This window comes from Lyngbya aestuarii BL J (assembly GCF_000478195.2).
Taxonomy (GTDB): Bacteria; Cyanobacteriota; Cyanobacteriia; order Cyanobacteriales; family Microcoleaceae; genus Capilliphycus; species Capilliphycus aestuarii.
The window spans coordinates 57,672-115,342 of record NZ_AUZM01000004.1 but is presented as its reverse complement, the minus strand read 5'-3'; the positions used below and the strand labels follow the sequence as shown (position 1 = coordinate 115,342).

Below are 57,671 nucleotides of genomic sequence, written 5' to 3'. Positions count from 1 at the left end.
CAAACTCAGGAGAGCGTCTGACCGGGATTTGCAGTTCTTCACTAAAACTGAAATCTTTCCTGGGGAGATCGGGGTTTGTGCCGGACGTTGCCCGAGCAGTGGAATTAAACCCCAAAACAGCTACAATCAGTGAGCTGGCTAAGATAGCATTTCTGATAAACATGAGAAGTTATCCTGAACTTTATTGGCAGTTGATGTACAGAGCCGATACACATTATCTGAATTTTATCATCTACCTCCGATCAAAAAATCCGGTAAAAGATAGAAGATCTCTTTAAGTCTAATTGCAAAATCATGGTTGGGGTGTACCGGAAAGGACTCTTAATTACAAAACGTTAAAATCTATAATTTAATGTTGTAAAGATATCCGTATTTGTTCCGAATATAATTCATAAATGGCTCAAGACTCAACCCCTGACCTGTAACTCGTTCAAGAAGTTCGTCAGACGTATACTTTCGGCCATGTTGATAAATCTCAGATCTCAGCCAGTGATGCAAGTGGCGAAAGTTTCCCCGTTCGATCTGCACGGGAATTTCTGGGTCGCTGTCAATTAAGGCTTCATAAAATTGAGCGCTCATTAAGTTTCCTAACGTATACCCATGAAACATTCCCCCAATTAACCCGACAAACCAGTGAACATCTTGTAAAACGCCGTTGGTATCATTTGAGGGAATCAGACCCAAATCCTTCTGATATCGTTCGTTCCAGGCATCCCGTAGATCACCCACGGCTAAAGTGCCTTCTAACATTGCCAACTCCAGATCGAAGCGAATCATGGCGTGTAAGTTGTAGGTGACTTCATCGGCATCTGTGCGAATTAAGGAGGGTTGGACGGTATTGATCGCCCGATAAAATTGCTCTGCTGAAGTTTGTCCTAACTGACGAATAAATGTTCCTTGGAGTTGCGGATAAAACCACTCCCAAAACCCTCGACTCCGACCGATGAGATTTTCCCATAACCGTGACTGACTTTCATGGACACTAAAAGAAGTTCCTCTCGCCAGTGGTGTTGCTTCAAACTCGGGTGCAAGACCTTGTTCATACAAAGCATGACCCATTTCATGGATGCTACTAAATAAAGCTTGATCGAGGTGATGTTCATAAACTCGGGTGGTCATTCGGACATCACCAATCGAAAACTTGGTGGCAAAGGGATGTAAGGTTTTGTCTTGACGTCCTCGGTTAAAGTCATAACCCAACCGAAAAATGACGCCTTTGATAAAGCTGAGTTGCTCTTGTTCGGCAAAGAACTGATGCAGACAGGAATTATTAATCGGGGGGGAGTCCGCGATCGCTTTGATGAGGGGAATAAGCTGTTGTCGCAACTGCTGAAAAATGGGTTTGATCATGGCAACACTCATACCGTAGTCATTTTGCTCAATTAACGGATCAGCGATATGTTGACTATTGTTAAAAAAACTTGCCAGTTCGAGAGACAGATCTAAGGTTTTCTCTAAATAGGGTTGGACTTTGGCAAAATCATTCTCCGGGCGAGCCTTCGACCAGGCGCTATAAGAGGCTGCTTGATGCTGAGATAGCCTTGCCATGAATTCAGCCGGAACTCGAATTGCCCGTTGATAATCTCGGCGAGTAACGCGAATCAAACTTGCTGCTAGGGAATCGTAGGAAAGAGAAGCCTCAAAGGGATGTAAATCTTCTAGCAGTTGACCGAGAGCTGGATCTGTAAACTTTTGGTGAGCAATCTGTTTGAGGGTGGCAATTTGACGTCCTCTTGCTGTTGCCCCCCCAGCGGGCATATAGGTGGCTTGATCCCAATGTAGTAGGGAAACCACCGATTCAATATCGTTAATCTCACTCAAACGGTGTTTAAGTTTGATTAATTGAGGTTCCTGGTTCGGCAGTGGCATGATTGCGGTGTTTGTCGGATACACACTATATCATTTCTAGTGTGCCATTCGTTGTCGCTAATTCTGACAAGCTTTAATCAAATCAACTTAATCACGGATCAAGTCTTAATAGTTGACGGATTCATCACTTTTTCTAGAGTTTGTAATCTCTTTAACCCTAGTCTCCTAAGCCACCCCCAATCCAGCAACTTGACTGTTTATATCTTGGTGTACAATCTGATGGTATTTTCGTGTTCCGAAGTGATTGATATGTCAACAATGACTTATAACGAGACAGCAAATTCGGTAACAGGTGAAGCGGATGCCAAGGCAAGAACTCGCTTGCTTTTAACATTGTGGGCGCTAGGAGGAATTCAAGCCAAGGTTAAGAAAAGCGAACTCACCAGTAAGGTTAAGCAAAAACGCCAAGGTAAAAAAGTGGGTATTTATCAGGGGCTTTATGATGAACTCAAAACTGCTGGAGCAATCCAAATAGAAAAGGAAAATCAGGTGCCGATGGTTTCAATGACAGAAACCGGAAAACAAATGTTAATCGAAGCACTTAGAGATCCTGAATTTGAGTTTGAAGGTACAGTTGTAGCCGCCCGATTAGCAAATGCTCTCGTGGAATTGATTCGTCATATGGATCATGTTCCTCCTGCACCGAATTCCGAAGAAGTATCTGCGGAGGAAGAAAATTCTTCTTTATAAGAAGTCTAAAGGGATGTTCAAAATCATACCCTGAAAGCACACTCGACTCACTCATCCCCTATGATTAAGTCGTTTATCTGTTTGGTCAAGTTTGATGGGTTACGCTTTAAAATGTTGACTGCTATCAACTGAAAAAAGTCGATTGAATTCAATAGCCTATATTAAGGTCGTGTTTTCATTCTAATCAGGAATTTATTTACAGATTTCATCTTTTCTATCTGAAAGGAAGAATGAGGGTAAATAAGGGTTTAATCGACTAATAGAGTTCCGCTTCTCACGCATTTCCCTCTAGCATGAAAAACCCTCGATTTTGTCGTAAATTCTGGATTCGCTCTCTCCTTTTATTCACTTGGAATTTTAAATTTCTAGGGGTGCGTTAACCTAACGCACCTTGAAGTTATTTACCTGCTCTTAACCAATTCTTTCAACACTCCTCTTAAGATTCGCCAATCAGAATTTAGTTTTTGCGGCGATGAGATGAAACTTGATTGAACAAAAATCCTAAACCTAATGCACTCAACGCCAGTATTGACGTGGGTTCTGGAACTTTTGGAAATTGTGACTGTACAGTGGAGTAAGCCATGTCAGCAATAATTTCGTGAGTTGCTGTTGTTGGATGAATTAAATCCCAAAAGAGATATTCATCAGGATTGGGAAATTCTTCACAACCCACTTCTAGACAAGCCGCGACTGCATTTGACCAACTATCCGTACCATTAGTTAATCCAAACTCACCAGGATTTTGCAAAATGCTGTTAACCGTAGCATTAACATCAACTAAACCAATATTAACGCCTGTTAAGGATTGATTTAAGCCTTCTACTGCTGAATTTAATAAAAAATTATGAGCCGCAGTTAATTGATTTAAAGGTTCCTGGAAATCACTATTTAAAGCTAACGGAGTATTCCCTAAACTCGGTAAATTTAACAGTAATAAGTTCCGAGCGCCAACATCATACAGCGAGTGAACAGCCTTTGATATATTATTAACAGGTATTGTCGGATCACTCACGCCACCAAATATATAATCATTTGCACCCGCCCAAACTACATAAAGCGCATCGGGATTTGCCGATTGATTTTGTGCTAATAATGGTTCAATAAAATAATTGAGTTCTTGAGTTAATCCCGGAAACTCTATCGGAATATCAGGGCGGAGAATATTAATGATATTCAGATCACCCGATGTCGCCCCTCCAAAGGAATAATTTGTTCCATCTGAAGACTGAACCGGACTCGTAAAAGGAGTGGGATTTAAGCCAAATTTTGGACTCAAATATTCTGTCCAAACTGGCCCATTAGAAAAGCGTCCACCGAAGGATAAAGGATTTTCTGGAACCGCTCCATTTGTAGCTTCAAAAATATTACCCGGATCTGAAAGACTATCACTAAAAACAAAGATTTGATTAAAACGAGAATCCAGGCTAGCGGCTTGAACCGAAACAGTTCCTACAGTTAACACACTTAATAAAGAAGTGGTTAAGGCGATGTTATAAGAGTAGATGCGAGACATAGATGACACTCTGATTATTTCAAACAATCTTGATGTTAGATAATTTAACATCTATCTCCGTGAAATTACAGAGGATTATGTAAAACTTTTGATGTATCTATGTAAATTTTCGGTAAATGTCTAACTTTAGACAAGATGTTTCGTTGCACTCAACATGACAAGTTTAATTGTCATTCTGAACGTTGTGAATAATCTAATTGAGATGTTTCGTTAGACTCAACATGACAAGTTTAATTGTCATTCTGAACGTTGTGAATAATCTAAGTAAGATGGGAATTACCCACCCTACTCTTTACTCACTCAAAAATCAAGAATCTTTCAACGTTGAACGCATAGTTGGGAACATGATCACATCTCGAATACTTTGAGTATTAGTTAACAACATAATCACTCGATCTACACCAATTCCCATCCCGCCACAAGTTGGCATTCCTAACGATAACGCCTGAATAAAATCTTCATCCATTGGATGCGCTTCTTCATCCCCTGCATTTTTTTGGGCGAGTTGTTCTTCAAACCGTTTACGTTGATCAACCGGATCATTTAACTCCGAAAATCCGTTAGAATATTCGGTACCGTGAATAAATAATTCAAACCGTTCAACAAACCCGGGTTTAGAACGATGACGCTTGGCTAAAGGACTGACTTCCACGGGAAAATCAATAATAAATGTCGGTTCCATCAAAGTTGATTCTACCTTTTGATCAAACACCGCATACAACAAATAGCCTAACGTTTGAGTATGTAACTTTGAAGGTTTTAAACCCAATTTTTCTGCTTCTTTTATCGCTTCTCCCAACTCCAACGTGTCAAAATCTAAGCCTGTTTTTTCCCGCACTGCTTCTACCATTGTTTGCACTTTCCAATGCTTTCCGGTAAAACTGGGATAAATATCGCTGTAGTCATATTTCCGCTCTAGACTAATTTTATCATCGAGATAGTCTACTTCGCTAACATCACCTAATACATCTTTCGTCACAACACAGATTAAATCTTCTACCAACGTCATCAAGTCAAAATAATCAGCATAGGCTTGATACGCTTCAACGGATGTAAACTCAGGATTATGAGTGCTATCAATGCCTTCATTTCTAAACACTCGCCCAATTTCAAACACCCGTTCAAATCCCCCACAAACTGCCCGTTTTAAGAACAATTCGGTTGCAATTCGCAGATACAAATCAATATCTAAAGCATTGTGATGAGTAATAAATGGACGCGCCGCAGCACCGCCGTAAATCGCTTGTAAAACTGGAGTTTCGATTTCATCAAATTCTGCATTCCACAGATAGGTTCGCATACTTTTAATAATGCGACTACGAAGTTTAAACGTAGCAAAAGATTCAGGACTACTGACTAATCCTAACTCTCGATGACGCCGACAAATTTCGGGATCATTGACGCCATAATAGGAGTCAGGAAAGGGAATAGTTGCTTTTGAAAGCACGTCTAATCGTTGAACTTGTACAGAAAGTTCGCCTCGGTTTGTGCGACAACCTATTCCTTCAGCGCTGATAAAATCTCCGGTATCTAATAATTTTTTGATTTGATTAAAAGATAATCCACCCGATTCTCCCGTGACGAGTTTTTTCTCGATTTTGAGTTGAATGGTTCCCGACGTATCGGTTAACCCAATGAAGCCAATACTCCCACTATCGCGCTTGAAGGTGATGCGTCCACACACTTTGAGGGGGGCTTCGTTGGGGTCTGCAACGCCGTCTTGGAGTTCATTTTCGGGCTGGGAGAATAGATCTTTGATGGCTTGGGCGGTGTGCGATCGCGCAAAGGATTGACTGGGGTAGGGGTCTATTCCCAGCGATCGCAAGTCGTCTACTTTTCGAGAACGGACTTCTGCTTCGTTACGGGTTTCATTTTGAGCCATATTTAGGATTTCCTGTAGGAGTTCAAGTTTAATGTTCTATCATAACTTGTTACGAAACTATATTTTTTTAGATGGCGATCGCATTTAATTCTTAAGTTAATCTTAAAAACAAGCTGAGTGTACTCAGGATTTTTGTTGCTCAAAGTCGAGTGTGTGAGCATCTGACTCGCTGAAATTTTTGTCTAAAAAATTATCGGGAAAACGAAAGGCTTGCACTCGGATAATATTAGATTTTCTCAATTTTACCTAAATCTAACAATCTTTGTTGATATAAATCTGTTATTTTAAGTTGAATATTCAGTGAAAATTTTAAGGTTTGAAGTGTAACATCTGGGTTTATAATTCTAGAATAATTTGGAGAAAATAACATGGACGCTAAAGAACTGTTAGAGAAATATGCTCAAGGCGAACGAAACTTTAGAGGTGAACAACTCAGTGGCTTAGATCTTCAAGGACAGAATTTAGTTCAAGTAGACTTCAGTGGTGCTGATTTAGTTGGAACAAATTTATCTAAAGGAAAATTATCTTCGGCTATTCTACAAGGAGCAGACTTAAATAATGCGAATCTATCTAGTATAGTAGCTGATTCTATGAACTTGACAAATGCTTCTCTCAGAGGAGCAAATTTGAGTCAAGTAACAATGAGTTCTGCAATTTTAAATCAAGCTGATTTAAGGGACGCTAATTTAAGTCAAGCAAAATTAAGCAGCTCAAAGTTGATTGGTTCTTACCTAGAAGAAGCTAATTTAAGTAATGCTGAATTGGTTAGCGTTGATCTGAGTGGTGCTAATCTCAAGAAGGCATATCTGAGTGAAATTAATTTAAGTAGTGCTAATTTAACAGGAGTAAATTTAATCGAAGCGGATTTAAGCGGCGCTATTTTAACCGGTGCTAATTTAACTGATGCTGATTTAACAAAAGCAGACTTGAGCCGAGCTAATTTAAAAAATCTAATATTTAAAGGCATCAAGTTAAATTCTGCAAAACTTAGAGCCGTTAGTTTAAATGGGATGGATTTATCAGGCTTAAATTTAGTTAACTGTGATTTGACAGTGGCGACATTAGAAAATACAAAATTTAAAAATGCTTGTTTGCAAGGAGTGATTTTAGATCGAGCCAATTTACAAGGAGCGAATTTAATGAAAGCTGATTTGAGTGGTGCAAACTTTCATAAAGCAAACTTACTGAACGCCAAAACCTACGGATGGAATATTGAAAATGCTGATTTTACTCGTGCAATTATGCCAGATGGTGAAATCTTAAATTTTAACGATCTTCAGGTGATGTATAATCTACCAATTTATCATACTCGAAAAATTATTAATACAGACAAAGCCCCCGAACCGCCTAACTCTCGAAATCAAGCGGTTATTGTGAACGGGATGATATATGTAGCGGCACAAATTGGCATCGATCCGCGACTGAACAGCATTTTACACGAGGACGATATCGGCAAACAAACCGAACAAATTATGGCAAATTTAGAGATAATATTAGCCGAAGCGGGAGCAACTTGGGCGGACGTGGTGAAAACAACAATATTCTTAAAAAATATGGGTGATTTTGCAGGGATGAACGCTATTTATGCCAACTATTTCGATACTGAAACTGCTCCCATTTGTGCTTGCGTTGCAGTCGCTCAACTTCCCCAAAATGCCCTCGTTCAAATCGAATGTGTAGCGTTGAGTCGTTAGGTTAAGTGATTGGATTTGTTACCCCTCCCTAGCCCTCCCCTAAAAGGTTTCTGTGTATCCAGAAGTATTGAGTTGACTATTGCCCCCTAAATCCCCCAACTCTGGGGGACTTCTAGACTTGAGTTCCTCCCAATTTTGGGGGGGCAAAGGGGGGCAAAATATAGAATTTTAATGTTGAACTCAAGATGTGTATATATGGTAGCTTTCTCAAAGAGAGGTTGGGGAGAGGTTACAAATATTAATATAAAATAAAAAGGTAAGAAAATTTACAGTTTGGTTGTAAACTAAAACTCATTGGGTGATGGAGACACCGATAATGTATGCGACTGAACTTTTGGAACGATACACCAAAGGAGAACGAGATTTTGAAGGCGTTGAACTTGTAGGAGCCAGTTTAGATCGCCTCGATTTAAGTGATATCAACTTGAAAAATGCTGATCTTACTGACGCCAATCTCAATGAAACAAAGTTAATGCGAGCAAATCTTTCTCATGCTAACTTAACTTCTGCGAATTTACGGGGAGATTTACGTCAAGCTATTCTTTCCTATGCAACTTTAAATGAGGCTGATTTAGGACGAGCAAAACTACATGGAGTTGATTTAACCGGAGCAAATTTAACCGGGGCAAATTTAACCGGAGCGAGTCTAAATCATGCGAATTTAAAACAAGCAAACTTTCACAATGCAGACTTAGATGCGGTGAATTTAATTAGTGCCAATTTGAGAGGTGCAGACTTAAGTTCAGCGAGTTTAAGTTGGTATGATAAAGTTGTTGCGAATTTAAGTCGAGCGGATTTAACCGAGGCGAATTTATCAGAAGCTAACTTATGTGGTGCTAATCTACTGGAAACCAATTTAACCCGAGCGAACCTTAAAAAAGCAAACTTACAAGATGCCAATTTAATTCGGACAATTCTATTAGAATCTGATTTAAGTTTAGCAGAACTGAGTAACGCTCGGTTACAAGATGCCAACTTAGAAGGTGCCAAACTCCAACAAGCCAACTTAACCGGGATTAATTTGTCAAAATTAAATCTAGCGAGAGTAAATCTTAATCGTGCAAACCTCAAAAATGCCAATCTTCGAGAAACCTGTTTTGAGGGTGCAAACCTAAGAATTGTTAATCTTAATCAAGCGAATTTAATTCGTGCTAATCTGAGTAGAGCAAGTTTAATTGGAGCAGATTTAACCGATGCGAACCTCTACGGGGCGAACCTCGAAAATGCTGAATTTCTAGGGGCTGTGATGCCCGATGGAGAAATCTGTGAAATGGATACAAGCTTAACTCAACTTACCCAAATTAAAGCGATGACACGTCAAATTATTCGGACAGATAAAGCCCCTGCTCCTGTTGGCCCATACAATCAAGCCGTAATTGCGAATGGGATGGTCTTTGTCGCCGGGCAAATTTCTATCGATCCCACAACAAATCAAATTGTTCATCTCCAAGATGTGGCTAAACAAACCGAACAAATTATGGCTAACTTAGAAGCCGTTTTAAGCGCAGCAGGGGCGAGTTGGTCAGAGGTCGTCAAAACAACTATTTTCCTCAAAGATATGAATGATTTTGCCGCGATCAATAGCGTTTATGGACAGTATTTTGAAACCGAAAATGCACCTGCTCGGGCTTGTGTAGAAGTGTCGCGTTTACCCAAAGATGTGTTAGTCGAAATTGATTGTATTGCGATGTTAGAGAACAATTCATAATTGCAGAATGTCCGGAAATACTCCCAACCCACCCGAAACAACAAACAATCTCTAAATACAGATAAACTTCTATTATTCTGAGCGTAGCGAAGAATCTCCCCGAGACTTCATTAGATTCAGGATGACCGCAGAAAACATCTAAGTTTTTCCTGACCGTTAAGGTACAATCCTTGCACGTCTACGAGTATTTAGACCTTTCAACTGTAGAATTCAATTAATCTATTCAAGAGTGAAACCCGATGAATACACCGAAAATTTCTTCCGCTTTTTTCCCGGCTTTAGGGAGTAGTGATCCCAACTGTAAACAAGATGCGATTGTTATTTACAGAACCGAACGTCCCCCCGAAGAAATGCCTTCTCGGGGTGATGAACGACGTTTCCAAGTGATGCAACAAAACAGCCAACAAAATACAGACGTTGTTGCTCGAATGGCGACGAATTATCAAAATGCTACAGGTCAGTCATTACACGCGACAAAAGTGGGTTCTGGTGCATTACCTATCGCGGCAGTAGAAGTGACTCGTAATACCCTTGCCGCCCTCGCTGAACAACCCGAAATTGTTGCAGTTATCCCCAACCAAAAAATCAAACTAATTAAACCCCAACAAATCGAATATTCTGATTTGATGGCTCAAGAAGAAAAGCAAAAAATGACTTGGGGTTTGCAAGTTTTAGACATTGCCAAAATGTGGGAAACCACTAAAGGAAAAGGCGTTAAAGTTGCGGTATTAGATACAGGTGTTTATAGTGATCATCCGGCTCTAAAAGATCGAGTCAAAGACTTTATTATTGTAGACCCAAATGGACGACGAATTACAGCGACACCTTATTTTGACGCCGGACAACATGGAACTCATGTTTGTGGTACGGTTGCGGGCGGAAAAACAGATAAAGGAGTATCAATTGGGGTAGCCCCAGAAGCCGATTTGTTAGCGGGTGGTGTTTTAATTGGAGATGCGACTTTACAAACCTTAATTGAAGGGATGGCTTGGGCGATTGAAAAAGGCGCGAGTGTGATTAATATGTCGTTGGGTTTGACTTATTATGAACCCTTGTTTGCCGAAGTTTTTGATATGCTGATCAATCAGTTTGATGTGTTACCTGTTGTTGCTATTGGAAACGAAAATCACGGGAATACAAGTTCACCCGGAAGCGCTCATAATGCGTTTTCAATTGGGGCGTTAGAAAAGTCTCCTAATGATGAATTAGGAATTGCCTTTTTTAGTAGTGGGGCGAGTTTAGTTTTCCCAGAAGATTCGCCGAATAAATGGGTGACAAAACCCGATGTTTCTGCACCTGGAACTCAGGTTTATTCTTGTATTCCTCCGGTTCAACAACCCAATGGAATTTATCAATATACTTACATGGATGGAACTTCCATGGCGACGCCTCATGTAGCTGGTGTTGTGGCGTTGTTGATGTCAGCTTATCCGAAAGCGCCTTTGAGTGCAATTATTCAAGCCCTCAAAGAAACCGCCTATCATCCCGGTGGTGAAGAAATGCGCCCGGATAACCGTTGGGGTTGGGGTCGAATTCAACCTGTAAAAGCCTTAGAAGCGCTGAAATAATCTATACTCTGGCTACTTTATCCCCGATTTGAATTAAAAATTAATTCCCCCTCTCTAATCCCCCCTTGATCCCCCCTTAAAAAAGCAGGGCCGTGCGCGTTAAGGCCCTAAAACTTGATTTGTGGGGGGGTGGGGAGGTAGGGAGGTAGGGAGGAAAAAACTCCTCTCCCCATCACCCCCGGAACCCTTTCACCCCCAACGGGATAGCCACTCCCCTCAACGCGCTTGTTCCCGCGCACGGGGGTGGACTCACCATCAACCCCGGCAATTTTTAACTGAGAATGAAACAGCCCTGCCTTAAAAAAGGGGGTGGAGGGGTGAGGTCAATTTTTTTAACTTAAATCTATGATATTTCCTTTCCTTTGGTTGATTCAATTTTCTGAGTTACCGAATACAATGACAGGAGAAATTTATGTCCTCAATTCTATGAAAATTAGCTCGGAGTTTGCAGCCCGGTTATCTCGTATGAACTCAGGGGAAATGATTCGAGTGATTGTTTTTTTGAAAACAGAAACTCAGGGAACCAAAAAAACTCCCCAGGAAGTTCAACAAATTGCCGAAAATAAACTTGATAATATTCGCCCGATTTTGACAAAATATAAAGGGGAACTGATCGGCGAACGTCCGAATGTTTTGGGTTCTATTGCGATTAAAATTACCGTCGCTGGAGTTTATGCGTTGGCAGAGTCGGAGTCTGTGAAGATGATTGTAGAAGATCAGGCGATTTTTCCCCGTTAATTGTTAAGGTTTTAGTCTATCTCTCGCCAAAATTGAAGAAATATGCCACAATAACCTTTACTATCTTTAGGCAAAGTCTAGGGTTATTGTCAAGCATCCATGTCAACTCCCCGCATCCATCCTGATACTATAGAAGAAGTCAAGCAGAGGGCGGATATCTACGATGTCGTTTCTGAACGAGTTGTCCTCAAACGTCAAGGGAAAGATTTTGCGGGGTTGTGTCCATTTCACGAAGAAAAAAGCCCTAGTTTTACCGTCAGTACCAACAAACAGATGTATTACTGTTTTGGCTGTGGGGCGGGTGGAAATGCGATAAAATTCTTGATGGAGTTGGATAAATCTTCGTTTGCAGATGTTGTTTTAGACTTGGCGCGTCGTTATCAGGTTTCGGTGAAAACAGAGTCTCCCGAACAGCGTCAAGAGTTACAACAAAAGCTTTCTCTACGAGAACAACTTTATGAGATTTTAGCGATCGCAACCAGCTTTTATCAACACGCTTTATCTCAGTCTCAGGGCGTAGAAGCACTCGATTATTTAACTGCAAAAAGACGCTTAAATACAGAAACTATTCAACACTTTCAACTCGGTTACGCCCCCAAAGGTTGGGAAATGCTTTATGATTATTTAGTCGAACAAAAGCACTTTCCGGTTCATTTAGTCGAACAAGCGGGTTTGATTCTTCCTCGCAAAAAAGGGAATGGTTATTATGATCGATTTCGCGATCGCTTGATGATTCCGATTCATGATCTTCAAGGGCGAGTGATTGGGTTTGGCGGCAGAACGTTATCCGATGAACAACCGAAGTATTTGAACTCTCCAGAGACGGAGTTATTTGATAAAGGGAAAACATTATTTGGGTTAGACAAGGCAAAAACGGCAATTTCTAAGCAGGATAAAGCGGTTGTTGTTGAGGGGTATTTTGATGTGATTGCCCTCCATGCTGCGGGAATTGAAAATGTTGTGGCGGCGCTAGGAACGGCTTTAAGTATTACTCAAGTTCGTCAACTTTTAAGGTATAGCGAATCTAAACAAATTATCCTCAATTTTGATGCGGATACAGCCGGGGCAAAAGCTGCTGAACGGGCGATAGGAGAAATTGAAAATCTGGCGTATCAGGGCAGTGTACAACTGCGAATTTTGAATCTTAGTGAGGGAAAAGATGCCGATGAATTTTTATATAGTTCTTCGCCGGAAGATTATCAAAAATTATTAGAAAATGCGCCCCTCTGGATTGACTGGCAAATTAATCAGATGTTAGTCGGGCGAGATTTAACTAAAGTGGTACAAGCGCAACAAGTGGCGCAAAATATGGTAAGATTGTTGCAGAAAATTGAACAAGACATTCAGCGATCGCAATATATTCAGTCTTGTGCATCTATTTTAAGTCAAGGGGAAGTACGGTTAATTCCGTTTCTAGTCAAAACCCTACAAAAGCAGCTTCAAAAGTTGCGACGACGGGATGAATTTAAAGCAGAAGAATCTTCAGAGATCGAACTACCAGTTTTAGCTGAACAGAGTTTATTACCCGAAGCCGAGGCGTTACTGCTGCGAATTTATCTACACTGTTCACCCTATCGTCAGACGATTGTGGAAGCGTTAGAAATCGGAAATTTACAGTTTAGTTTTTCCCATCATCGTTTTTTGTGGCGAAATATTTTGGAAATAGAAGAAAATTCAGAAGGAGCAATTGAATCAATTGATTTAATTTCAAAATTACAAGATCATTTGTTAGAGTTTCCTGATCAGCAGCAACAAATCGATCATTTACTCTACTTAGATGATACCGCACAAGCTAACCTTCGACGGGCACCCTTGGAGATTCGGGCGGCAATTGCATCAATGGAGTTAACCCTGTGTCGAAAGCGTCGTAGTTTAGCCTTGCATATGTGGCAAAATACAGATCGGACTGAAAACCCGGAATTATTCAAAATGTACAATGAGGAGTTTCTAGCGGCGCATCAACGCATTGCAGAGTTAGAACCCCAACGGTATACAAAGTTCCACGACTTAGCAACCGTCCCTTTAGGAGAACTGGGTTAATTTAATTTTTCTTAATCTTCACAATCACAAGAACGAGTAACTTTTAGAAGTGTCATATCCAGGCGGATCGCCAACTCTAGACTGTGTGGTATGATTAAGTTAAAAGGAGCAAAAAAACTGCGGTTTTCAAGGGTTAATCTCATGTATTAATATTGTAGTGTTAATGTAGTGTTTTAGAGGGGTTGAACAGAAGTCAAGTCACAGATTATCCAGCAATATATAACGGGAACCCTAAATCCGATCTTAGGTCAATAGAAGGAAGAAACCCAGACCTTTGATGAATAAATTTTAATAATCCTCCGTCGCCTTGATCTGATTAAACCCATTCTTAAAACTTCCTCATATTTCCCTCGTTTTCCGGAAGTAAACTGCTCAGTCTAGAAATCTTGATTAAGACTGGAATTTATTTCCATCTTATTCAAGTTTTGAGAGAAATATTCTCGCCGTAAATATAATTTGACATCCGCCTTTCACTCCCTTTTTCTTTTTTTAAAATCAAGTTGATTTCTGTGTAATGTGAGAAGTCAGCTTCGGGGAAGTGTGAGCGAATGAAAACCTGAAAACCTAAAACTCTAAAAAGGAGCTTATCATGTCGTACAGAACACTATTTTGTTTAGGATTTACTACATTATTAGCAGCAAGTTTTATGCCGACAATGGCAGTTAGAGCAATAACAAAGCCAATAACTGATAATATTGTACCATCACACACCGTTAATTCTCAACACGGTCAAGTTTCTTTAGAAAAAGATAAATCAACGAGTTTGGTCTTTGCTAGTGAAGAAACAAAGTCAACTGGAGTTCCTCAAGGCTCATCTCGTCCACCGAGAGGATAAACTATCTAATCAACCCTTCGTGTGTGACATTTCTAAACCTTGTCAAGATATAATATTGATGCCATCCGCAATCAAAATTGACTCACCTGATTTTTCAGGTGCAGTTTTTTATTAGATGACTTAATAAGGAGTGATCTGTTCACAAAGTACCTGATCGGTTTGATCAACCGTCGAATTATATTTTAAATAATCATTAAATTGAATACAAATCTGTCGAAGCAAAAAATTAATACTGTTAAATTTGCTAGTATCTAACTTCCAGAAAATCACTCGATTTTGTTGATCCGTCGCGACCAAAGTTTGAGCATCGGGACTAAAACTCACCGAGAGTATAGGTGCTGAACCGACTCTCAAAGTCGAAATTAAATTTCCGTAGCGATCCCAGAGTTTTACCGTACCGTCACTACTGGCAGAAGCAATTATTTCACCATTCGGACTAAAACTCACCTCATAAATTTCCCCTGTATGTCCACCCACTGCTGTTCTCGTATTCAGCCTTTCCCAGGTTGTATTCTGACCTTTCCAAAAATCGAGAGATCGATCAGCCATCGCCGCCACAATTAATTGTTCATCCCCATGAGAAGGGCTAAAACTCACTGATGAAAATTTATTTCCATTTCCAATTAGTGTTTGTAGACGTTGACCGTCACGGTTCCACAGAATAATTGTATTATCATCACTCGCTGATGCAATCAACTGACTATCAGAACTAAAACTGAGATCGTTGATTTGTTTTTGATGTCCTTTGAGCGTCTGTAAAAGATTACCCCTATTATCCCAAAGTCTAACAATTCTATCCTCACTCGCCGTAGCAATTAGTGTTCCATCCGGACTAAATTTTACTGTCCAAACCGGAGCATTATGAGGTAAGTTTTTGATCACTTCACCCTGAAGATTCCAAAGTTTTACCGTTTTATCCTGACTCGCAGAAGCGATCATTTTACCATCTGGACTAAAACTAATATTATTCACAATATCTCTATGTGCTGAAAAGGGGAGTTGTTGACTCAAGGTATAAGGAAGCTGTTGTTTTACCCGGCGATTAACTTTCCATAAAATTACTTGATTTTTTGCACTTACAGAAGCAATAATCTCACCATCTGGACTAAAAATAGGACTGTAAACTTTTTTATCCGGTTGAAAAACTTCAGGAATACCATTCAAGTTCCATAGTCTTACGGTGCTATCTCGACTCGCAGAAACAAGCATTTTACTATCAGGAGTAAAACTGACCTGATTGACAGCATCTCGATGACCTCGAATCGTGGTTTTTAAGATTCCTTCCCGGCTCCAAAAAATCATCTTACCATTAATGTCGGCTGTCACAATACATTGACTATCCGGACTATAACTAATACTATAAACGGGGTGTTTATGTTCCTCTAAACTATTCAAAAGTTGACCTTGACGACCCCAGAGTTTAACCTTTTGATCTGCACTAGCAGATGCAATAGTCTGACTATCAGGACTAAAAGCAATACTCCAAATTTTTCCTTCGTGAGCTTTGAAGGTTTTTAGCAGTTGACCTTGACGGTTCCAAAAGATTAAAGTTCCATTTTCATCTGCGGAGACAATCAGTTCACCATCCGGACTAAAAAGGACACTAGAAACCGGACTTGTATGACCTTTTAAAGTAGTAATTAAAGCTCCTTCAAGCGTCCAAAGTTTGACTGTTTGATCGCGACTAGCTGAAGCAATCGTTTGACCATCCGGACTAAAACTGACCCACTGAACAACATCTTCATGTCCTCTAATTGTTTGGATTATAGTTCCATCTCGTGTCCAGAGTTTAATCGTTTTGTCTAAGCTTGCTGACGCTATCATTTGACTATTAGGACTGAAAGTAACATATAAAATTGGTGCATCGTGTCCTTCTATTTCCTTAATAAGTTGACCTGCCAAGTTCCAAAGTTTAATTTTTTTATCTTCTCCCGCAGAAGCAATGAGTTGACCATCGTTGCTCACACTCACTCCAATTGCATTCCCAAAATCTCCCTCTAATCGATTCCGTTCTTGGAGTAAATTTACCACAGCCCAAAGTTTGTGTAAGGTTTCTTTTTCCAAAGAAGATTCAGTAAAGCTTTCTCTGAAATATTTTGCTCCTCTTAAAATACTCAAAGAAGCTTCCAACTGATTATTATCAATTAAAAAAGCAGTATAGTTAAAGTTTGCAGTTTCAATATTTTGACTTCTGAGTTGAGCTTTTTGTTCTCTCACCGTGATGGTACTGAGGATTGCTGTAGCCGAAAGAATAACCATTGCTAAACTTACACCCAACGATAGAATCAACTGTTTTTTCTTCCGTTTAATATTTGCCTGTGCTTCTTCGAGTGTTTGTTGAAGAACTTGATTTAGTTCTTTTTCTACTTGCTCTCGTTTTTCTCGTTCATAATCCAGTTGAGCAATGATTTCAGCACTGCGTTGTTGACGAATAAAATAAACTAAATAGTCGTGAACTAACTGATAGCGTCCTACCGGAATCTCCGGAAATAAACAGACTAATCCAGAGGCGACAAATATCTTCAAAACGGTATCTAAATTATGAGTTTTTTGCTCCACATAGCGAGCAAATTCTCTCAGTTCTCGCAATAAATCAGAGCGAGTTTTTAAAGGACGAGTATTGTTCTCATCAGTCAACAAGTAAAGCACTAATTCTGCCAATTGTTTATTTTCAGATCCACATTCAGCAATAACTTCCTCTAAATATTTTTCGACAAGTCTTAGAGTAGGCCCCTCTTTTTGATATTGTTCTAGCGTGGTAATTTCCATGGCTTGGAGTTGGGCACCAACCACTTGTAACTCAATTGGACGAACTTCATTTGATTCTTGAGCTAAATCTTTTACTAATTCATCAATTAAAGTTGTTTCTGGCTTAATTTGAGTGGTTTCTGTTAATTGATTAATTACAGATTTGGCTTCATCGGGCGATAAATTTCCAATATGATAGAGAATACTTTTATCAAGAACATTATCATTTACTGTTTCAAAATATTTAAGGCGATTTGCTTCTAACAAATAGTGTAAGTAGTCTTGTCTCAAAGAAAGAACGACTTTTACAAAAGGAGTATCTAAGCAAAATTTAAGAAATTGATAAAACTGTTTTCGTTGATCAGGTTCTTTACAAACAAAGAAAAATTCTTCAAATTGATCAAAAATGATCACAATTAGCAAATTATTTTTGAGACTTTTTTGAAGAAAAGTTTTTATTTCGTCCAATGTTTGACAATTTTTTGAGTCAAATTGAATAGAAGTTAGAAGACTAAAAGTTTCAGATAAGGCTTGACTTAATGCTTGAACCCAATTTGTATAATATCGTTGTAAAACAGGTAAAACTCGACGTTCTTCTACAAAAATATTTTTGAGTTGAGGAATTAAACCTGCTTGGATAATCGAGCTTTTTCCAACCCCAGAATGTCCATGAATCACAATTAATTTTCGGTCATTTAAGCGAATACGTCTAACTAAACGTTCGAGATCTCGCACTCGTCCAGATGCAGCAATTTCAGGGTTAATTTTTTGATTTTTTTCAACAAAAGGTAAACCGGGATTTGTAATCGATTGACTGTGAACCAGACGACCCGCACCAATAAACGCTCTTAATCCAAATTGTTGTTGAATTTCTCGCCGTTTTTGTTTCGTTGTAAACGCATCCAAATATTGCAGACTTTGAAAGTATAACTCCCATAATTGATTTAAAGTATCAACATAAAATTCTGGATCATATTCAGGTTTAGCAATTTTTTGAGCGTGTTTTAAAGTTGTAATTGCTTCTTCAATTTCACCTAAATTTTTTTGGGCTTTGGCGAGTGAGAATAAATACCAAGGTTTATGAAAAGACTTTTCCCAAATTAAATACGTGACTTCTTCATGTAAAATGGTCGTCAGTCTTTCTTGGACTTCCTGATCAAAAATATTGAGGGATTTTTCCGCTAACTTTTTGGCTTTTTTCCAGTTTTCTTTAGCGAAAGCGACTTCAGAAAGAAAATGATAACCTCTTGCTTGTCGAAACGGATGTGAATAAACTTTATGTAAGCCAACCGCTTTTTTAGCAACATCTTCGAGTTCATCCCACTGTTTGAGACGATATAAAGCTAACGCTAACGCATTGATAAATTTTGAGGCTAAATCTGGACGATTATCTTGTTTAAATTTATGGAGAGATTGCTGATAATAATTCTTAGCTAATAAATGAGATTGCTCTTGTTCTGAATGATTTAAGAAGGCATGACTATGCCACCAAAAACCGAGATAAAATAAAATATACCCCCAACGTTCTAAATTATCCGTTTGTTCCCAGAGTGCTAAACTTTTTTCATAATGTATTCGAGCGGTTTCTGTGGAATTATCACTGATCCGACCTAATACAAATTCTAAGCTAGCCGCTAGTTCTATATCAAGTTGAATATTACGTTTCTGGATATCTTCTTGAGCCAGTTCAAGTTCATTTCTCAGGGGTGAACCTTTTCCTAACTTTAAGCTTGAATCTTCTAAAAAAATACTCGCTCCACTATCTGAAATCGTTTGAAAGACATCATCGGTTGTTTTTTTAAGAAACTTTAACAGTTCTTTTTCACGAATCACAAACTCAAACGTTGTTGCCCAACTATGAAAATCAGGAACCAACCGAATCATCATTTGTAAAAGATGATCATCAATCCAGATAATCAAAGGAAATTTAAACTGACTAAACTCCTCTCGAATTTGATTTGTTGCTTTGAGAACTTCTTCAATATTATTAACAGATTCCAAACCAAAAATCATCAAAGCATGAGGTTTTGTTTCACCTAGACAATTTTTTATATTGGTATAAAGAGTCTTAGTTTCTACCTCTAAAATAATTTCTTGAATTTCAACTAAACATTTTTTTCGTAAGCTCCGCATAACTTTTTGACGTAAGTCTCGATAGTTACAACAGACAAAAACCAAAGAAAACTCATTGGAAAAATAATTAATTATTCTTAATAATGTTTTAAAAGATCTGTTGTTTTTACCCCTATTTTCATCGTCCATAAATTATTGTACCTCTGATTTAATTAAATTTAATACTGCCCTAATATTCATCAATAATAATGAGTGTATTTCAGCCGATTTAACGTTAACAAAAACTAAACTTATTCTATAAACTTGTTAAGTTAATATCACAAATAGAACAATTTTGAGATCGTTAATCATCAGTTTATTACTTTTTTAATTTCCACCCTGAAGTTTGATTTAACTGCCAATTTGTAAATAAAATTCACAAACAAAAACAACTGTAACGATGCTACTAATGAGTCTAGCGTCGTCTCTCTATTCTAACTCGTTCTAAATCAGAGTTGCAACTCCATTCCCCTTTCAAAAGAGATCACGTTAAATCCCTAACCTTTTAAACCACTTCATCCAATTCTTCCGTAATCACTCGTCGTATAATTTCAGTGACTTCTGCTGCTATTCGTGCATCCAATCGGATAGACTCATCATCAAAATTTTCCATATCTTGAATAGGAATTACACCCCGTAACGTCATCGCAATTGAACGCCATTTTGCCGAATTTCCTGTTGCTTTGGGTAAAGGATCAACAAACTGTACAAAAGCCATATAAGTCGTCTCTATCGTTTGTCTTAATGAACTTGGCCCATGACCTAACTTAGAAAGAATCACTGGAAAACGAATCACATTTTCTAATCCCAACATCTCCAACGCCACATCAACAAATCGAGCCGTATCTTTACCCAATCCCTTAATAATAGGTTTAAGACTATTCCAATTGACTCCCGGAATTTGTAGACTGGGATCAAGATAATAATGCCAGCCAACCATAGAAATAATTCGAGTTAAATCATAAGCAGAAAGCAAATTTTCACCTTTGTCAGTCTCAGAAACTGCTTTTAATAAAACCTCTTTTCGTTGACAATCAACCAATTCAGGATTCATAATCCAAGGACTTTCACCATAATCCCCCTGAAACTCTAAGTCATAGTTTCCCGTAATATTCTGTAGCCATTTCTCTAGTTTTTCCCGAGTTTCAAACCGCTTAAACATCGCCGATAAAGCATTAGAACTTTCAATTTGTTTTTCATAGCTAACAATATCCTCAACAATGGCATCAAAACTAGCTTTCATACACTCATCTTCTGGATTTTGAATCTGCCAATTTTCCACCGCAGAACAGGGAAATTTAGAATTCACTTGACTCAATACATTTAAAACCGGAATAATCTTCGTCGAACTCCAAAATTGAGCTTTTCTAAGCGGATTTTTACCCATCCACAATGTTTGTAATTCTTCCTGTTCCCAACGCCCCAGACAAATACAAGCTTCGGTAATTTCTTCATGCAGAAATGAGAGTGAATCTGGATTAATTTCAGGAATTTTCCCCAGTTGAGGATAGGGGCGAAATGTCATAGATTTCTGAAGCAGATATGTCGGATAGCGATCAATTTCATTTCGATAGGGTGAGTTTTCAATTCCTCGATCCAAAAAAGCTAAATGATTGGCGTTAGCCCCCTGATTCAGTTCAGTTTGTAATAGTTTTTTAAAAACTTTGTCCCGGTTAATCGCCTGCTTCAGTAAATTTTGATTCATTGTAATAGGTTCTTTAGCATCCGACAAAATGCTAGAGACTGTGAGTTGATTTTCTTTGGCAATAATTCAGTCTATACCGTTGCTTTGTACAGATCAATAACTACCCGACGACCATTGAATCAATCAACGATTACAATTGTCCCATTCCTCTAATATCTTTAAATTTTCACCGCATCAGGAACGAACTCTAACCCGTTTATAAGGATCTTGTTTTCTCACCCAAGCGAGGAATTTTTGCATTTGCGGCTGACTTCGCAAAGCATCGAGAGAATTGAGTTCGTTAGCAAGGTGAGTATTATCAAACAAAGTGTGAATTTGACGATGACAAGCCGAACAAATATTGACCGTCGGGCCGGGATCAAGTTTCTTGCGCTTGGTTTTCTGACGAGGAACAAGGTGATGTACCGTTAATTTAGGTAAATCTCGTTGACAGAGTTCGCATCTCATTCGATTTTTAACTCCCAAAGTCTTTTGTAGTTTAGATAATTACGATTTTATTACAAAAAATTAGAAATAAAAAAACCCCATCAGGGGCGAATATTATTGAACAAAAGCGATCTGAGAATTTAGAGGATGTACAACAACAGAAAGAGTACAATCCAGATCACATCAACAAAGTGCCAGTAAATCTCTGCCGCTTCCGGGCCAAAGTGACTCTCGCTGGTGTAGTGACCGTCTTTGCGACCTCGAAACAGAACCCCTAAAATTAACAGCACTCCAAAGGTAACGTGCATTCCGTGAAATCCAGTTAACACATAAAAGGAACTGGCATACACATTTGTAGTCAAGCCAAATTCTAGATTACTGTATTCAAAAATCTGACCCGCGAGGAAAGCAACACCCATCAGAGCCGTGATGATATACCATGTTCTCAAACCCGCTTGATCATTTTTCTTGATGGCAGCGGTGCCTTTATTCATCACAAAACTGCTCGTAATCAGAATCAGGGTATTAATTCCAGGAAGTAAGAGTTCGCGTTCAATGCCATCGGGGGGCCAGACTGTCGATTCCCCTCTAAAAATCAGATAGGCAGAAAATAGCCCCATAAAAATCATACTCTCACCCACCAAGAACACGATCACGCCCAATAGACGGAGATCGGGATGTTCTTCATGGCCATGAGCAGACATTTCTTGGGCTTGATAACCCATAGCGGTTTTTGTGTTGTCAATCGTTGAACCTTGCATGAATCTCTACGACAAATTAGGGTACAAATCAAAAATCATCAGGGGGAGAGGTTAGGCGAGAATCGGTACTTCTGTTATGCCAATTTGACGAACGGACAACCGATCACTGTCCTAACCCTCATTCCTAGAAACTCTCCTGACGTTGAAGCGAAGTTTACTCATCCAACAACGAAGAAGACTTCGCTTCAGAGAGGGGAACACCGTCTTGTTTACTCCGAGTTGAACCATTCGTTGCTTTTAAGCGTTCACGAATCGCTAGAGTTTTCTTCATTCCATAGTCGTAGGGGCCTGTTCTGAGGACAGGTGTACCTACAAAGTTCTCAATCGGAGGAGGAGAAGTTGTCATCCATTCCAGAGTGAGTCCATCCCAAGGATTATCCGGGGCTAAGGGGCCTTTGAACCAACTCCAAATCGCATTAATCAAGAAAGGAATAGTGGAAACCGCTAATACCGCAGTCCCAATCGTGCAGATCATATTGACATCTGCATATTTGGGGTCATACATCGCCACCCGACGGGGCATTCCCTGTAAGCCCAGATAGTGCATCGGTAAGAAGGTTAACGTCGTCCCAATGAACGTCAAAATGAAGTGAACAATACCCAGGGGTTCATTCAGCATCCGTCCGACCATTTTGGGGAACCAATGATAAATTCCCGAATAGATCGCAAATACCGCCCCACCAAACAGAACATAGTGGAAGTGAGCAACTACAAAGTAGCTGTCGTGAACGTGAATATCAAAAGGAACAGATGCCAACATGATTCCCGCTACCCCAGCAATCACAAAGGTAGACAGGAAACCCATTGCAAATAGCATCGCACTGTTGAGGCGCAGTTTACCGCCCCAAATCGTTGCTAGCCAGCCAAACACCTTAATTCCGGTGGGAACCGCGATGATCATCGTGGCGATCATAAAGAACATCCGCAACCAACCGGGAGTTCCACTGGTGAACATATGGTGCGCCCAGACAATTAAGCCTAAGAAGCTAATCGCCAGACTGGAAAAGGCGATCGCATGATAACCAAAAATCGGCTTACGAGCATGAACTGGAATCACATCAGAGATCACCCCAAAGAAGGGCAGAACCATGATATAAACCGCCGGGTGCGAATAGAACCAGAATAAATGTTGGTAAACTACCGGATCACCTCCTCCGGCTGGGTTGAAGAAGTTCGTCCCCGCCAGTAAGTCAAACGATAGGAGTACCAACGCACCTGCCAGTACAGGAGTCGAGAGTAAGATTAAAGCGGAAACGGCGATCATCGCCCAGCACATCAAGGGCATATCATACAAGCCCATGCTCGGAATCCGCATTTTGAAAATGGTGATCACAAAATTGAGTCCACCCAAGATCGAAGCCGTTCCAGCCAGTAGAACGCTCATAATCCACAGTTCTTGGCCGATTTTACCCGACACCAAACTTAAAGGGGGATAAGCAGTCCAACCCGCTTGCGGGGCGTTTTGAATCACCAAACTCACCAACAGCAAGATTCCAGACGGGGGAACCAGCCAGAAGGCGACAGCGTTGAGTTTCGGAAACGCCATATCTTTCGCCCCAATCATTAAGGGGATCAGATAGTTGGCAAAACCTGCACCCGCAGGCACGATCCACAGGAAGATCATGATCGTTCCGTGCAGGGTGAACAGGCTGTTGTACATTTCTGGTGTCACGAAGTCCGGATCGGGGGTGGCGAGTTCCGTCCGAATTACCCCTGCCATCGCGCCTCCGATTAGGAAGAAGATAAAAGCGGTGACAATATACTGAATGCCAATGACTTTGTGATCGGTACTAAAACCAAAAAAGTCTCGCCAGTGTCTTTCCTGATGGGCATGAGATTCAGGAAGATTAGTGTTTACATCTAACTGTGCTTGTGTCATGGGAAAAGAAAAAAAAGATGAAAACGGATAAAAAGTGGTTGTAACGGATTACCTCTATAACTGGGCTGCAAAAATTTTTGCTTCCCCGCGATCACTTAATCCGTTTTTCGTCATCGGTATCGATTTCTAGCAGAAGTTGAGAATTCGACAATTCCAAAATCCGTTCTAGAGGGAAATTGAGTGATAATTTCAGGGTTTGACGTTGCAGGTAACGTCTGTCTGGGTGTGAGGTGTTAGGAGAGGTGAGTTAACACGCAAACCTAATTCACCTCTAACCTCAAAGGGGTTACTGGGGATGAACTTCTGTCTGGATTTGTGCCAGGAGTTCCTCATTGACACCCATTTCTTTTGCATAAGGGGCGAGAAACTCGCTGTTCGACATTTCCTCCGGCTTCACGGCTAAAGTTTCCGCTAAGTTCGGATTTTGAGCAACAGCATTTTCTTGAACCCAGGCTTGATAGTCTTCAGGAGTCTGAACAATCATCTGAGTTCTCATTGCGCCATGATAGCCTCCGCACAGTTCTGCACAGACAACCGCATAGGTTCCCACTTTTGTCGTTTTGAACCGTAGTTCTGTGGTCATACCGGGGATCGCATCTTGCTTCAGACGCAATTCGGGTAACCAGAAAGCGTGAATCACATCTTGGGCGGTGATGTTGAGTTGTACATCTTGATCGACGGGAACGTGCAGTTCACCCGCTATAACACCACTATCAGCGTAGTTGAATAGCCAGGCATATTGCAGCCCCGAAACATCAACGACAACATTTGCATTTTGACCCAGTTCATCGGGACGGGCGCCAATTCCCAAAGCAATTTGAGAGCGTTCGGCTGGGGGAGTTGCCCCATTTTCTCCCGGTAAAGGGGCGGCGATCGCGCTTCCTCGCATTTTGGCGTGCGCTTCCATCGAGTGTTGACCCGACACCATGGGGTCAAGTCCACCCATTGCGTTATAGATCTCGAAGCTATAAATCCCGACGGCTAACACGGTAACAGCGGGAATTGCTGTCCAGAGAATTTCTAGCGATAAGTTGCCATGAATCGGCGGCCCATCGCTGTGATCACCGGGACGACGGCGAAATTTAAAAAATGCAATGACTAGAACTCCCTGAACGAGCAGGGTTAAGCCAAAAGAAATCGTTAGCATTAGTTGAAATAAGCTATCGACACTTGAAGCTTCTGCTGATGCCGCAGCAGGCATAAGACCGTTATTTTGGCCGTACCAGAGGCTGATGAGCGTTATGGCGATCCCAAACAGCATGGTTAAGATTGAACCGGGAATGTTCACTGTGATACCTCCTTAGTTTGGCACTCCCTTGTTTTTATACACTAGAGATCTGCGATGCAATTTTGTCTAGTGAATGATGATTTTAGACCAGGGTGATGGGGAAATTGGGGATAACGAGAAGACAATTAATGGCAAAATCTGTTCAATTTTTAACCTAAAACCTCACTCTATAAGGTATAGCAGATCACCAAGACAAGCGGTCTTTCTTACTAATTCTTAGACTTTTCTTTAGGATTCCGCTGAGTCGGAATCACGAGCCAAAGTGATAATACAAACCTCATTGCTTTTCTGAATTCAAATTAACATTTTTCTTAAAAACATTTCGGGTGGGCTTTACATAACTTAACAAACAAATAAAATCCGAAAACTTTGTAAAAGTCTGCCCATCTGCCGATTGTGTCGCTAAGGTAGATCAGTAGAACCGAGAATCCAGACTAGAGATTTAATGATGAGTGATTAATCGATGGGGTATGAGGATAAAGACCAATGGCAAAATCAATCCGTTAACCTTAAGCATTCTCTAAGAAGTGGGGTTGTCAACAACACAAAGCTTAGAGACAAAAGCTCAACCATTCATTGTCAATTCAAACTATAGACAGAATTCATGGCTAATACTGTCCTTCACAACAGAAATATTTCTACTGACGTTCAGCCCGCCGATCGCATTCGTCGCCTGGTCTGGAAACTCTGTATTGCCACTTTAATTTTAATGGCGATCGGTAGTGCCACACGGGTAATGAATGCGGGTCTTGCTTGCCCGGACTGGCCCCTGTGTTACGGTCAATTGGTGCCAACGGCTCAAATGAATTTGCAGGTGTTTCTAGAGTGGTTTCACCGTCTAGATGCTGCCATCATCGGTTTCGGGGCGCTGACTCTGTGTGGCTTATCGATGTGGTATCGACAAGAGTTACCCAAATGGCTACCTTGGGCGTCTACCTTTGCCCTGAGTTTGATTGTATTTCAAGGCATTCTCGGTGGCTTAACAGTAACAGAACTCCTACGGTTTGATATCGTCACCGCTCATCTCGGAACAGCCCTATTATTCTTTACCACCTTGCTGATCATCGGCTGTTCTATGATGCCCTACAAAGGCACAGGCCAATGCGGGAAACTCCCTTGGGTAAGCTTAACCGCAGCAATTTTAGTTTATCTTCAAAGTTTGATCGGTGGATTGGTTGCCTCTCAATGGGCATTACACCAATGTTTTGGCGGCACTCAACTCTGTACCGTCATGAATAGCCACATTGCAGGGGTTGTTCCTCCGACCGTTGCCACCTTAATTGTTGTGTTTTTAGCATGGCGAACTTCAGCTTTGCATCCAATGCTACGAAACTTAGCGAACTGGGCTGGTATTTGTGTAATAGCTCAGATTGCAGTGGGAGTTGCCACCTTCCGCTTGCATCTGCAAGTTGAACCTCTAACTGTTACTCATCAAGTGATTGCAGCCACATTGCTCGGAATACTGATTGCTTTGACCGTTCTGGCCTTTCGCGATCGCAACAGCCATAAAACAAGCAATACGTTCATCCCTTCAGCCAAGTCCTAACTGAGAATTTGGAACTCGGAATGAAATTCACTCATTCCCCATCGAAGAACACGTCAAAAGAGAAAATCAATGCAAGAGATTATTAGCAACAGCAGCGCTCGCCGCCACGAAAACTTGATCCAAGTGGTTCAGAGCTACTACCAACTCACTAAGCCTAGAATTATTCTGCTCCTGCTAATCACGACAGCCGCAGGGATGTGGTTAGCCGCTAAAGGAGAAGTTGATCCCCTATTATTGGTGATTACTCTTGCTAGCGGTACTTTTGCCGCAGGTTCAGCTAACACCATCAACTGTATCTATGACAGCGACATTGACTACATCATGGAACGGACACGCTGGCGGCCGATTCCCTCTGGACGAGTCAAACCCCGTCATGCTTTATTCTTTGCGATCGCTCTAGCGGTTCTTTCCTTTTCCTTACTGACTGTATTTGCCAACCTATTGGCAGCGGTATTAGCAATGTTAGGCATTGCCTTCTATGTCGTGATCTACACCCATTGGTTAAAGCGCAATAGTGTTCAAAATATTGTCATTGGTGGTGCAGCCGGTGCCTTTCCTCCTTTAGTCGGTTGGGCGGCTGTTACCGGAGATTTAAGCTGGGCGGCTTGGCTTCTATTTCTGATCATCTTTTTGTGGACTCCCCCTCATTTCTGGGCGTTGGCAATTATGATTCGCGATGAATATAAAGAAGTCGGCGTTCCTATGTTACCTGTGATTGCCGGAGATGAACCCACTGCTAAACAAATCTGGGTTTACACTCTGATTATGATTCCCTTCACCTTAATGTTGGTTTATCCTTTACACACCAGTGGTATCGTTTACGCCGCGATCGCTTTGGGTTTAGGGGCTATTTTTGTTCAGAAAGCTTGGCAGTTGTTACAGTCTCCTGAAGATAAAAAAGTTGCTCGTTCTTTGTTTAAATATTCCATCTTGTACATGATGTTGCTTTGTACTGGAATGGTAATTGATAGTTTACCTGTAACTCATCACATCGTTACCGCTTTCGGCGATCATCTCCACAGTTGGATGGGTAGTGCCGTTGCCGTTGTTTCATCGATTTATCAGGGATAACTCTCAAAAGATAACAACTGAATAAAATCACTTTCAGGTAGGCATCGTTTGTCTACCTGTTTGCTTGATAAAAGGCAAATTTAAAAGAATAAAACTATTTCGCCAACTCAGAAATAACTTTTGCCAAACCCGCAACAACTCGTGCTAACTTCTCAAAATCAATTTGATCAGCAGTATCTTCTTCTGTATGGTAATTAGGGTAGCGATAAGGAGCCGTGTCCGTTATCATAATTCCTTGATATCCTTGTTGCCAAAAAGACCATTGATCTGACCAACCTACCCCCGGAATAGAACCCGGTAACGAAACTCCTTGAGAGGGAAACTGAACATGACGACGAAACGAACCCACCGTTTTTCGGACTAAATCACTAGAGTTGAGATTGCCAATAAAACTAATAAAATGACCCCGATTGGGATACAATAAACCAATTACAGGAAGGGGATATTTTTGACTGTCTTCGGCATCAGAGAAATATCCCATTGTTTCTAAACTGAACATCGCTACCACATTTTCATTATTTTTGTGTAACTGTTTAGCGTAGACTAAACTTCCCATATTTTCAGTCCATAAAAAAGGAGGTTCTTCATTGGTAAATTCAACAAAACGAATTGTGCGTTGAGTTGATTGATTAGCAAATATTCGTGCAAGTTCTAGAGTTGCTGCGGCACCAGTACCATTATCGTTAGCCCCCGGACTGGTAAAAGCCGAATCATAATGAGCGCCAATCACAATAATTTCATTCGGTTTTTCTGTTCCCAAATGTTCAGCTTCAAGATTATAAAATGACTTTTCTTGAATTTTATACTCTTGTATTTTCACCTCATAATCGGCTTGAGTCAAAGCCATCTCCAAAAAAGTTTTAGCCGCATTCAGTTGTTCATATTGACCAATATTGCGTACACCAATCTCACCAGCAAGTTTTTGAACATCCTGTTTAAGTGAGTTTTGAAGGGCTATTTCTTCAGGTTGTAAAGCTGGAAGTTGCCCATTATAACTTTGTTGAGGCATCCGAAACATGGTCAACCATGCCCAGACCCCTAGAAACAGCAAGACCATAAAAAGGATCGCTAAACGAATCAAGGCAGATCGGTTGACAATCTTGACTTGAAATCGACTCTGGCTTGAGGATTGACGCATTACGGATGTCTCTGATGCTGATTTGAAGTCCTCGATTACAAAGAAATTACTCAAATAAATACGTTGAGGAAAGCCCTAAGCGATAAGATAAAATTTGTCTTATCCTTAACCCCCAAAAACCAACTCATCATGTCTGACTTTGATACAGGTTTACCCAGTATTCGCCAAGTTCAAACCTATACTCAAGAGAAACAGCCTATCGAAATTAAGCTACTCACCAATGATATTCTAGTCGGCACCGTATTTTGGCAAGATCATCACTGCATCTGCCTCCAAGACGAACATCAACAACCGATACTCGTTTGGCGACAGGCGATCGCTTACATCAAACCTAAAATCTAAAGCGTTGCAGGTTGTTTCGTTTCCGAGGGATTGCTTTCGGTTTTTGTTGAAGATGCAACTGTTTTAGCATTCCCTGGAGTGATCATCGGAATCAGATCACAACGAACCTGATTGAGATTTTGGAAGCCACCACACAGCAATAAGTGATCACCCGCTTGTAAGTCCATGGTCGGATGAGGCCAACGTAAAAATTTACCTTGACGGCGTAAGGCTTGCACTTGAACACTGTAGCGTCGAAGTAAATCAATTTCTGCTAAGGTTTTCCCGATCGCAAGACTATTTTCCAGGATCACTAACCATTGACAAGATACACTATCAGACGGAAGTTTAACCTCTCCTTTTGCCAGTTGATCTAAAATAGCTAATGCTTCGGGTTCTCCGACAAGTAGCAACCGATCACCTTTTTCAAGGGAAGTATTACTATTGGGATAATCAACTTCTTCTCCATTAGATCGGCGAATTGCCATTACACTTACTCCACTGAGATGACGTAAATCGGTTTGTTGAATCGTCATTCCTTCTAAGGGAGAATCTTCGGGGAGAGTGTACCATTTACTATTCATATTTTGCGCCGCTTGTTGTAAGTTGCGAGAAATTTGTATAGGAGATTCTTCGGGACGCAGATCGAGGTAATGACTGTTCCGAATTTTCTGGGTTTGTTGTTGAATTTGATTGAGGGGTAATCCTATACTCACCAGCAAATGAGTTGATAATTCTAAACTGGCTTCAAATTCCGGTTGTACGACTTCTTTGGCTCCTAAATGGTACAACAGTTCAATATCTTTATCTCGGTATGCCATCACGGTAATATCGAGATCGGGTGAATATTCTAGCGATCGCTTTAAACACAATCGAGTATTCATCGGATCAGGAAGTGCAATTGCCATCGCACAGGCGCGATCAACTCCTGCTGCTGCTAATACATGAGAACTTGCGGCATTCCCATACAAATAGGGGATTTTAGCATGGCGTAACTCTTGAATTGTCCGTTCAGAATGATCAATAACTATCACGGGATAGTCATGATTAATCAAGATTTGTACTAAGTTTCGTCCAACTCGTCCATACCCACAAACAATCACATGATTTTGTTGAGGTAAATCGTCAGAAATTGCAATGGGTAAAGAGGTTTCTTCTAATAGTGCAAATAACCAAGGTACATTTTCCATCCAGTCTAATAGACGAGGAATCAGTTGTAAAACAAAAGGAGTAATCACTAAGGTTACGGCTGTTGTTCCTAAAATGAGCAGATAAACTCGACGAGAAACTAAGCCTAAATTTTGTCCGGCACTTGCGAGTACAAACGAAAATTCTCCAATCTGAGCGAGTCCTAATCCGACAATAATTGAGGTTTTAGTGGTATAGCCAAAACTCCGAACAATCGGAATAATAATTAGTGATTTTCCCAGCACAACCAGACAAACTAATCCTAAAATTAGTTCTAAATGTTGCCACAAGAAAACCGGATCAATTAACATTCCTACAGCGACAAAAAATAAAGCAGCAAAAATATCACGCAGAGGTTCAACATAAGTCAGGGTTTGATCGGCGTATTCCACCTCAGAAATCATTAAACCCGCCACAAATGCACCCATTTCAATTGAAAATCCTAAATGTTCGGTTAATAACGCAATTCCTAAACATAAAACAACCACACCCAATAAAAACAATTCGCGGCTTTCAGTTTGAGCCAAAAAACGCAATAATGAGGGGATAATCCAAATACCCGCAGCAACAGCACCAAGCGCAAATAATCCAATTAATATTAAACTACGCCCAACGGCTAAACCCAGGGCTTCGGCGGGTTGATCTAAAGCAGGTAGAACCGCTAACATTAAGCCTAAAGCTAAATCCTGCACCACCAACATTCCCAACATCACTTGACCATGAGGGGTGGTGGTTTCGTTCCGTTCCATCAAGCATTTGAGGACAACAGCCGTTGAGGAAAGGGATAAAATAGCCCCGAGAAAGATGCCTTGAACCGGAGAACTCACCCAACCCACACCCAGAGAAACAACGGTTGTCAGCAGCATAGTTAGGATAATTTGTAAACCCCCTCCCCCCAAACTGATCGCTTGGACTTTCTTGAGTTCGGCAAAGGAAAACTCTACACCGAGAGCGAATAGCAGAAACGCAACGCCAAACTGGGCAAGGGTTTCGACTTGTATTAATTCTTTGATTACACCCAGTCCCGAAGGGCCGATAACGATACCGCCGATCAGATAGCCCAAGAGGGCAGGTTGTTTCAGCAAAGAAGCGAGTAAACCTCCGGCTGTTGCGGCGGCGAGAACGATCACTAAATCAACAATTAATCTAAAGTCTTCTTGCACGGATTTTAAATAAAACGACAAAATGTAACAACGTGTTAATTAAATATTAGGGTACTTCTCAAAAATGGGAGTGCCATATAAACAGGGAACAGGTGACAGGGAAGATTGATCATTGATCATTGATCACTGGTGACTGTTCACGGGTGACTGTTCACTCAAAAGAGGTAAGATGAAAATCTTAGATGTATTCAAGTTTTCCCCTTCTCCAACAGGGGGTTTGAGAATATCCCGTTGGCTAAAAAGTTTGATGCTAGGTTTGATGACTGTCGGCTTGACCATGGCAATTCCGGCGAGCGCTTCTTTTCAAGTTCAGGTGAAGCCGTCTTCTCCCCAGTTAGGCGATACGGTTTCGGTGACTTTAAATGCAACCGGAAATACACCGAGTTCTAACCCGAGTGTTGTATTAAATGGTAAAACTTATCCGATGTTTCCTCTCAGTGGAAATCGTTATCGAGCGTTAATTCCGACAATACCGTTAGATCAGCCCGGAACTCGACAACTCCAAGTCAGTGATGGTACTCAACAGCAGAGTCTCACCGTACAAGTGCGCGATCGCAGTTTCCCTACCCAGTCTATTTGGCTGTCAGACGATAAGAACAGCATTCAGGGGACTGATTTTGAATTTGACCGAGTGGATGCCTTCAAAGCCTTGGTAACGCCGGAAAAATATTGGAATGGGCCGTTTATGCGACCGAGTAACGGTTATGTCAGTACCATTTATGGGGTTCGCCGCTATTACAACGGTGAATTTGCCGAGAATTATTATCACCGAGGGGTTGACTATGCAGCAGGTACGGGTTCGCCTGTGATTGCACCTGCCGCGGGTCGGATCGCGTTGGTGGGGTTAGAGTCCCAAGGTTTTGAACTACACGGGAATACGGTGGGGATCGATCATGGTCAAGGAGTTAGCAGTATTTTGATTCATCTGAGTCGGGTTGATGTCAAAGAAGGGGATATGGTGAAAGCTGGTCAAGTTATTGGTGGAGTGGGTTCAACGGGAATTTCTACCGGGCCGCATTTACACTGGGGGTTATATGTTCACGCTCAAGCGGTTGATCCGGTACCTTGGCGATATGAAGGGGTAGAGTAAACAGTTATCAGTGAACAGTAAAAAGACAAGAGGCAATCTTGTAAAAGGCAATCTTGTAAAAGGCAATCTTGTAAAAGGCAATCTTGTAAAAGGCAATCTTGTAAAAGGTAATTCTAAACTCCTGACTCCTGTCTCCCCCTGCACCCCACCTCCCCCTGCACCCCACCTCCCCCTGCACCCCACCTCCCCACCTCCCCCTGCACCCCACCTCCCCATAGGCATTTCAGACTTTTTTTGCGAAAGGGGTTGCACAAAAACCTAGTATGTGTGTTATGCTAGCTAGCGTTGAAGTAATAACAAACCGTGTAGGGAAAAAGGAGGTGATGCCCATGATTGAAAGTAGTAAACGCATGGGTCACCTGATTGGAAAATGCCGGCTGTGCGCCGGAGCTGACTATTAGAGTTAGGCTAGTTTCCCTCTGGAGCTACAGATGTTCTAGAAGGAGTGGCTGCTCTCAAGAGTTCTTCCGGCAGTCAGGTTCCAATTCAGATGACCCGCTAGACCGCTCTCATCCCCAAAATGCCAAAGCCTAGTGCTGAAGCTATTCCGGGTGGGAGCGGATAGTTATTTTAAGGGCAATCAACCTTAGTTGTTGAGTAGAACGAGATTCAAAATGGCCGAAGTATTGCAAGAAACTCAAGTCAAAGAAATGGCGTCTGAGGTTCCCGACTGGAAGGTTGAGGGAAAAGAATTGAAGCAGGTGATGAAGTTTAAGGATTTTGTCACAGCAATGGATTTTGTGAACAAGTTGATCGAACCCGCTGAAGCAGCAGGACATCATCCAGATATTGCCATTTCTTACAACACAGTAACGATTAGTTTAACTTCCCATGATGCGGGGGGTTTAACAGAAAAAGATTTTGCGATGGCGAAGCAAATTTCTAGTCTGAAGTAAATTTTAGGTTTCACAGGAAAGCTGAAACCCGCAGTTGATCGCCTTAGAGAAAGTTCGTTCTTGGGCTTTCTCTGATTGAGGTTAAACTCTAAGCAAATCGAGATATTCTCTACAAAATCTCTACATTTGGTCAAAAATAACGGATAATAGGAGGAGAGTAGTGTTGCAGTCTGAGCAACTCGATCTGATGTGATGACCGCTGTTCAGCATCTACGAACCCTATGATTTTTCAGAATCCAGAATATTTAAAAGAGTTAGCCGAACAAGCAGAATTAATTGAAAAGCTATTAGATATCGGCGCCGCTTTATCGAGTACCCAAAACTTGAGTACCCTACTCAATTTGATTTTAGCCAAGAGTCGGGAAATTACTTGTAGTGATGCGGGTAGTGTTTATTTGGTAGACTCCACCGACAATACTCCGAAGTTATTGTTTAAAGTCGCTCAAAATGTCTCCCTTCCTAACCTGTCGTTTCGAGAGTTTGCAATTCCCCTCACCGATAGGAGTTTAGCGGGTTATGTAGCGTTGACTGGGGAAAGCTTGAATATTCCCGATGCGTATCAGTTACCCCCCGACAAACCCTATCGCCTTGATAGCAGTTTTGATCGCGATATTAGCTACCTGACTCGTTCAGTATTGGTTCTTCCGATGCAAAACCGTCAGGGAGAAACGATGGGAGTGCTTCAGTTGATCAACCGCAAAGTTAGATCCGATGTGACGCTGGTGCCTGAAAATACGCTGGAAATGACTCAACCCTATGGAGAATGGGAAGAACAAATTTTGCGAAGTCTGGCTTCTCAGGCCGCAATTTCCATTGAACGCAATGCCCTTCAAGATAGTATTGAATCCCTTTTTGAAGGATTTGTCAAGGCTTCCGTGCAAGTGATTGAACAGCGAGATCCCTGCACTTTTGGTCATTCGGAACGAGTTGCACAGTTAACCGTCCGTTTAGCCGAAGAAATTAACACGACGACAAACGGTTCTTTGGCAGAAATTACCTTTAGCGATCGCCAAATTCAAGAAATCCGTTATGCTGCATTATTGCATGATTTTGGTAAAATTGGGGTTCCCGAAGCGATTTTAACTAAGTCTAAAAAGTTATATCCCCACCAGTTAGAAGTGATTCGTCAACGTTTTGCACTCGCCAGGCGAACTCTCGAATGGGAATGTACTCAAGCTAAATATGAACTGTTGCTGAAAAATAGCAATCAAAAATCGACAAAGACTGAAAATTTACCGCCTGATCAAATTGAACAGTTAGACGCGAACTTAAGCCAAGCAATTCAGCAGTTAAACGATTGTTGGAATATACTCTTAGAAGCAAATGAACCCCAAGCTACTGAGAAAAAACCCGTCGATAAACTGTCAAAATTAACTCAAATAGTGTATCGGGATATTGATGGAGAAACAAAACCTTTAATTACTCCCAAAGAAATGAATTTGCTGTTGGTTAAACAGGGGAATTTGACTCCAGAAGAACGGTTAGTTATCGAGTCTCATGTGACGCATACTTATAAGTTTCTAGAGAAAATTCCCTGGACAAAAGACCTAAAAGATGTTCCCACAATTGCCTATGGACACCATGAAAAACTTGATGGTACAGGCTATCCTTTAAATTTAAAACAGGCGGAAATTTCGATGCAGGCGCAGATGATGGCAATTGCGGATATTTATGATGCGCTAACAGCCGGAGACAAGCCTTATCAGCATGGTTTACCAACGATAACCGCTTTAAAAATCCTACGCAAAGAAGCCGCTCAAAATAAAGTTAATCCAGAGATTTTAGAACTATTTGAACAACGTCAGGTTTATCAAGTGATTGGACATAGTTTAGATGTGGTGATGAAATTGGCGTAAAAAACGGGTAGATAATAAAGCGATCAAATTGAGTTTAAATTATTGTCGTTCAGGGTGGAAAGATTGTGATGAAATAGAATAATTAGCTTTAAAAAATAAGGAGATTAGAATGACGCCGGAAATAAGAATTGGATGGTATCAAAACCCTGTATCATTTTGCAAATTAGCTCGATTTCTGCTAATATTCTGCTCATCTCCTGTATTTTTAGGCTTAAGTTCTAGTCGTATTTTAGCTGAATATTCAGAGACTTTAGAACAACTCCAACGTTACAGTCAAGAAGGACGCAAAAATACCTCAGCGAGTCAAGTGACTTCAGTTTCCCAACTGTCTGATGTTTACCCCACCGACTGGGCGTTTCAAGCGTTACAATCTTTAGTTGAACGGTTTGGCTGTATTGCAGGTTATCCTGATGGAACTTTTCGCGGAAATCGTTCGTTAACCCGCTATGAATTTGCAGGGGGTTTAAATGCTTGTTTGGAACGAATTAACGAGTTATTAAACGCCGCAGTTGAAGACAGTTTAACCGAAGATGAATTTATCGCCTTACAACGGTTACAAAATGAATTTGCAGCCGAATTAAGTTTACTTAGAGGTCAAGTTACAGACTTAGAAGACCGGACAGAAGTTTTAGTCGCTAATCAATTTTCAACGACAACAAAACTCACCGGAGAAGGTATTTTTGCGATTACTGATGCTTGGGGTGATGATATTGCCTTTCGAGGAACGGAAGAAAACCGCAATCAAACTGTTTTTCAGTATAGAGTTCGTCTCAATTTTAACACCAGTTTTACAGGTGAAGATTTACTCCTGACTCGCCTCCAAATGGGAAACGCCGAACCGTTTAATTTGGGATTTACTCGCCAGGGAACACAAACCTTTAATTTTCGTGGAGATACAGAAAGTCAAGTTGAATTAGAACGATTATATTATCAGTTTCCAATTAACAATCAACTGCAATTAACCTTAGCCGCAAAAGGAGTAACTTGGGATGATTTTGTCCCCACCGTTAACCCCTATTTAGATGATAGAGATGGTGGAAATGGGAGTTTAAGTACCTTTGGTCAACGCAACCCGATTTATCGCATTGGTGCGGGTCGCGGAATGGGTTTGCATTATCGCTTTAATGAACAGTTTTTAAACGGAATTTTTGGGTCTACTTCGGTTTCTGTGGGTTATCTGGCTGCAAATGCGGGAGATGCGAGTCAGGGAAATGGTTTGTTTAATGGAGATTATGCAACTTTAGCCCAAATTACCGTAACACCGAGAGAAAATTTACAGTTTGCTTTTACTTACAATCACGCCTATTCAACGCCGGGAAATTTTGGCTTTGATAATGGTTTAAGAAATGGTTTAGTTGTTGACCGAAATAGAGATAATATTGATGGAAATGCAATTAATGGTGTAACTGGGAGTGGAATTGCCAACTCTATTTTAGGCTTAAGCGAGGGAATTAATTCAGGTGGAATTGCAGCAGGAGTGGTGAGTAATTCTTATGGTTTACAAGCTTCATGGCGAATTAATCGTAAAATTGTTTTAAGCGGTTGGGGAGGATATACTGATGCGAGAGTGATTAATATTGGTGATGGGCAAATTTGGAATTTTGCGGTAACATTAGGGTTGCCAGACTTATTTAAAGAAGGAAGTTTAGGCGGAATTGTTATCGGTCGAGAACCCTATTTAAACGATATTGATGCGCCGGATGAATTAAAATTTGAGTTTCCCAACGACCAATCTTGGCATTTAGAAGCGTTTTATCGCTATCCGGTGAATGATAAAATTTCGATTACTCCGGGGATTATTTTTATTACAAATCCCAACCAAGATAGCCGCAATGATGATATCCTGATTGGGACGTTAAGAACAACATTTTCTTTTTAATCTGAGTTTCCTTTTATCCCTATAGCAAGGAACTCTCAAAGGTTATAATGATTGAATACTATTGTCTGTAGACTAATAGTCTCTGCATTGAGATGATTATACAATGGCAGATATTAATGAGGCTTTAGGTCAAGTTCTAGTCAAGTACAGAGCAATAGCAAAAATCTCGCAAGAGGAACTCGCTGACAGAGCAGGTATTCACCGCACTTACGTCAGTCAGATAGAGCGTGGCTTGAAATCACCTACTTTGTCTGTCCTATTTCAGATTGCAACATCTTTAAACACCACTGCCAGTGTGTTGATAGCTGAAGTTGAACAGACATTAAATGACATACATAACTAATCCGAGATTCAAGATTTTTTGTGGATTTGAGGTTAATGGGCAGCATATAGATTCTGCGTTGCATCAAACCAATGATTTTTTAGAAACTATCCCTTCAACCGTGTATAAAAATATTGATTACAAGACTACAAGTTCAATTGTTGGCTCTATGTTCTGCCAGGCTATAGCAGGAGTAACAGGCGCAATTGTCAATCCTATTGAAAAAGGACACCCTGATGTTATTCCTCCAGAAGGAGAATATGCATCAGAAGAAGAACTGCGTAATTATCCAGTAGGTCTTGAGATTAAATGTACAGTTGGGAATATTACCAAAGGAGCAAATTTGAGAGCTGGACAACCCAGAATCAACTCTTTAGAAGGAATCACTTGGCAAGCACATCATCAAGAAGTCGAAGAACTTTTAGGGCTGGTTTGGGATTTTGTCCAAAGTGAACATGACTTTAACTATCCAAAGGTGACGGGAGTTTTTTATGCTGACAATCTAACTACAGACGATTGGGGTAGTATAAGCGGTACAGTAGGTAGAAACACAAAAGTGACAGGTATGAAGGTGAGTGGAAAAGAAAAAATGGGACAGGGATGGGTCGCTTTGATTGATAATCCTCAGTACAAAAATCTCTATCAAAGAATTCTAAAGTTTTCTATCTAGAAGAAAGCTGAAAAAGTTCAAGCTGCTCACTAGCCTTGTGAGACCGATAATAAATAACTTCCTTGCTAGTCTTACCTGCCACTCCCTTTAATTCTAACAGTGGCTTAAAGGGTAAATAATCCCCTTGATGTCCTTCACAGAATATAATTTCTCCCTTCCTTACCCTTGCCCATGTTGCCAGTTTCTTGTAGTCGATCAGCTTACTACTATAGCGATAGCCTTTTCCAGTATCCTCTTTGTAGGGAGGATCAATAAACCAAGTAGCCTCTATGTCAGAAGCTAGAGTGTAATCACCACTAATAATACGCCAGTGCTTAATCTTAAATAAATTTTCTGACATATATCGTTTGCTAATCTCCCAATTTCTCGCAAGAACAGGAGTAACCTTAATAGTTTTATAGTGAAATGCCATTTTTGTGGCAGCATGGATGATGTGAAGAAACTCAGAACTTTTTTCACCAATCTCTAAATCAGGAAGATTTTTAATCTCAGATGGAGTAGCTTCATTGATTAGCCATTGCCAAATATCAGAAACACGCTCATCTCTCTCAATTAAGATGACGTTTCTCTTCCAGTGATCTCCGTACAGGGAGTAAGCTGCTGAACCTGCAAACGGTTCAATTATAGTCTCGAAATTAGGACACGGGTAGTGCTTCGCTATCTGTTTTTTTCTACCGTAGTAATAAAACATTCACTTTTATAGTATTTGAATACTATAGTATTAAATTTACGTGTAAGTGTCAAGTGATGTCTATTAGTGAGCTGTCTTTCTCACGTTGCTATGCTTAGTCCGTGTATCTAACACTGCGTTGGCGCGGACGAAACTTATAGCGTTTTCAAGTGATTTGTGAAAAATGGTTGATGAGAAACCGAGAGCTAGCACGCGAGACGCTTGCACTGCTGTTTACATTTCAAATGAAAACGCTATATTATGATAACACAGGTAACGTAAACCAAAAGGATGCACCAGAATTTTTGTTAGCAATAACGCCAATTTTTCCGCCGTGTGCGTTAATAATTTGCCGACACAAATACAAACCCAAACCTAATCCTTTGATTTTGCCAACGTTTTTCCCCCGTTTGTAGAGTTCAAAGAGTTCCTCGGCTTCTTCGGGTTTAACGCCAATTCCATCATCGGAAATGGTGTATTTTATCCATTGGGTATAATTCTTGCTTTTTGACTTTTTTTCTGAGATAATTTCCGCAGAAAGCGTTAACGTTAATCCGGGGGGATTGTATTTAATCGCATTGGAAATTAAGTTATCAAAAACTCGCCAAATTTGATGATAATCGGCTTGAACTGGGGGCAAACTTGAGGGAAGTTCAGTGTCTAGGATCACTCTATTTTTTTCAAAAACGGGTTGCCATTCTGCGATAATTTGTTGGGTGAAATCAACCAAATCTAAGGGTTGACAATTAACAGAAATCCCTTGTAAACTTGTATCACTGGTTTCGACTAAAGAGTTGAGAAGATTCAGTTGGCGATCGCAACTTTTCGCCATTTGTTCGATAATATTAGTATTAATGGTTAGTGTTGAGGGAGAGTCTGAAGATTTTTTAGCGAGTAAATTATTCAGAAGGATTAACATTCCGGTGACAGGATTTCTTAAATCGTGAGAAACTGCATGAATATAAACTCGTAAGGCTGATTCTACTTTCTTGCGTTCTTTAATTTCTTGTTGCAGTTTTTTGTTTTGGTCTAGAAGTTGTTTTTGCTGTTCTCGCAAGGTAATTTGAGTTCTCACCCGGACTAACACTTCTTGCATTTGAAAGGGTTTTGTGATATAGTCAACCCCACCGACATCAAACGCAAAAACTTTATCCATTGTATCGTTAAGCGCACTCAGAAAAATAATCGGAATCTCCCGAGTTGAGTCTATACTTTTGAGATGTTTGGCAATTTGATAACCGTTCATTTCCGGCATCAGAATATCGAGTAAAATCAAATCAGGAGATTGAGCTTCTATCGCTTTTAACGCTTGTTTCCCGTTGGTGGCTTTACGAACTTTGTAGCCTGTTTCTTCTAGCATCGAAGACAGCAGTCGTAAATTTTCAGGAGTATCATCCACAATTAAAATATCAGCTGGCTGCACCGAAGACTGAATCATATTTGTACCCTTGATTTTTGAGACTGGATCAATTCTGAAAACCTGAACAGGAAGAATGCTATTATTCAAGAATTGCCCTAATTTTCCCCGAAATCGGATTGAGGCAGACCTGAATCAAATTTTTCGGCATTGGCTATTGTAGCGAGAATAAAGCCAGGGGGAACAGATTTTTCTACAATAGTAAAGAAGTCCATCTATCTCGTATAAATCAATGTCAGGGCTATCTGTATCCTCTTTCGCCCAGCCCCAATCCCTTGAACAGTCCCTCAAGCACTTTTTTGGTTACGACTCCTTCCGTCCGGGACAACGAGAAATTATTGAACAAGCCCTCCAAAGGCGAGATTTGCTGATTGTTATGCCGACTGGGGGCGGAAAATCTTTGTGCTTTCAGTTACCAGCACTTTTAAAACCGGGGATAACAGTCGTTGTCTCCCCTCTGATTGCTTTGATGCAGGATCAAGTGATTGCGCTGGAGGATAATGGCATTGCAGCTACTTTTCTCAATAGTACACTTTTACCCGAGGAATTGCGATCGCGGGAAGCCGCAATTTTGAAAGGAAAAATAAAACTGGTTTATGTTGCCCCAGAGAGGCTTTTAGGCGAACGATTTTTATCTTTTTTAGATCTTGTCAAGACTCAAGTGGGAATCTCAGCTTTTGCCATTGATGAAGCCCATTGTGTTTCGGAATGGGGTCATGATTTTCGGCCAGAATATCGACAGTTAAAACAGTTACGACACCGTTATCCTCAGATTCCGATGATGGCATTAACAGCCACAGCAACTCCCCGAGTGCGAGAGGATATTATTGAACAGCTTGCTTTAAATCAACCTTTGATTCATATTGCGAGTTTTTTACGTCCCAATCTTTATTATGAAGTTCTTCCTAAACATACTCACAGTTTTAAGCAATTGTTGAAAATTATTCAGCAAGCGGGCGGTTCAGGAATTATTTACTGTCTAACTCGGAAACGAGTTGAATATTTAGCGTTTAAATTACGAGAAAAAGGGATTGCTTGTTTACCCTATCATGGCGGATTACCCGACGAAGAACGCCGCGAAAATCAAATTCGTTTTATTCGAGATGATGTCGAAGTCATGGTGGCAACAGTGGCGTTTGGGATGGGGATTAATAAGCCAGATGTTCGCTTTGTAGTTCATTATGATCTCTCCCGAACTTTAGAAAGTTATTATCAAGAAGCCGGACGAGCCGGACGAGATAATGATCCGGCAAAATGTATTCTATTTTGGTCAGGAAGTGATATTAAAACGATTGAATATTTAATCGCTCAAAAACCCCAGCCCGATGAACAACGAATGAGTCGTCACCAACTTCGACATATGATTGATTATGCCGAATCTACTGAATGTCGAAATCGAATTATTTTAGGTTATTTTGGGGAAAAATTTCCCGGCAATTGTGGGCAATGTGATAATTGTCGTGAAATTAAGCCAATAGAAGATTGGACGATAGAGGCGATGAAGTTTTTATCTTGTGTGGCTCGCTGTAAGGAACGGTATGGAATGAGCTATATTATTGATATTTTACGGGGTTCAAAAAGTCAGAAAATTTTTGCACGAGGACATGATAAACTTTCAACCTATGGGATCGGAAAAGATCACACCGTTGATGAGTGGAAAAGTTTAGGGCGATCGCTAATTCATCAAGGGTTGCTTGACCGGACAACAGATGGTTATGGTATCTTGAAACTAAATGCTTGTAGTTGGGAAGTGATGCAGCGTCAGCGACGAGTTGAAATTGTGATTGCTCAAAAACGGAATTTAGATATTCAAACCCGTTCACTGGCCGCAGAAGTTGAGATGTTATTTGATCATTTACGTCAACTTCGCAAGACGATTGCTGATGAACAATTGATTCCCCCCTATATGGTGTTTCCCGATTCTACACTACGAGCGATGGCACAACAACGTCCGGTAACATTAGAGGCTTTCTTAGAGATTTCAGGGGTTGGAAACCATAAGTTAAGTCGCTATGGAGAACGGTTTGTGAACGCTATTCGTAACTATTGTGAAGAACAAGGTCTTTCTGGGGGATTAACATCTCCCTAAAATTTATGATTTCCAATTTTAATTCATCAATAAATAGTCAAATGTATACTTTACAATTGCATCAGCAAGGGTTGAGTATTCAGGAGATCGCCCATCACCGAAATTTGTCTGAAAGCGTGGTGAGTGGGCATTTAATTAAGTTAATTGAAATGAGCCAATCTGTCGATATTAATCGTTTGGTTTCATTACCTCGCCAAAAAGCGATTACTGAAGCCATAGAAGCAGTTGGAGATACAGGACTTCAAATTATTTATGAGCATTTATGTGAGCAATATAGTTATGATGAAATTCGCTTAGTTAGAGCGGCTTTACGTCAGTATCGTATGGAATTTTAGCAGAATTAATTGAATACAAATCTAGATTTAAAATATTGCTGACTCTTGGTTCGACTTGATTTGGCCGACCTTCCCTAATAGAATGATCATATTAGGCTACCGTTCGGCAAAGGGAGCAAGATGAGCAATCGTCCGATTATTTTAGGTATTGTTGGGGATAGTGCAGCCGGAAAAACGACACTAACACGGGGTATTGCCCAGGTTGTGGGTCCAGAAAACGTGACTGTGATCTGTACAGATGACTATCATCGCTATGATCGTACACAACGAAAAGCATTAGGAGTGACCGCGCTGCATCCAGATGCAAACTATCTTGATGTTATGCAGCAGCATCTCACCCTGTTGCGGACAGGACAACCGATTCTTAAACCGATTTACAGTCATCACACGGGTACATTTGAACCCCCCGAGTATGTTAAGCCTAACCGCTTTGTGATTGTCGAGGGATTACTGGGATATTCAACTCGCGGCGCCCGGGATTGCTACGATGTACGGGTGTATCTCGCCCCGCCTGAGTCTCTGCGAACTCAGTGGAAAGTGAAACGCGATACCATGAAACGAAGCTACTCAGAAGAAGATGTATTAGCCGCCTTGCGTCAACGAGAACCCGACTCAGAGGCTTTTATTCGTCCCCAACGCAAATGGGCTGATGTGGTGGTGACGTTTTATCCACCCGATAATGAAGAAACTAACAGTTCTAATTTGAATGTGCGTTTGGTGTTGCGTCCGACAATTCCTCATCCCGATTTTACAGAGATTCTAGATCAAAATGATCGCTATCCCCTCTCGGCTGTCCGTTTAGGATTGGATCGAGATATGGGTAAGCCTGTGGATGTTTTAGAAATTGATAGTCATGCGACTCTCGAACAAGTAAATTCTTTGGAGATGATGTTATGTAATGAGTTTCCTCACTTGAAGGATTTTTGTAGTGTGGGAAATCAAGAACTGGGTAAACTGACTGGAACGACAGGAGAAATTCTGCAAAGTTATCCGTTGGCGATCACCCAATTATTGATTGCTTATCACATGATTAAGGCGACAAAAATGGTGCAGTAAATGCAGTTTGAGAGTGCAAATTCTCCGCAGTTAATGACAAAGATTTGATCCCAGATGGAATCATTAACGGGTCTTGAGGTGCCGGAATCATTTCGCCTCGAAGATCCAGCAGAGAGACTAATAATAGGTAAGCGATCGCTAAAATGATAGAAATTGCACCCGTGAGATAGGCAACGAGTTTGGAGCGTTCCATAGGGATTGTTTACATTTCATTAAGTTTTGTCTTCCTAAAATTAACAAATCCCTGACCATTTCTCAAGGGGGTTTAGCCTGCATTTATCGATGCTAACTCTAAAAATACTGTCCATTTGCGAAAAAACATACTGAAAGAGGGGGAAGTACCCCCTCTCTAAATATCTCCTCATCTGGGATATAATAGGATCACCTAGTATTCTAAGAAAAGGAGATGCGCCCTGATGGTAGAACACCCAAATCGATCAATTGGTTAAGCATTTCACCCTAAAATCGGGAATCTGTGGACAACTTTGGACACTACGGACAAGTTCAGATTGAATGCTTTTGACCAATTAAGGTGTGCGAGTCTATATTGATATTATTGCAGTTGGCTTTTGATTAATTCAAGAGGTCTATTGCAATTACCCACTTTTTCAAAAAGCTATCAATAATGTCAGGTAATAATAGAGGGCTAAACCCCCGAATTATCAGACTAAAAGTTCTGGCTTGTCCCTTTCCCCGTTGTTAAGGATGATCTCAATTTTGATCATATCTGCCATTAAGTGTTTTAATGGAGTACCTTATCCCTTTGAATAAACCTCGCCTACAGCTAACCGATGGGTTGCCAACCCAAGACTGTTGTACTTACTCCTGTTGATTCACTGCTCGCCTTCCCATAAAGGTCAAGACTATAACAAATTTTCCCCAGACTCTGGCGGATTTTGTCGCTCTTGTGCAGGATAAAGGGGTTGCAATTCAAGGGAAAGTCCTCAAGTACAAGACGAATAGAGTAAGTCCAGATGACAGCAAGAAGACCAAGGAGAGCCACTAACACCCTCGTTCGACGCCAAGCCACTCCCAAAGAGCGACAGCTTATTCACCTGTTAGCTAACTTGGGCTGTTCGTTGGTGAGATATGGGATGGAACACGCCAATACTAAGGGGATTATTTCAGCACCTGAACGCAAAAGTCTCGCCGAACATCACAACTTACGACTCCAACAAATTCGCCGCATTGAACGGAGTTTAGAACCCGTAGCAACGCTTAAACGAGTTTATTTTAGGAGTGAACTCAGTCCGCGTAATCTCAAATCTCTGAAGTTACTTTGGGTTGATGAAGACAACAAAAGCCGGGTTAAACGGGTTGCTCCTGAACTTGATGAAATCCTCAGTGAAGCTTTAGATCAAGGCGATACTCTCAAACAAATTTTTCACATCACAGAAGTTGGAGAACGACAGTTTGCTCTGACACTAGAGAAAGGAAAAGTTCCGCTTTGGGTTAAAGAATGGGAAGAATCTGAATATGAAATCGATTTCTTTCCGCCTTCTTTCTCCGCCTGGGCAAATATTGTGGACGATTAAGAGCATCAGCAGCATCTACCCCGGTAATATTATTCTGGGGTGATTATTTTTTTCTCGGTTCAGGATCATCAATCAGGTAGAATGGGCATTGCCCACCCTACAATTTCACTGTGAACTAACTCTTTTCTTCTGACTTCTTCGGTTTATAGGTCGAGGCAACGTGTAATTCTTTTAACTGTTTATCCTCTACCTTAGACGGTGCATTAGTTAACAAACAACGGGCTTGTTGAGTCTTCGGAAAGGCAATCACATCTCGAATGGATTCTTCTCCAGCCAACAACATCACTAACCGATCTAAACCATAAGCAATCCCTCCGTGGGGAGGGGTACCATATTCAAAAGCTTCTAATAAAAATCCAAACTTATTAAACGCTTCTTCAATCGATAATCCAATCGTTTCAAATACCTTTTCTTGGACATCTCGCTGATAAATTCGCAGACTTCCCCCGCCAATTTCATACCCATTTAAAACCAAGTCATAAGCCAAAGCCCGAGCCGTTTTTAAGTCCGCTAAATCATCTGGATGGGGTGCCGTAAACGGATGATGTAAGGCTTCTAAACGCTTTTCATCTGCATTCCATTCAAACATCGGAAAATCAGTCACCCACAGAAAATTGGTCTGATCTTTAGCAATTAATCCCAATTCTTCCCCAACCACTAACCGCAAACGATCTAACGTTTTATTAACTGTGTTTGTTTCTCCCGCCCCAAATAACAACAGGAAACCCGGTTTAGCTTGAGTTCGTTTGAGGATTTCTTGCTTTTGGTCTTCACTCAAGTTATCTTTAATCGCCCCAATAGTATCGAGTTTTCCGCCTTCTTTGACCCGAATATAAGCCAAGCCTTTCGCCCCGGCTTCACTGGCTTCTTTAAATAAATCACCACCGGGCTTAATTCTCACATTAGAAAAAGCTTCATTTCCACCCGGAATCGGTAATATTTTGACAATTCCGCCCGATAGAACCGCTCCTGAAAAGACCTTAAACCCACAGTCTTTAACAAGATCAGAAACATCAACTAATTCTAAACCAAATCGGGTGTCTGGCTTATCACTCCCATACCGATCTAAGGCTTCAGCATAGGTTAAACGGGGAAAAGGAAGGGGTAAATCTATCTCTTTAACTGCTTTAAAAATATGAGCCACTAACGCTTCATTTAAAGCTAGAATTTCCTCTTGAGACATGAAACTCATTTCCATATCCAATTGAGTAAATTCCGGTTGACGATCCGCCCGTAAATCTTCATCTCGAAAACAATGAGCAATCTGATAATATCGATCCATTCCCGATACCATCAACAATTGTTTAAATAATTGCGGGGACTGCGGTAAAGCAAACCATTCTCCGGGGTTAACCCGACTCGGGAGAACATAGTCTCTGGCCCCTTCTGGGGTGGAACGAGTCAGAATTGGGGTTTCAATCTCGATAAAGTGTTCTTGATCTTCGAGGAAACGACGCATTGCTTTGACCACCCCATGACGGAGTTGAAGGTTGCGAGTCATGCGATCGCGCCTGATGTCTAAATAGCGATATCTTAAGCGTAATTCTTCTTTAACAGATTCGGGTTCTGCGGTGGAAATTTGAAAGGGAAGTGGTTTTCCCAGGGCGTTGAGAAGTTCAATTTGATCGGCATAGATTTCGACTTCTCCGGTGGCGAGTTTGGTGTTGAGGGACTCATCTGGACGTTGAGAGACTCGACCCGTGATTTTCACCACATATTCATTTCGCATCGTTTCCGCGATGTTGTAGGAGTCTGGAGTGCGTTGAGGATCGCTGACAATTTGAACGATACCCATGCGATCGCGCAAATCCAGAAAGATCACTCCGCCATGATCTCGACGACGATCCACCCATCCGCAGAGAGTGACGGTTTTTCCGATATCGGTACTTCTGAGTTGTCCACAGTAATGGGTTCGCATGGCTATCGATTTTTCGATCTGGATTCACATACAAGATTAGCAAAATACCAGTATATAATAGGTGAGCAAAATTGCTAACTTAATTTTATTTTTATTTTTCGAGGGTCAGTCACAAGTCTGCATTAGTCTTTGAGGACGGACGCAACTCTGTTAGATGTAGATATAGTGTTAAAAGTGTGTGACGCTGTTCTCTCAAAAGATTGTCCATTATTTACGATTAACGGTTATGACTCACTATCAACAATTAATTCGAGTTTCTACCACTCCTAAGTCTCTCGTCCGAGTCACCCATCAAGTTGAGGATATTGTCTCCAAATCTGGCATTAAAACTGGTTTGTGTAGTGTGTTTTTGCGCCATACTTCAGCTAGTTTGATTATCCAAGAAAATGCTGATCCAGATGTATTAGTAGATCTAGAAAATTTCTTATCAAAATTAGTTCCTGAAGGCAATCATTATATTCACGATGCTGAAGGGCCTGATGATATGCCCGCTCATATTCGTAGTGTTTTGACTCATACTTCTGAACAAATTCCGATTTCTCAAGGACGATTAGTATTAGGAACTTGGCAGGGTCTTTATGTTTGGGAACATCGCAATCATCGACATAATCGTGAACTGATTGTTCATCTTTCGGGAGATTCTTATTAATTGAATATCTGTAGGGGCGGGGATTTTCAGTCACCCATCACCCGTAAAAACAGTTTTAAAGGAACAAGGAACAGTCTTTACTTTTGCATGAGTGCCTTTTGCCTTCTTCCTGTTCCCTGATCCGTCGTTCCCTGTTCCCTCTTTCTTGTTAAGATTCTCGCCCAGGAGCCCATCGATCTCGCCATTTTACAATCCCTTCACTGGCAATCACCCAACGACGAGAAACTAAATTTTCCCGGAGAGGGGATTGTCCTTCTCGTAGCATGGTATACTTATAATTGATTAGTTTTCCGGCGCTTTCATTAAAAGGAATTTCTGCAAACCAAGTATTACTATTAATATATTCTAGAGGATAAGCTTTGCCAATATCCCAATTTCCGAGTTCTGGACAATCTCCGATAATCACAATACTTTCACCCGGAAGGGTTTGCACTCCATTCAACTGAACTCGGACAATGGTTTGGGCTTTGAGTCGTTCGCCGACATGAGAAAGGACAATAATTTGTTTAGAATCTAACTGAAGATTATGGATATGTCCATCGACTACTTCATATTTATTCGGTGACATTACATCGGTATGTTCTCCATCCGGTAAACCGGTTTCTACCGCTTCTAAAACAACATCTTCGCCTCGGTTCATGGCGACAAATACTCTAGAATCCCGATAGCGACGAGTGTAGCAATAAATATCAGGGGTAATATATTTTTGCCATTGACCTCCCATTGAAGCCGCAGGATTGAGTCGTCGCACCCCTGAAAGCAGTCGAATTTCACGATAGAGAGGGCTATCTTTATCCCATTTTTCCATCATCGGACGGTTATAAGGATCGTTATTTCCGTAAGGATTGTGATCGCCATTGGTATCATCGTGAAGATACTGTTCAGTCCCGTAATACAGACAGGGAATTCCTCGGGAAGTCATAATTAAGGCTACCGCCATATGCAAATAACCCGGATCAGAATTTAAGGTTTGAAAACGGTGCATATCATGGTTATCAATGAAGGTAATTAATTCGGTTGCACTGTCGTAATAATGATCTTTATCGAGAATATCTTTGATTAAATAAAACCCATCTTCTTCACAGTTTCCTAACGCCCGTCGAATTGCGATACAGAGTCCAAAATCTAGTATTGACATTCCAGAATTATTGGTAAATTCTACAGAAAGTCCGTCATCTGGGCTAGAATAAATCCATTCTCCTAAGATAAAAATATCGGGTCTATAGGTCGTAATATCCGCAATAAATTCTTGCCAAAACCAGATTGGCATATGCTTAACGGTATCGATTCGTAACGCATCAACCCCCCGATCTATCCATTGTTTAATCGCTGATTTGATATAAGTTCGATACTCGGTATTATTTTCATTAAATGAAGCCAGTCCTGCTAATTCACAGTTTTGAACTTGCCATTCATCTTCCCAGTCTGTGACTTCTCCGTAGTGATGATACCAGTGATTCGCGTCTTCATGGAAATCGGCGATTTTGACACCATCATCATAAAGGGCGCCTTTTTCTCCGGCGACATCAGGACTACTATGGTTACAAACGATATCTAGAATTAACTTCATACCTCGTTTGTCTAATTCTTCAATTAACCGATCAAATATAGTATCTTTTGTATCTTGAGTTTGGTTGAGTGAGGGGTTTTCATCAACACCAATAAAGCGAGGATTAATTCGTTTAAAGTCTTTTGTCCAATATCCATGAACGGCTGCACTTTCAAAGAATAATCCTTCGACTTGTTCAAACAAAGGGGTTAACCACAGGGCTGTTACGCCTAAATTTTTGAGATAATCTAACTTATCAATAACTCCTTGTAAATCTCCGCCCCAATACTTTCCCCAATCTTGTTTTTCGGGATCATAAAGTTCAGGATTAGGGCCTTCATTATTATCGGGATCTCCATCACAAAATCGATCTACAACAATAAAATAAATGGTTTCTTGACGAAATTCAATATCTCGGGTGTAGAGAAACTCCAAATCAATATCTTGTTCGGTTGGGGAGTCAATGGTTTCTTCTATTTTTTCAATCGCTTCGTCTTGGCTGATGCGGTCAATTTTTGACAGTTTTTGTGTGGGCAGTTGTGAACTCATAGTTGACAATACTTTAGATGGGTTTGAGGAAAATATGTGAGTTTTATAACTGGGTATTCTCCTAGACCCTGAATGATTATTTTTGTGAGAATACCTAAACTGAAGTGAAAAGTCAAGTCAGTCTTTGCGACTTTGAGCTAATATTAATCTATAATGATGTTTTCTACTTAAAAATAAAGTTATCCTCTCAATTTAACATTTTTAATACGTCAAAAAATCTATCTTTAGATAGATGTAAAATGTCACCTTAATTTGATTAGAGTTAAGAGACTTTTTGAATGGGGATTTGGACTTCACTATATTTGAGAGATTCGGGTGTCATGGGGGAGTTGTAAAATAATCGTCGAGGCGAATCAACTGCTTGATATTGAGGATTTTGTTGTAGCCAACTCTGAAGTTTCTGAAGATGAGTTTCGTAACTTTCCCAAGTATAAGCCCCTTGAATTCCAATACTGACCACCATCATCGCTTCAGTATCTAGGACTTGAACATCAGACTGAACCTGTTGAGGAGAAATTTGAGGACTTGAATACAAAAACGAAACCTCCGCCCGAGAAGCATCTTGATAACGGGCTTCTACAGGTGTGGTCATGGCAATATTATTACTGCTAATATGCTGAAATAAGGGGTTAAATGCTGCTTTGGTGGCTTGGGTTAAATCTCCGCTATGAGAATAGGTTACTCCCCGATAAGCCGGATAATATTTGATTTCAATTACACCTGCTTGAGTGGGTTCAGGAAATCCTTCCGGTAAAGAAGTCGGCATTGCTTGTACTCTATTTTCAAGAATCATATTTATAGTTTAGCAGCTTTATTGACTTTTTTCTCGGGTTTTGACAAGCCTCTGTTTTTCAATGGGAAAAATTGGACAAAAATCGGAGATCTGTTTGAGATCTGTTAACGTAATTTCTGGTTTATCACGATACATTACCGCTTTTCCACTCACATAAACATAACCTCGTCCTAAACCTGAATAACGTTTTTGAATGAGTTGAGCTAGGGGTGCATTTTTATCGTTTTTAGCTTCGGGAATCCACAATTTTAAGATATGATCTTTTGAACCTGTATGAATCAACGCCCCGCTTCCAATCCATTTGGTCACGCCATCTTGTAAATCACAAAAGATGGTAATCCATTCTTCTTTTGCTGCGGCGGCGATAATTTTAGGGTAATCTAAACGTACCGAAAGCACTCCCGCCCGAATTCCATTGAGGCGATAATCTTGAATAATTGAGTCTCGTAGTGTCCACCAAGACATTAATAATTCGTAGTTGCGGAAAGCCCCATTTTGATTGGTATGAGCGTTCCAAATAATCCGATGATAAGCTTGGGCTTCGGCTTCAGCTTCCATCATTTGTTGATGATAAAATATAGAACGACCATATTTAATAAAATACGGACTCCAACCTTCTCTAATCAACCAAGTATTATAGTTTTCACCGTCTTTATGAATATAGCAAATAATCCGACCGTGACTATCTCGGTATTTTTCTAGACAGACTTCAACGGGTTCGTCCCCATCAAATTCTACATCAACCTGCGTCAGTTCACCATCAGAATTCGTAAAGTATTGGATTGCCATTTCTGAAGATGCAATTCCCGCATTTGTAACGGGTTTTGTTCCACAGGGAAACGATTCTTCGGTGTCAACACAGTGCAGCCTCAAAAATTCTCGTTTACCATTCAACAATACTTTGAGGGTATCTCCATCAACAACTTTCGTAACTTGTAAGTCTTTAATCCAAGTTCCCACTGTTCTTTAAATACAAAAATTCTAGGTTTAAGTGATGGCTATGATATCATAATTTTAATCTGAACCCTGCAACGGAAATGCAAAGTTTTGTCACTTTAAGGAAAACTGGCTCATGTTGGGAATTTGAGAGTGAGGAAGCGTTAGAAGATTTTCTGTTTTCTCATCTCGATCAAATACTGGGTTGGACGGTTATCCAACGTCAATATATTGTTAATAATCAACGTTGTGATCTTTTGGCTACAGACAAAACCGGACGCTTGGTGGTGATTGAGTTAAAAAATGTTGAAGATAGAGGCATTGTTCAGCAGCTGACTCGATATTACCATGCTTTGCTTGAAGACAAGCCCTTTGGCGATCGCATTGATTATGACAAACCTGTGAATTTGGTGGCGATCGCACCCAGTTTTCACCGAGATAATTTAATTGATCGCCAATATCATCATCTCAAATTTGAGTTTTTTCAGTTTTCTATTGTTCAAGAGGATAACAAGTTTTATCTCATTTTGAAAGATATTGATAGCCAGAAAACTTCACAAATTCAAATTTTTTATGAGGATGCGAGAGAAAGTAATCTTCCCAGTCAACCTCAAAGACTTCGGAAGTTTATGACGGATTTTCCACCGAGTAAAAAAGAGACAATTTTGAGAATAAGAGAGAAGATTCTCAGCTTTGATTCTAGTATACAAGAGTTTTCAAGTGTAGGAAGTATTAAATATGGAAATGGTACTGCTAAAAATAGTAAATATTGTGCTGAGTTTCTTTTAGATAAAAAGTATTCTCTGGTGTTGTTTTTGTGGATACCGTTTAAAGGCGGTGAAAGTAGCCGTATTGGACGGGCGAGAATTTGGAGTGATTGGAATGAACAGGCGTTAATTGAGGGTTATATTGCGAGTGGGATAGGGCTGCAAATTAATAAAAGGAAAAAAGCGATAATGGATTTAAATGGCACAATAAGAGTGGGGAGAGAGTGGAAGAAGCTTCAATTAGAAGATCCAACTCAATTTAGATATAACTTTTCACCGATCAAGAGTAAAACAATGGCAAAATATAGATCGGCAGTTTGGAATACTTTTAAAAGTTTACAAAATCGAAAACCTTTAACTTATGAAGATGTCAAGTTATTAGAAGATTATTCAAAATTCTCTGAAGAAGACACAGGAAAAGGAATAAAGATAATACCTTCACCTTATAAAAGTTTAGACTTCTTAATTGACTTAGCCTTAGAAAAATGGCTAGAACGAGTTTAACTTTTAATTTCGCGCTATTATAGGATAAAAGATTAGGAGTTAAAAATATGAATTGGCAGGAATTACGGAAAGAAGCTGATAATTTACCCGTGTATGAACGTTTGTTATTGGTTGAAGCCATTATTCGTTCACTTTCTAATGAACTTCGACCAAAAGAACCCATACCCGATGAAGTCTGGGAACGTTTGCGAGGAGGACTCAAAACAGATGAACCTTCACCAACAAAAGGAGGATTAACAGAATTAATCGGAATTCTAAAAACAGATAATCCACCCCCGACAGATGAAGAAATTGAGGCGATTTTGGATGAAAGACTTGAGGAAAAATATCTCCAATGAGAGTTTTAATTGATACGAATATTTTTTTAGATGCTTTTCTTGATAGAAAGCCTTTTTCGGATGATGCTCGTACTTTGTTTGAGTTGATAGAATCAGGGGAAGTTCAAGGTTATGTTTCAGCAACAACTGTAACTGATATATTCTATATTTCCAAAAAAGCGAAAGGTACGTCAATTGCTAAACAAGCTGTTCAAAGAATTCTCACTTCCTTGGAAATATGTCCAGTTAACCGTAAAATTCTAGAAGCTGCTATTGCATCAAATTCCGATGATTTTGAGGATGCGGTGCAGTTAGCTTGTGCAGTTTCCGAAAGTTTGGATGCTATTGTAACTCGGAATATGCAGGGATTTTTAGATGCTGCTGTTGAGATTTTAACCGCAGGTGAATTGTTAACTCATTTATCTTCTCAAACCGATCAATAGACATTTTTCGGCGCAACGCTGACCCGCCTATAAGTTCTGTTAAAATGATAGATGAGCAAGAACAATAGCAATTCTATCATCTAGGCCCGACAAAAGTTCCATCGGGGTTACAAGAAGGATCGGCAACTAACGGAGCATACATATATCCTACCGTACCGCTACCATCTTCTAAACGAACTTTTGACCATTGGTTTCTGTTTCCTTCTATAAAAGTCAAAGGAGTTCCATTACGAACTTGACGAATAACAGATCCATTGGGAGACTCTCGCAAATTCACATAAGTATCTTTCGAGTCCATCGCATAATCTCTTGTACTTCGCCACAATAATTCCTTTTTCATAAATCCGGTAATATCATCAAAGCGACTATCAAAAGTCACTTTATACCAGCCATTTTGTTCACCCGTTACAGAAGTTTTAGACCCGTTAGGAATTCCTCGAATAACATTACCATTCGGTGCGGTTCTCACATTAACAAAAGTATCATTGCGATCGTAAATCACAAAAGTATTACATTGTTGTTGACCCAAAGCCGGAGTTGCAGTTAAGGTCGCCATCAAAACAAGAGGAATGAATTTAAAAAGTTTCATGGCATTTTTTAGAAATCAAATTATTTTGACCTCTCCCTAACCCTCTCCTACGAGGCGAGGGGAGAATGAATAACCTCTCCCCCAACCCCTCTCCTACCTCTCCCCAGCCCTCTCCTACAAGGAGAGGGGGAAAATCGTGTCCCGAAGGGACTATTTATTAGTAGGAGAGGGAAAAGGTGTCCCTCGCGGGACTGTTGATCAATAGCGAGGGGAGAAGAAATTGGCCTTCTGCTTTTAGGGGGAGGTTGGTGGGGGTAAAACTCTATGCACCGCCCCGCAATTTTTCTAACACGGTGCGATCTTGTAAGGTCGAAGTATCGCCACTAATTTCTTGACCTGCTGCCAAATTTCGCAACAGACGCCGCATAATTTTACCTGATCGGGTTTTTGGTAAATCATCCGTAAACCGAATTTCACTCGGACGGGCGATCGCCCCAATTTCATTAACGACGTGTTGTTTCAACTCCTTGCTTAACGCTTCACTGGGTTGATGTTCCCCTTCTAAGGTCACAAAAGCAACAATATCCTCACCTTTAACCTCATCCGGCTTACCAACCACTGCGGCTTCTGCAACCATGGGATGAGAAACCAACGCCGACTCAATCTCCATCGTACCCAGACGGTGGCCAGAAACATTAATCACATCATCCACCCGACCCATCACCCAGAAATAGCCGTCTTCATCTTTGTGAGCGCCATCTCCAGCAAAATAGATATATTCACCGTTTTTGGGTCGAATATGTTCCCAATACGTCTGTTTGAAGCGTTCAGGATCTTTATACACCGTCCGCATCATTCCCGGCCAGGGATGTTTGACCACCAAATATCCGCCACTTTGGTTCGTAACCGCTTCACCCTCAGCATCGACAATATCAGCAATAATTCCGGGAAAGGGTAACGTTGCTGAACCCGGTTTGGTTGGTGTCGCCCCCGGTAACGGTGTAATCATAAACCCACCCGTTTCGGTTTGCCACCAGGTATCGACAATCGGACAACGATTCCCGCCTATCACCCGATGATACCAGATCCAAGCTTCTGGGTTAATCGGTTCGCCCACAGTTCCTAATAGTCGCAACGAAGATAAATCACGGGCGTTGGGATGATGTTCACCCATCTTCATTAAAGCGCGAATGGCAGTTGGGGCAGTATAAAAAATATTCACGCCGTATTTTTCCACCACATCCCACAAACAGCCAGGGTTCGATGGCCGGGGAACCCCTTCATACATTAACGTGGTAGCCCCATTCGATAACGGCCCGTAGACAATATAACTATGACCCGTGATCCAGCCCACATCGGCCGTACACCAGTAAATATCGGTTTCTTGGAGATCAAACGCCCATTTTAGGGTAACGTGGCTGTAGAGGTTATAACCGCCTGTAGTGTGAACAACCCCTTTGGGTTTTCCGGTGGTGCCGCTGGTGTAGAGGATGAATAGCATATCTTCACTATCCATCGGTTCAGCCGGACATTTACCGGAAGCGCCTTGTTGGAGATCATGCCACCAATGATCTCGTCCGGGTTCCATGTGGATATTTTGGGCGGTGCGTTTGACGACTAAGACGTTATCCACGCTGGATGCACCTGTTTGTAAGGCTTTATCGACTTGTTCTTTTAAGGGGACAATCGCATCTTTTCGCCATCCCCCGTCTGCGGTAATAACGAGTTTGGCTTCGGCGTCTTCTAAACGATCTTTTAACGCTTCTGCACTAAATCCCCCAAAAACCACCGTATGGGCGGCGCCAATTCTGGCACAGGCGAGCATGGCGATCGCGGCTTCCGGTATCATGGGCATATAGATTCCCACGCAATCGCCTTTTTTGACGCCCAGTTGTTTGATCACGTTCGCCATCTGACAGACTTCTCGATGCAGTTCCCCATAGGTGAGGGTACGAGAGTCTCCGGGTTCACCTTCCCAAATTAAAGCAGCTTTGTTGCGGCGCGGTGTGGTTAAATGGCGATCGAGGCAGTTGTAGGAGATATTGATTTTACCGCCGACAAACCATTTGGCAAAGGGCGGTTGCCAGTCTAAGACTTGATTCCATTTCTCAAACCAGTCTAGTTCTTTTTCGGCGAGTTCTGCCCAAAATCCTTCGGGGTCGGCTTGGGCTTTTTCGTAGAGTTGTTTATACTCGTCTAAGCTTTTAATGTGAGCATTTTGGGAAAATTCCGCTCCCGGATGAAAGAGGCGTTTTTCCTGTAATATCGATTCAATCGTGGGTTGTGACATTTTTAATAATTGTAACTATGGTTACGGTTCCTATTCTAATGTCTGCCTATAAGGGAACACAATACGCGATCGTTTGATAATTTTCTCTAGATCGTTGAATCAATCGAGTTGATCTTACCGTAAAATCAGAACAAAATCGGTTATGGAGTGTGATTCTGCCCGTTAGAGAGATTTTTTCTGATCCCGTTCAAACTGGGTAAAAAAAGGTTATGAATTATGAATCGATTACCTGAAAGTGAGGACGATTGACGCTCCCTCGCTAAAAGCGAAGGATTCTCAGTTCTTTGAGCGAACTTACCAAAGCTAAGTCTCCTTATCTTTGACAGAGGTTCTTCTCTCCCTGAGCGTTAATTCCTGTCCGCCCGACAGTATTTGTATTGCCAAAGCTTTGATATTTCTTGCTGCGTTTTCATCTAATCACGAGAATTGTTCCGCAACTACAAACATGAGTCCTAACTGATAGAGATTTTTTGACTCTTTGACCACAATTTGAGCAGTCTTGGGAAGTGTAGTTAGGAGCAACAGCTACCACAAGTTCCCAAAGAGTCGAGCAAAATATTCTAACCATTCTCGGGCATTGAGTCCAGCCTGCGTCCGATATAGACTTTGCTAAACAGTGGTTTTTCACTAGATTTTTTACACTCAAATCCTCGTAAGCTATCAAATCATTAGATTGACATACGCACCGTGCTAACTTCACAGCATGGTCTTTACGCTGCCTTGAAATCT

Annotated in this window: 43 protein-coding genes and 2 pseudogenes (2 of these 45 cut by a window edge); 23 read left to right on the top strand and 22 right to left on the bottom strand. The window is 40.8% G+C overall.

The annotated features are described in order from the left end of the window. Together M595_RS03130 and M595_RS03125 are read right to left on the bottom strand one after the other, a co-directional pair. Window positions 1–163, bottom strand: partial view of a peptidoglycan-binding domain-containing protein gene (locus M595_RS03130; RefSeq protein ID WP_023064475.1) — the 5' end (the start) only. 530 nt of this gene lie to the left of the window's left edge; only the first 163 of its 693 coding nucleotides appear in the window; it begins with the start codon at window positions 161–163; its stop codon lies beyond the left edge, outside the window. 179 nt (window positions 164–342) lie between these two features. Next, a complete protein-coding gene (locus M595_RS03125) occupies window positions 343–1,869 on the bottom strand; it encodes a carboxypeptidase M32 (protein WP_040483494.1) in 1,527 nt (508 codons plus the stop codon). Window positions 1,870–2,118: 249 nt separating this feature from the next. On the opposite strand from M595_RS03125, the gene M595_RS03120 reads away from it, so the two are divergent. Next, on the top strand, window positions 2,119–2,559 hold the full coding sequence (locus M595_RS03120) for a hypothetical protein (protein WP_023064547.1): 441 nt from the start codon (window positions 2,119–2,121) through the stop codon (window positions 2,557–2,559). 457 nt (window positions 2,560–3,016) lie between these two features. Here M595_RS03120 and M595_RS03115 read toward each other — a convergent pair whose 3' ends face one another. Continuing rightward, window positions 3,017–4,072 (bottom strand): SGNH/GDSL hydrolase family protein, encoded by a 1,056-nt coding sequence (locus M595_RS03115; RefSeq protein WP_023064450.1) that lies wholly within the window; start codon window positions 4,070–4,072, stop codon window positions 3,017–3,019. 307 nt (window positions 4,073–4,379) lie between these two features. Continuing rightward, window positions 4,380–5,954 (bottom strand): lysine--tRNA ligase, encoded by a 1,575-nt coding sequence (gene lysS, locus M595_RS03110; protein ID WP_023064530.1) that lies wholly within the window; start codon window positions 5,952–5,954, stop codon window positions 4,380–4,382. 368 nt (window positions 5,955–6,322) lie between these two features. Here lysS and M595_RS03105 point away from each other — a divergent pair, with 368 nt between their 5' ends. From M595_RS03105 to M595_RS03080, 6 genes are all read left to right on the top strand, one after another. Then, window positions 6,323–7,648, top strand: coding sequence for a Rid family detoxifying hydrolase (locus M595_RS03105; RefSeq protein WP_023064560.1), 1,326 nt, complete (start codon window positions 6,323–6,325; stop codon window positions 7,646–7,648). A gap of 301 nt (window positions 7,649–7,949) precedes the next feature. Then, window positions 7,950–9,356, top strand: a complete 1,407-nt coding sequence (locus M595_RS03100; protein ID WP_238987015.1) for a Rid family detoxifying hydrolase — start codon at window positions 7,950–7,952, stop codon at window positions 9,354–9,356. Window positions 9,357–9,595: 239 nt separating this feature from the next. Further along, window positions 9,596–10,924 (top strand): S8 family serine peptidase, encoded by a 1,329-nt coding sequence (locus M595_RS03095; protein ID WP_023064607.1) that lies wholly within the window; start codon window positions 9,596–9,598, stop codon window positions 10,922–10,924. A 345-nt stretch (window positions 10,925–11,269) separates the two neighbouring features. Continuing rightward, the gene (locus tag M595_RS03090) at window positions 11,270–11,662 is read left to right on the top strand and encodes a hypothetical protein (protein WP_052001688.1); all 393 of its coding nucleotides are present in this window, start codon (window positions 11,270–11,272) and stop codon (window positions 11,660–11,662) included. A gap of 99 nt (window positions 11,663–11,761) precedes the next feature. After that, window positions 11,762–13,702, top strand: a complete 1,941-nt coding sequence (gene dnaG / locus M595_RS03085) for a DNA primase (protein WP_023064603.1) — start codon at window positions 11,762–11,764, stop codon at window positions 13,700–13,702. A gap of 589 nt (window positions 13,703–14,291) precedes the next feature. Next, the gene (locus tag M595_RS03080; protein ID WP_152983526.1) at window positions 14,292–14,537 is read left to right on the top strand and encodes a hypothetical protein; all 246 of its coding nucleotides are present in this window, start codon (window positions 14,292–14,294) and stop codon (window positions 14,535–14,537) included. 120 nt (window positions 14,538–14,657) lie between these two features. On the opposite strand, the gene M595_RS03075 is transcribed toward M595_RS03080, so the two are convergent. From M595_RS03075 to M595_RS03050, 6 genes are all read right to left on the bottom strand, one after another. Beyond that, window positions 14,658–19,418, bottom strand: coding sequence for an nSTAND1 domain-containing NTPase (locus M595_RS03075; protein WP_238987014.1), 4,761 nt, complete (start codon window positions 19,416–19,418; stop codon window positions 14,658–14,660). Window positions 19,419–19,902: 484 nt separating this feature from the next. Beyond that, complete coding sequence (locus M595_RS03070) at window positions 19,903–21,102, bottom strand: hypothetical protein (RefSeq protein WP_023064470.1); 1,200 nt, start codon at window positions 21,100–21,102, stop codon at window positions 19,903–19,905. A gap of 174 nt (window positions 21,103–21,276) precedes the next feature. After that, complete coding sequence (locus M595_RS03065; RefSeq protein ID WP_023064561.1) at window positions 21,277–21,549, bottom strand: HNH endonuclease; 273 nt, start codon at window positions 21,547–21,549, stop codon at window positions 21,277–21,279. Window positions 21,550–21,668: 119 nt separating this feature from the next. Next, entirely contained in the window at window positions 21,669–22,289 is a 621-nt protein-coding gene (locus tag M595_RS03060; RefSeq protein WP_023064501.1) for a cytochrome c oxidase subunit 3, read from the bottom strand. Window positions 22,290–22,443: 154 nt separating this feature from the next. Beyond that, the gene (ctaD, locus tag M595_RS03055; RefSeq protein WP_023064584.1) at window positions 22,444–24,168 is read right to left on the bottom strand and encodes a cytochrome c oxidase subunit I; all 1,725 of its coding nucleotides are present in this window, start codon (window positions 24,166–24,168) and stop codon (window positions 22,444–22,446) included. Window positions 24,169–24,454: 286 nt separating this feature from the next. After that, on the bottom strand, window positions 24,455–25,429 hold the full coding sequence (locus M595_RS03050; protein ID WP_203419002.1) for a cytochrome c oxidase subunit II transmembrane domain-containing protein: 975 nt from the start codon (window positions 25,427–25,429) through the stop codon (window positions 24,455–24,457). Between the two features lie 631 nt (window positions 25,430–26,060). On the opposite strand from M595_RS03050, the gene M595_RS03045 reads away from it, so the two are divergent. Further along, window positions 26,061–27,002, top strand: coding sequence for a COX15/CtaA family protein (locus M595_RS03045; RefSeq protein ID WP_023064610.1), 942 nt, complete (start codon window positions 26,061–26,063; stop codon window positions 27,000–27,002). A gap of 69 nt (window positions 27,003–27,071) precedes the next feature. After that, the gene (locus M595_RS03040) at window positions 27,072–28,073 is read left to right on the top strand and encodes a heme o synthase (RefSeq protein ID WP_023064572.1); all 1,002 of its coding nucleotides are present in this window, start codon (window positions 27,072–27,074) and stop codon (window positions 28,071–28,073) included. A 94-nt stretch (window positions 28,074–28,167) separates the two neighbouring features. On the opposite strand, the gene M595_RS03035 is transcribed toward M595_RS03040, so the two are convergent. Then, complete coding sequence (locus M595_RS03035) at window positions 28,168–29,211, bottom strand: M28 family peptidase (RefSeq protein ID WP_040483492.1); 1,044 nt, start codon at window positions 29,209–29,211, stop codon at window positions 28,168–28,170. Window positions 29,212–29,340: 129 nt separating this feature from the next. Here M595_RS03035 and M595_RS03030 point away from each other — a divergent pair, with 129 nt between their 5' ends. After that, window positions 29,341–29,553, top strand: a complete 213-nt coding sequence (locus M595_RS03030; protein WP_023064511.1) for an Hfq-related RNA-binding protein — start codon at window positions 29,341–29,343, stop codon at window positions 29,551–29,553. On the opposite strand, the gene M595_RS03025 is transcribed toward M595_RS03030, so the two are convergent. Beyond that, on the bottom strand, window positions 29,550–31,883 hold the full coding sequence (locus M595_RS03025; protein ID WP_023064554.1) for a cation:proton antiporter domain-containing protein: 2,334 nt from the start codon (window positions 31,881–31,883) through the stop codon (window positions 29,550–29,552). The genes M595_RS03030 and M595_RS03025 overlap by 4 nt on opposite strands. Before the next feature lie 169 nt (window positions 31,884–32,052). Here M595_RS03025 and M595_RS03020 point away from each other — a divergent pair, with 169 nt between their 5' ends. The 6 genes from M595_RS03020 to M595_RS02990 all read left to right on the top strand — a co-directional run bounded on the left by M595_RS03020 (window position 32,053) and on the right by M595_RS02990 (window position 38,596). Further along, the gene (locus M595_RS03020) at window positions 32,053–32,973 is read left to right on the top strand and encodes a M23 family metallopeptidase (protein WP_083492765.1); all 921 of its coding nucleotides are present in this window, start codon (window positions 32,053–32,055) and stop codon (window positions 32,971–32,973) included. Between the two features lie 614 nt (window positions 32,974–33,587). After that, window positions 33,588–33,869, top strand: coding sequence for a 4a-hydroxytetrahydrobiopterin dehydratase (locus tag M595_RS03010; RefSeq protein WP_023064593.1), 282 nt, complete (start codon window positions 33,588–33,590; stop codon window positions 33,867–33,869). Window positions 33,870–34,090: 221 nt separating this feature from the next. Then, window positions 34,091–35,725: an HD family phosphohydrolase gene (locus M595_RS03005; protein ID WP_023064583.1), complete on the top strand. Its 1,635-nt coding sequence runs from the start codon at window positions 34,091–34,093 to the stop codon at window positions 35,723–35,725. Between the two features lie 109 nt (window positions 35,726–35,834). Further along, on the top strand, window positions 35,835–37,604 hold the full coding sequence (locus M595_RS03000) for an iron uptake porin (RefSeq protein WP_023064512.1): 1,770 nt from the start codon (window positions 35,835–35,837) through the stop codon (window positions 37,602–37,604). A gap of 103 nt (window positions 37,605–37,707) precedes the next feature. Further along, window positions 37,708–37,947 (top strand): helix-turn-helix domain-containing protein, encoded by a 240-nt coding sequence (locus tag M595_RS02995; RefSeq protein WP_040483490.1) that lies wholly within the window; start codon window positions 37,708–37,710, stop codon window positions 37,945–37,947. Beyond that, window positions 37,931–38,596 (top strand): hypothetical protein, encoded by a 666-nt coding sequence (locus M595_RS02990; protein WP_040483489.1) that lies wholly within the window; start codon window positions 37,931–37,933, stop codon window positions 38,594–38,596. Before M595_RS02995 ends, M595_RS02990 begins: the two co-directional genes overlap by 17 nt. Here the strand turns inward: M595_RS02990 and M595_RS31700 are convergent. Further along, window positions 38,589–39,287 carry a hypothetical protein gene (locus M595_RS31700; RefSeq protein ID WP_023064586.1) on the bottom strand — a complete coding sequence of 233 codons (699 nt, stop codon included), beginning with the start codon at window positions 39,285–39,287 and terminating at the stop codon, window positions 38,589–38,591. The two genes, M595_RS02990 and M595_RS31700, sit on opposite strands and share 8 nt — an antisense overlap. 238 nt (window positions 39,288–39,525) lie before the next feature. Further along, complete coding sequence (locus tag M595_RS02975) at window positions 39,526–40,704, bottom strand: hybrid sensor histidine kinase/response regulator (RefSeq protein ID WP_023064515.1); 1,179 nt, start codon at window positions 40,702–40,704, stop codon at window positions 39,526–39,528. A gap of 211 nt (window positions 40,705–40,915) precedes the next feature. Between M595_RS02975 and recQ the strand changes: the two are divergent. Both recQ and M595_RS02965 read left to right on the top strand, forming a co-directional pair. Beyond that, a pseudogene (recQ, locus tag M595_RS02970) lies at window positions 40,916–43,107 on the top strand (DNA helicase RecQ). A 120-nt stretch (window positions 43,108–43,227) separates the two neighbouring features. After that, complete coding sequence (locus M595_RS02965; RefSeq protein WP_023064466.1) at window positions 43,228–44,163, top strand: phosphoribulokinase; 936 nt, start codon at window positions 43,228–43,230, stop codon at window positions 44,161–44,163. Here M595_RS02965 and M595_RS02960 read toward each other — a convergent pair. After that, a complete protein-coding gene (locus tag M595_RS02960; RefSeq protein WP_023064578.1) occupies window positions 44,138–44,356 on the bottom strand; it encodes a hypothetical protein in 219 nt (72 codons plus the stop codon). The genes M595_RS02965 and M595_RS02960 overlap by 26 nt on opposite strands. Before the next feature lie 781 nt (window positions 44,357–45,137). Between M595_RS02960 and M595_RS02955 the strand changes: the two genes are divergently transcribed. Continuing rightward, window positions 45,138–45,698: a hypothetical protein gene (locus tag M595_RS02955; RefSeq protein ID WP_023064592.1), complete on the top strand. Its 561-nt coding sequence runs from the start codon at window positions 45,138–45,140 to the stop codon at window positions 45,696–45,698. Window positions 45,699–45,813: 115 nt separating this feature from the next. Here the strand turns inward: M595_RS02955 and aspS are convergent, their stop codons facing one another. After that, window positions 45,814–47,616, bottom strand: a complete 1,803-nt coding sequence (gene aspS / locus M595_RS02950) for an aspartate--tRNA ligase (RefSeq protein ID WP_023064546.1) — start codon at window positions 47,614–47,616, stop codon at window positions 45,814–45,816. 226 nt (window positions 47,617–47,842) lie between these two features. Here aspS and M595_RS02945 point away from each other — a divergent pair, with 226 nt between their 5' ends. Next, window positions 47,843–48,265: a secondary thiamine-phosphate synthase enzyme YjbQ gene (locus M595_RS02945; RefSeq protein WP_023064606.1), complete on the top strand. Its 423-nt coding sequence runs from the start codon at window positions 47,843–47,845 to the stop codon at window positions 48,263–48,265. A 148-nt stretch (window positions 48,266–48,413) separates the two neighbouring features. On the opposite strand, the gene M595_RS02940 is transcribed toward M595_RS02945, so the two are convergent. The 3 genes from M595_RS02940 to M595_RS02930 form a co-directional block, all read right to left on the bottom strand. Then, on the bottom strand, window positions 48,414–50,363 hold the full coding sequence (locus tag M595_RS02940; protein ID WP_023064464.1) for an alpha-amylase family glycosyl hydrolase: 1,950 nt from the start codon (window positions 50,361–50,363) through the stop codon (window positions 48,414–48,416). Window positions 50,364–50,625: 262 nt separating this feature from the next. Then, window positions 50,626–51,129, bottom strand: a complete 504-nt coding sequence (locus tag M595_RS02935; RefSeq protein WP_023064608.1) for a heme-binding protein — start codon at window positions 51,127–51,129, stop codon at window positions 50,626–50,628. Window positions 51,130–51,174: 45 nt separating this feature from the next. Next, entirely contained in the window at window positions 51,175–52,116 is a 942-nt protein-coding gene (locus M595_RS02930) for a thermonuclease family protein (protein ID WP_023064577.1), read from the bottom strand. A gap of 77 nt (window positions 52,117–52,193) precedes the next feature. Between M595_RS02930 and M595_RS02925 the strand changes: the two genes are divergently transcribed. From M595_RS02925 to M595_RS02915, 3 genes are read left to right on the top strand one after another with little or no spacing between them, the layout of a single operon-like run. Then, window positions 52,194–53,363, top strand: coding sequence for an endonuclease NucS domain-containing protein (locus M595_RS02925; RefSeq protein ID WP_023064468.1), 1,170 nt, complete (start codon window positions 52,194–52,196; stop codon window positions 53,361–53,363). Between the two features lie 47 nt (window positions 53,364–53,410). Then, window positions 53,411–53,701 carry a hypothetical protein gene (locus M595_RS02920; RefSeq protein ID WP_023064545.1) on the top strand — a complete coding sequence of 97 codons (291 nt, stop codon included), beginning with the start codon at window positions 53,411–53,413 and terminating at the stop codon, window positions 53,699–53,701. Then, a complete protein-coding gene (locus tag M595_RS02915) occupies window positions 53,698–54,123 on the top strand; it encodes a type II toxin-antitoxin system VapC family toxin (RefSeq protein ID WP_023064573.1) in 426 nt (141 codons plus the stop codon). The genes M595_RS02920 and M595_RS02915 overlap by 4 nt, the downstream gene beginning before the upstream one ends. A gap of 76 nt (window positions 54,124–54,199) precedes the next feature. Here M595_RS02915 and M595_RS02910 read toward each other — a convergent pair whose 3' ends face one another. The 3 genes and pseudogenes from M595_RS02910 to M595_RS32970 form a co-directional block, all read right to left on the bottom strand. Then, window positions 54,200–54,712, bottom strand: a complete 513-nt coding sequence (locus M595_RS02910) for an SH3 domain-containing protein (protein ID WP_023064565.1) — start codon at window positions 54,710–54,712, stop codon at window positions 54,200–54,202. Window positions 54,713–54,974: 262 nt separating this feature from the next. Then, a complete protein-coding gene (gene acs, locus M595_RS02905) occupies window positions 54,975–56,942 on the bottom strand; it encodes an acetate--CoA ligase (protein ID WP_023064471.1) in 1,968 nt (655 codons plus the stop codon). A 313-nt stretch (window positions 56,943–57,255) separates the two neighbouring features. Beyond that, window positions 57,256–57,671 (bottom strand): annotated as a pseudogene (locus tag M595_RS32970) (RNA-guided endonuclease InsQ/TnpB family protein); it runs 784 nt beyond the window's last position.

What these genes read in the sequence shown, in the direction of transcription:
- aspS (WP_023064546.1), bottom strand. Translation starts at nt 47,616, where the DNA reads ATGCGAACCCATTACTGTGGACAACTCAGAAGTACCGATATCGGAAAA.
- M595_RS02940 (WP_023064464.1), bottom strand. Translation starts at nt 50,363, where the DNA reads ATGAGTTCACAACTGCCCACACAAAAACTGTCAAAAATTGACCGCATC.
- M595_RS02995 (WP_040483490.1), top strand. Translation starts at nt 37,708, where the DNA reads ATGGCAGATATTAATGAGGCTTTAGGTCAAGTTCTAGTCAAGTACAGA.
- M595_RS03000 (WP_023064512.1), top strand. Translation starts at nt 35,835, where the DNA reads ATGACGCCGGAAATAAGAATTGGATGGTATCAAAACCCTGTATCATTT.
- M595_RS03060 (WP_023064501.1), bottom strand. Translation starts at nt 22,289, where the DNA reads ATGCAAGGTTCAACGATTGACAACACAAAAACCGCTATGGGTTATCAA.
- M595_RS03080 (WP_152983526.1), top strand. Translation starts at nt 14,292, where the DNA reads ATGTCGTACAGAACACTATTTTGTTTAGGATTTACTACATTATTAGCA.
- dnaG (WP_023064603.1), top strand. Translation starts at nt 11,762, where the DNA reads ATGTCAACTCCCCGCATCCATCCTGATACTATAGAAGAAGTCAAGCAG.
- M595_RS03050 (WP_203419002.1), bottom strand. Translation starts at nt 25,429, where the DNA reads ATGCTGTTTGGGATCGCCATAACGCTCATCAGCCTCTGGTACGGCCAA.
- M595_RS02990 (WP_040483489.1), top strand. Translation starts at nt 37,931, where the DNA reads ATGACATACATAACTAATCCGAGATTCAAGATTTTTTGTGGATTTGAG.
- M595_RS03065 (WP_023064561.1), bottom strand. Translation starts at nt 21,549, where the DNA reads ATGAGATGCGAACTCTGTCAACGAGATTTACCTAAATTAACGGTACAT.
- M595_RS03115 (WP_023064450.1), bottom strand. Translation starts at nt 4,072, where the DNA reads ATGTCTCGCATCTACTCTTATAACATCGCCTTAACCACTTCTTTATTA.
- M595_RS02910 (WP_023064565.1), bottom strand. Translation starts at nt 54,712, where the DNA reads ATGAAACTTTTTAAATTCATTCCTCTTGTTTTGATGGCGACCTTAACT.
- M595_RS02975 (WP_023064515.1), bottom strand. Translation starts at nt 40,704, where the DNA reads ATGATTCAGTCTTCGGTGCAGCCAGCTGATATTTTAATTGTGGATGAT.
- M595_RS03030 (WP_023064511.1), top strand. Translation starts at nt 29,341, where the DNA reads ATGTCTGACTTTGATACAGGTTTACCCAGTATTCGCCAAGTTCAAACC.
- M595_RS02965 (WP_023064466.1), top strand. Translation starts at nt 43,228, where the DNA reads ATGAGCAATCGTCCGATTATTTTAGGTATTGTTGGGGATAGTGCAGCC.
- M595_RS03045 (WP_023064610.1), top strand. Translation starts at nt 26,061, where the DNA reads ATGGCTAATACTGTCCTTCACAACAGAAATATTTCTACTGACGTTCAG.
- M595_RS03070 (WP_023064470.1), bottom strand. Translation starts at nt 21,102, where the DNA reads ATGAATCAAAATTTACTGAAGCAGGCGATTAACCGGGACAAAGTTTTT.
- M595_RS31700 (WP_023064586.1), bottom strand. Translation starts at nt 39,287, where the DNA reads ATGTTTTATTACTACGGTAGAAAAAAACAGATAGCGAAGCACTACCCG.
- M595_RS03005 (WP_023064583.1), top strand. Translation starts at nt 34,091, where the DNA reads ATGATTTTTCAGAATCCAGAATATTTAAAAGAGTTAGCCGAACAAGCA.
- M595_RS03010 (WP_023064593.1), top strand. Translation starts at nt 33,588, where the DNA reads ATGGCCGAAGTATTGCAAGAAACTCAAGTCAAAGAAATGGCGTCTGAG.
- M595_RS03040 (WP_023064572.1), top strand. Translation starts at nt 27,072, where the DNA reads ATGCAAGAGATTATTAGCAACAGCAGCGCTCGCCGCCACGAAAACTTG.
- M595_RS02955 (WP_023064592.1), top strand. Translation starts at nt 45,138, where the DNA reads ATGACAGCAAGAAGACCAAGGAGAGCCACTAACACCCTCGTTCGACGC.
- acs (WP_023064471.1), bottom strand. Translation starts at nt 56,942, where the DNA reads ATGTCACAACCCACGATTGAATCGATATTACAGGAAAAACGCCTCTTT.
- ctaD (WP_023064584.1), bottom strand. Translation starts at nt 24,168, where the DNA reads ATGACACAAGCACAGTTAGATGTAAACACTAATCTTCCTGAATCTCAT.
- M595_RS02945 (WP_023064606.1), top strand. Translation starts at nt 47,843, where the DNA reads ATGACTCACTATCAACAATTAATTCGAGTTTCTACCACTCCTAAGTCT.
- M595_RS03100 (WP_238987015.1), top strand. Translation starts at nt 7,950, where the DNA reads ATGGAGACACCGATAATGTATGCGACTGAACTTTTGGAACGATACACC.
- M595_RS02920 (WP_023064545.1), top strand. Translation starts at nt 53,411, where the DNA reads ATGAATTGGCAGGAATTACGGAAAGAAGCTGATAATTTACCCGTGTAT.
- M595_RS02935 (WP_023064608.1), bottom strand. Translation starts at nt 51,129, where the DNA reads ATGCCGACTTCTTTACCGGAAGGATTTCCTGAACCCACTCAAGCAGGT.
- M595_RS03120 (WP_023064547.1), top strand. Translation starts at nt 2,119, where the DNA reads ATGTCAACAATGACTTATAACGAGACAGCAAATTCGGTAACAGGTGAA.
- M595_RS03095 (WP_023064607.1), top strand. Translation starts at nt 9,596, where the DNA reads ATGAATACACCGAAAATTTCTTCCGCTTTTTTCCCGGCTTTAGGGAGT.
- M595_RS02925 (WP_023064468.1), top strand. Translation starts at nt 52,194, where the DNA reads ATGCAAAGTTTTGTCACTTTAAGGAAAACTGGCTCATGTTGGGAATTT.
- M595_RS02915 (WP_023064573.1), top strand. Translation starts at nt 53,698, where the DNA reads ATGAGAGTTTTAATTGATACGAATATTTTTTTAGATGCTTTTCTTGAT.
- M595_RS03035 (WP_040483492.1), bottom strand. Translation starts at nt 29,211, where the DNA reads ATGCGTCAATCCTCAAGCCAGAGTCGATTTCAAGTCAAGATTGTCAAC.
- M595_RS03105 (WP_023064560.1), top strand. Translation starts at nt 6,323, where the DNA reads ATGGACGCTAAAGAACTGTTAGAGAAATATGCTCAAGGCGAACGAAAC.
- M595_RS03075 (WP_238987014.1), bottom strand. Translation starts at nt 19,418, where the DNA reads ATGCGGAGCTTACGAAAAAAATGTTTAGTTGAAATTCAAGAAATTATT.
- M595_RS03125 (WP_040483494.1), bottom strand. Translation starts at nt 1,869, where the DNA reads ATGCCACTGCCGAACCAGGAACCTCAATTAATCAAACTTAAACACCGT.
- M595_RS03020 (WP_083492765.1), top strand. Translation starts at nt 32,053, where the DNA reads ATGAAAATCTTAGATGTATTCAAGTTTTCCCCTTCTCCAACAGGGGGT.
- M595_RS02960 (WP_023064578.1), bottom strand. Translation starts at nt 44,356, where the DNA reads ATGGAACGCTCCAAACTCGTTGCCTATCTCACGGGTGCAATTTCTATC.
- lysS (WP_023064530.1), bottom strand. Translation starts at nt 5,954, where the DNA reads ATGGCTCAAAATGAAACCCGTAACGAAGCAGAAGTCCGTTCTCGAAAA.
- M595_RS03090 (WP_052001688.1), top strand. Translation starts at nt 11,270, where the DNA reads ATGATATTTCCTTTCCTTTGGTTGATTCAATTTTCTGAGTTACCGAAT.